Consider the following 57,375-nt stretch of genomic DNA (forward strand, 5'->3'; position numbering starts at 1 on the left):
CCAGCGCGCCGGCGCGGATGAAGTCGTGCACCTCATCGCCCAGCGCGCGTACGCTGTCGCGCTGCGAGCCCACCCTGATCCGGGTCGGCGCGTCCCGCTCGCCCACCTCCGAGAACAGCATCAGCACCAGCAGCGTGTGCGAGCGGGCGGTCACCCCCCAGCCGCTCCCGTCGGCCAGCGGCACGTTGGCGTCGAGGTGCCAGCCCCGGTCGTCGGCCGGCGGCACGCGCGGGAACCGGATCGGGATGTTGCCCGCCGCGAACCGCGGCTGCCACCCGCCCTTCCCGCACACCGCGTCCAGCCCCTCGGCCAGCACGGGCGAGCGTAGCAGCTCCCCGAACGGCCCCTGCCCGGTCAGGTCCTGCGCCCACACCACCGGCTCGCGCCAGCCCTCGGGCCGGTCGGGCGACAGGCCGATCTGCTCCCACAGCAGCGCCTGCGCCGCCTCGCCCTGCTCACGCGAGCCGATCGTCAGCTTCACGAACCCGTCGCGTGCGAAATCCTGGGAAATGCCCACGACGTCCGATCATGTCAGATGAGCGGCCGAAGCTGCAGGGTTTGCGTACGCCCCGGGCCCACGCCGATCGCCGACACCGGCGCCCCGGCCAGCTCCTCCAGCCTGCGCACGTACGCCTGCGCGTTCGGCGGCAGGTCCTCGAAGGACTTGGCCTCGGAGATGTCCTCCTTCCAGCCCGGCATCTCCTCGTAGACCGGCTTGGCGTGGTGGAACTCCGTCTGCGTCATCGGCACCTCCTCGTGGCGGGTGCCGTCCACGTCGTAGGCGACGCACACCGGGATGCGCTCCAGGCCGGACAGCGTGTCCAGCTTGGTGAGGAAGAAGTCGGTCACGCCGTTGATCCGCACCGCGTACCGGGCGATCACCGCGTCGAACCAGCCGCAGCGCCGGTCGCGCCCGGTCGTGGTGCCGTACTCGTGGCCGGTACGGCGCAGCCACTCGCCCATCTCGTCCAGCAGCTCGGTCGGGAACGGCCCCGACCCGACCCGGGTCGTGTACGCCTTGAGGATCGCGATCACCTTGGTCAGCCGCGTCGGCGGGATGCCCGACCCCGCGCACGCGCCGCCCGCGGTCGGCGAGGAGGAGGTCACGAACGGGTACGTGCCGTGGTCGATGTCCAGCAGATTCCCCTGGCCGCCCTCCAGCAGCACCACCTTGCCGTCGTCGAGGGCCTGCGACAGCACCAGCGAGGTGTCGGCGATGAACGGCTTGAGCCGCTCGGCGTAGCCCAGGTACTCCTCCAGCACCTTGCCGGGCTCGATCCCCCTGCGGTTGTAGACCTTGGTCAGGACCTGGTTCTTCTCGTGCAGCGCGACCTCGATCTTCTTGCTGAGGATGCCCGGGTCGAGCAGGTCCTGCACCCGCACGCCCATCCGCGCGATCTTGTCGCCGTACGCCGGCCCGATGCCGCGCCCCGTGGTCCCGATCCGCGCCTTGCCCAGGAACCGCTCGGTCACCTTGTCCAGCGCCTTGTGGTGCGGCATGATCAGGTGCGCGTTGGCCGAGATGAGCAGCCTGTCGCAGGAGATCCCCCGGGCCTGCAGGCCGTCGATCTCCGACAGCAGCACCCCCGGGTCGATGACGACCCCGTTCCCGATGACCGGCACGACCTCCGGCGAGAGCACCCCCGTAGGCAGCAGGTGCAGCGCGTACCGCTGGTCGCCGATCACGACCGTGTGCCCCGCGTTGTTTCCGCCCTGGTAGCGGACCACGTAGTCCACGGACTCGCCGAGCAGGTCCGTGGCCTTACCCTTGCCCTCATCGCCCCACTGAGCACCCAAGAGAACGACAGCCGGCATCGCAAACTCTCCCAACACAAAACGAAACCCCTGACGCAAGGGCGTAAGGGGCTCTTGCATCCGAACTCTACCCTGCTTACGGCGCGTGCTCCGCACGCGCGGCTTGGGCGCCTTTCAGGTCGCGTCTTCCCTCGTCACTCCGGTCGCTTCGCTCCCTGCGCTCCTCCTCCAGACACGACCGCGCCCAAGCGCGCTCATGGCGATTGCTTCGCAATACGCGGGCTTGGGCGCCTTTCAGGTCGCGTCTTCCCTCGTCGCTTCGGTCGCTTCGCTCCCTGCGCTCCTCCTCCAGACACGACCGCGCCCAAGCCGACCTACCACCCGATCGCGCGGTTCACACGTGGCGCCCGGTGATCCGCGAGTGGAATGCCCGTGGAAGATGGGGGCGGCCCGGGTCGGGGTGACGCCGGGCCGCGGGGTCAGTTGTTGAGTTCGGCGGCGGCCGTGGGGCTGGAGTCCTTGAGGAACTGCAGGCAGCGTTCGGCCTCGTCCTTCTCGCCGATCGCCTGGGCGGCGCGGGCGAGGGCGTACAGGCAGCGGAGGAAGCCGCGGTTGGGCTCGTGCTCCCAGGGGATCGGGCCGTGGCCCTTCCAGCCGGCGCGGCGCAACTGGTCCAGGCCGCGGTGGTAGCCCGTGCGGGCGAACGCGTAGGAGGTCACGGCGTGGCCGTTGGCGAAGTACTCGTCGGCGAGGGTGGCCCAGGCGGCGGAGTACGCGGGGAAGCGGGCGGCCACGTCGGAGGCCTTGGCGCCTGACTCCAGAGCCTCCCTCGCCTCGGTCGAGTCGGGAAGGTAGGTCGGAGGCGGCCCGGCCAGAAGGTTCTCGTGCGTCATGAACACAGTCTTACCCGTGTGAGGCGATCTGAGGACGGGGCGGCGGGGCCGAGATACGCTGACATTTCTCGGGACGGGGAGGAACGCTGATCTTGGGGGCCGGGCGGTTGGCGGGCGTGCTGGCGGCTCTGGTCCTCGTGGCCGGGTGCGCCGCCGAGCGTCCCGGGCCCGAGCCGGCGCGTCCCACGGCCGAGCGTCCCACGGCCGAGCGTCCCGTCGTGGTGCTCACCTTCGACGACGGGCTGGCCCGGCAGGTGGTGGCGGGGGAGCTGCTGCGCGAGCACGGGCTGCGGGCGACCTTCTTCGTCTCCAGCGGGGTGCTCGGGCGCGAGGGGCGGCTGAGCGTGGCGCAGGTGCGGGCGCTCGCGCGCGACGGGCACGAGATCGGGGGGCACACGCTGACCCACGCCCGGCTGGGGGAGCTGCCGCCGGAGCGGCAGGAGCAGGAGATCTGCGCCGATCGGCGGGCGCTGGTGGCGATGGGGTTCGAGGTGCGGGCGCTGGCCTACCCGTACGGGTCCTTCGACGCGCACACCGCGGGCATCGCCGCGAGGTGCGGCTACGCCGGGGCCCGGGGCTCGGGCCGGTCCGGTGGCGGGCCGTTCCAGGTCGCGACCGCGCCCGCCGTCGTGCGCGGGACCGGCCTGGAGGCGTTGCGCGGGTACGTGACCGGGGCCGAGCGGCGCGGCGACGCCGTCGTGGTGCTGGTGTTCCACGACGTGTGCGCGCGGTGCGGCGAGTACGCCGTCGATCCCGGCGTTCTGGACTCCTTCCTGGGCTGGCTGGCGGAGCGGGGCACGCCCGTGCGCACGTTCAGCGACGCTCTGGCCGCCGCGGGAACGGCAGGCGGCGGCGCCGCGGTCGCGACGCCGACAGGCGCACGCGCTCCAGCTCGTCGGTGAGCTGGGCGATCCGGCGTTCCAGCCGGGCGTTCTCCTCGCGGAGTCGCACCACCTCCTGGCCGGGTTTGCCGCTCGGCGCGGGCCTGGCCGGCTGCTGGGCCTTCGGCTCGGGGGCTTCGGCGGCGGGCAGCCAGCCCCAGGTCGCGCCGTCCACCCAGTACGTGCCCGCCACGTCCTCCACCGCGTCGTCCAGCGGCTCGCCGGGGGCGGCGACGAGCCGGGCCCGCGCGTACGCCCCCGTGTGCTCCAGCCGGGCCGTGACCACGACGTCGGTCTCGTCCAGGGCCACGCTGATCAGGCCGTAGCCCTGGTCGGCGGCCAGGGCGACCATGCGGCGCAGGCTGTCGGGGCCCGGCACCCAGCCGGGCGGGCAGGTCAGCCGGTACGGCGTGGGGGCCGCCGACTCGGGTAGCCGTTCCACGTAGCGCACCCGGCCGTCGTGGCGGTACAGGCCGTGGACGAGCAGCAGGTCCAGGTTCGGGCTGTACTGCGGCGACCGGCGGTCCTCGGCCAGCGTGCTCCACGGGCCCACCAGCGTGACCTGGAGGTCGTGCAGCGAGCCGGCCAGCACGCCGTCCACCGTGGCGCGGGTGTCCTCGTAGCTCGCGCCCGTGGCGTCCACCACCACCTCGACGTACGGCACCAGGTACTGTCGCTTGGGGTGGGTGCGCTGCCAGCGCATGTGCGCCACCCGGTCGGGCACGAACACCCGGTTGTACCGGCTCACCCTGTCGCCGTCGCGCATCATCATGGAGCGGCCGAGGTGCCAGCTCCGAGCCTGGGGCTCCAGGACGAAGGCCGCGCCGTGCTGGGCGAGGCGGTAGCCCAGCTCGGTGTCCTCGCCGAGCACCAGCTCGGTCTGCAGCGGGCCCGTCTCGCGCAGCAGCCGGGCGTTGACCGAGGCCGCGTTGGTGACGTGCACCCGGTAGGCGGTGTCCTTGGCCGCGCGCAGGCCGTCGGTGCGCTCGGCCAGGTCCACGATCCACTGGTGCGGCTCGCTGGCCTCCAGGTCGAACAGCTTCTCGCCGGCGCCCGCCGACACCGCCGCGTACACCTCGGCCGGCGCGGGCCAGTCCTCCTCGACGTAGCGGACGTACCCCATGACCACCAGGTAGCCGGCCAGGTGGTGCCAGCGCATGTGCGCCTCCACCTCGTCGTGGTGGGTGACCATGTCGGCGTCCAGCCAGTGCACCACGTCGCCGTCGGCGACCTCCAGGCCCACGTTCCGGGCGTTCGCGCGCCCGCGCGAGCCCTCCTCGGTGCGCAGCAGCCGCGTACGCTCCGGCGCGATCTCCGGCAGCCGCAGCGGCGGCGCGGTGCCGTCGTCGATGACGATCACTTCGAGCAGGTGGGACGGGTAGCTCTGCCCGGCCAGGGCCGCCAGCGTCAGGTCCAGTTTGTCCTGATGCCCGTACGCCGCGATGATCACGCTCACGGTCAGGCGCGGGCGCCAGGCGCCCAGCTCGGGCGGGGTGAGCACGGAGTAGTCGTTGTGCCGGATGCGGGGGGCTTTCATGGTCGGTGCTCCATAAGGCGGCTGGGGCGGAAGCCCCGCCACTGGTCCTTGGCCCGGTGCAGGAAGTACCCGACCGGTTCCTGCCAGGTGTGCTTGCCTCTGGCCGCGCGCCGGGCCATGAAGCCCAGGCCGTGGGTCCGGTAGATGCACCCTCCGGCGCGCAGGAGGGACTGGAACAGCTCGATGTCCACCGAGCGGGGGATCGGGCGGAAGCCGCCGAGGGCGGCCAGGGTCTCGCGGGCGATCAGGAAGGTGCCGCCGGCCACGTGGTCGGACATCGTCTCGCTGGTCCAGCGGCGGCGGATCGTGACGTTGATCTGCTCCAGGTAGAAGAACTCCGACGCGGCCCCGACCAGGTCGGCGCCGGAGTAGCCGCGGGCGAGCAGGAGGTCGGCCAGGTGGTCGGGGCCGTACCAGTCGTCGTCGTCCCACTTCGTCACGTACGCGCCGGAGGCGCGGGCCACGGCGGCGTTCAGCACCGCGCCGAACGGCATCTCGGCCGGGGCCTCCACCACGGTCAGGGGCCGGTCGAAGGCCGACACCGCGGCGGCCACGTCGGGGTCGCCGGCGGGCACGCCGTGCAGGGCGAGCACGACCTCCAGCTCCACGCCGCGCTGCCGGGCGATCTGGCCCAGCGCGAAGGCCACCAGGTCGCCGCGGCGGGTGCACATCACCACCGAGATCGTGGGCGGTCCGGGGACCGGCAGGCCGGCCGCGGCGGCGAAGGCGGTCCAGCGGGCGGTGGTGCCGTGGGCGCGCAGGGCGTGGCGGCGCATGCGCACGCTCAGCTCCTCGCGCCGCAGATCGTCGGCGACGTCGGCGTCCTCGCGGGCCAGCAGCGACAGCAGGTCCTCGCCCAGCGTCGCCGTGGCCCAGGCCGGGGGCGGGCTCGGGGCGATGAGCGGGACGCCGGCGGCGGCGAGCCCGGCCACCACCCGGGCGGCGGCGATCGGGCCGGTGTGGGCGGGGCGCCAGGACAGGCGCAGCGCGCGCAGCCTGCGCAGGCGGTCCACGTCGGTGTCGGTGACCAGGCCAGACTCGGGGAACGCGACCAGGTCGCGGCCGTCGAGCCGGGCGGTCCAGCGGCCGCCGGCGAGCACGATGTCGCCGATGCCCTTCGCGGGCGTGCGCAGGAACCCGCGCGGGTTGACCGAGCGCTCGTCCACGGGAGGCACCTGGCCGGGGTCGAGGCGGGCCAGGCGCTCGTAGCCGCCGGGCGCCCCGATCGCGGTCCAGGTCGCGTGCTCCCAGGGCGGGCGGGCCAGGACGGGCACCCGCCGGTCCGGCCACTCCGCGTCCGGGAGCCGCAGGCCCAGCTCGGCCGACGGCACCCCGGACTTCTCCGGGGCGCCGCCGCAGGACGCGTCGGGGTCGCCGGGCCACCAGTCGGCCAGCGCCGGGTCTCCCAGCGCGACGGCGGGCAGCGGGTGGGCGTTCAGGTGGAACCCGGTCATGCCGCGCGTGATCGCCGCCGCCACGTCGCCCGCGGGCTGCTCCTTGGAGAACCGCGTGGTGATCAGCCAGCCGGACGCGCCGAGCCGGTGCACGCGGCACTCGCGCAACACCCGCTGGCCGACCCCGCGCGACATGACGACCTGGGGCGTGTCGAACCAGGAGGGCGTCTCCAGGATCGCCACCATGACCCGGACGGCCGAGGGGAGCGCGCCGCGCAGCGAGACCAGCCGGCGCAGGTCGGTGGGCGTACGGGCGAGCAGGGCGACCCCGGCCGGGTCGGGCACCGGCCACGGCCCCGCCGAGACGCGCTCGATGTCCACCGCGTGCACGCTCGCCGGGCCGAGCAGCGCCGCGACCACCTCGTCCGGGTCCTCCAGGCCGGCGCAGGCCGCGGCCACCTTGGCACCCGCCTTGACGAACAGGAGGTCGCCCGGCGGTCGGAGTGCCTTGGCGGTCACACCGGGCTCCGGTGGAACAGCATCGCGCCCTTCTCCGCGGGATACGTCGTGGTGGACAGGTCGGGGAACTCGCGCAGCCACCGCTCGGCGACCTCGCGCTCCTCCGGACGCCGGGCGTCGTCGAGCACGATCAGCGCCGAGGGCGCGCAGCGGGGCAGCAGCAGCGGGACGGCCGGGTAGCGGGCCAGCGGGCCGGTGGCGTTGGGCGGCCCGTCCACGAAGACCAGCCCGATGTCCGTGAGGTCGTCCAGCGCCGCGGTGTCGTACCAGGGGAAGCCGCGCCAGTCGGCCAGGGGCGCGTGGCGCACCTCCACCACGTCCTCCAGGCCGTGCGCGGCCACGAGGTCGGCCGTCGCGCGGACGAAGCGCTCGTCGTGCTCCAGGGCGATGACCCGGCCCTCGCCGTAGCGCTCGACGGCGTACCCGAGCCAGATGCTGGACGCGCCGCTGCCGCACTCGACGATCAGTTTGGGGCGGTCGGCGGCGATGCGCTCGATCAGCAGCCGCAGCACGTCGGGGGAGGCCGCCCAGCCGCGCAGGCGCGGGAGCGGCGCGCGCGGGCGGAGCAGCGCCCGCAGGTCGATCATGGCCTCGACCTGGCTGAAGTCGCCGCGGCTGCGGACCTCGGGGAGCACCTTCTCGCTCAGCAGGGCCTCCACGCGGGCCAGCGAGCGGGCGATCTCGGCCAGCTTGGCGTCATGTCCGTCGAGGCGCGCGGCCTGCTCGCGTAACGCGGTGGTGTGGGCGGCCAGCTCGGCGCGGTCCTCGCCCAGGGCGGCGATGACGGTGTCGGCGTTCGCCCGGCCGGCGGCGGCGAAGCGGTCGAGCATGGACTCGACCCGGCCGGTCAGCCCGGTGGACAGGGTGGCGACGTCACGGGCGACCTTGTTGAGGGTGGCCTCCTGGCGCTTGACGCGGTTGTCGGTGCGCAGGGCCTTGCCGTCGGCCCGCCGTACGGCGATGACGATCATGGCGAGCGCGGCCAGCACCGCGGCCGAGACCGCGAGCTGCAGGGCGTCGTGCCACGGCATGAGCCCGAACACGGACAGCAGGACCAGTCCGGCCACCGCGAACCCCCCGCCGAAGGCGGAAACGATCAATAGCCGCCGAGGGGACGGAGGGCGTATACGGATCCTTTCCACTCGGAGAGGATATGAGATGTCAACAGGAAATAACGGAACTCGTATCTAAGAGTTCACTGGGAGGTGTGTCCGCATCTCAGGACACACCTCCCACACCTGCCCCTGGATTTAGGACAGCGCCCCTGGCTTCAGGACAGTGCCCCTGGGTTCAGGACGGCGCCCCTGGGTTCAGGACGGCGCCCCTGGCTTCAGGACAGCCTGGTACCCGCCGACTTCAGGTGCCGGCACGCCTCCGCCACGCGGGCGGCCATGCCGGCCTCGGCGGCCTTGCCGTACGAGCGGGGGTCGTAGGTCTTCTTGTTGCCGACCTCGCCGTCCACCTTCAGCACGCCGTCGTAGTTGCGGAACATGTGGTCGGCGATCGGCCGGGTGAAGGCGTACTGGGTGTCGGTGTCGATGTTCATCTTCACCACGCCGTAGGAGATCGCCTCGTGGATCTCGCTCAGCAGCGAGCCAGAGCCGCCGTGGAAGACCAGGTCGAACGGCTTGTCCTTGCCGTACTTGGCGCCGACGGCGTCCTGGATCTCCTTCAGCACGCTCGGGCGCAGCTTGACGTGGCCCGGCTTGTAGACGCCGTGCACGTTGCCGAACGTCGCGGCCAGCATGTAGCGCCCGCGGTCGCCGATGCCCACGGCCTCGGCGGTGGCCAGCGCGTCCTCGGCGGTGGTGTACAGCTTCTCGTTGATCTCGCCGACGATGCCGTCCTCCTCACCGCCGACGACACCGATCTCCATCTCCATGACCACCTTGGCTGCGGCGCACTTCTCCAGCAGTTCGGCGGCGATCTGCAGGTTCTCCTCCAGCGGCACGGCGGAGCCGTCCCACATGTGCGACTGGAACAGCGGGTCCTCACCGCGGGCGACGCGCTCCCTGGAGATCTCGATCAGCGGGCGCATGAAGCCGTCGAGCTTGTCCTTGGGGCAGTGGTCGGTGTGCAGCGCGACCGTCACGGGGTACTTGGCGGCGACCACCCGGGCGTACTCCGCGAGGGCGACGGAGCCGGTCACCATGTCCTTGACCGTGGACCCGGACAGGTACTCCGCGCCACCCGTGGACACCTGGATGATCCCGTCGCTCTCGGCTTCCGCGAAACCGCGCAGCGCCGCGTTCAACGTCTGGGACGAGGTCACGTTGATCGCGGGATAGGCGAATCCGCCAGCCTTGGCCCGGTCGAGCATCTCGGCGTAGACCTCTGGCGTTGCGATGGGCATCGGTCATCTCCCTGGAGACGGCGGTGGATATGCGGGGACACGTGACGGCGCGCGCCGCGCGGTGCCCGTCCGGCCAGTATTCCCGGTAAGCCCGCACAGGGGTAGGTGCACCTGCCCTCGCGCCTGCCGCGCGTCGCCCGGGAACACCTATTCGGATGCCCCGTCCTTGCCGGGGAAAACCCCCAGCGTACGGGTAGGCTCGGCCTCGATGGACCTGTCCGACCTGCTCAGCGCCGAGTGGTGGATCCTGACCTTCGGCCTGATCGGCATCCTCGCGATCATCTTCGCCGAGACCGGCCTGCTCATCGGGTTCTTCCTGCCCGGTGACTCGCTGCTGGTCGTCGCCGGCATCGGCGCCTCGGCCACGGTCGCCGCCGAGGTCGGGCTCGACCGGCCGTTCCCGCTGCCCGTGCTGCTCGTCGGCGCCCCGCTGTGCGCCATCGCGGGGGCGCAACTGGGCCATCTCATCGGCGCCAAGACCGGCCCGCGGCTGTTCTCGCGCCCCGACTCGCGGCTGTTCAAGCAGAAGTACGTCGAAAGGGCGCGGCACTACTTCGAGAGGTTCGGTCCCGCCAGGGCCGTGGTGCTGGCCAGGTTCATCCCCATCGTGCGCACGTTCCTCAACCCGGTGGCCGGCATGCTCGGCATACCCCCGCGCCGGTTCCTGCTGTGGAACGTCGTCGGCGGCGTGTTGTGGACCGACGGGCTGCTGCTGCTCGGCTACCTGATCGGCACCAGGATCCCCCACATCGACCGCTACATCCTGCCCGGCGCGGCCCTGATCATCCTGCTGTCGGTCATCCCGATCGTCCGCGAGGTCCTGAGGAACCGGCGCGAGGCCGCCGCGCCGTCCACCGGCGGGCACCGCCGCGCCGACGTCCCCTAGCGGGGCGCGTCCCGCCCCGGAAAGGGCGCCGGTTCTTTCCTCAGCGAGGATCTTTACTCATTCACTCCTCGCCAGGTCGGTCGTGAGACTCGCTCGCAACCCGCTACTCTCCGGGGTGTGGGACGCCACCGGTCTGATCCGATGGGGGTCGCCCGCCTGCTGCTCGCGGGCTTGGCGGTCCTGGGCCTGCTCGTGCTCGTCTTCGTGGGCATACGCGCCCTGGCGAGCTCCCTGGACGCCGGTACGCGACCCGTCGCGAGCCCCAGCGGGCCGCCCGGCGAGGGCACCGTCGCCACCCCCTCGCAGTCACAGAGCGCGATCGTGCCCACCGTGCTGATCGAGTGCCTCCAGGAGCGCTGTCAGAAGGTGTTCGTGCGCATTCCGGGCGGCGACGTGCTGCTCGACCGGGAGCTGAGCCGCGGCGAGCGGGCCGGCTTCACCGACGAGAAGCTGGACGTGGTGCTCGCCGACTCCGCCTCCGTGCGCGTCGAGGTCAACGGCGAGCCCCGCACCCCGGAGGAGCCCGGCGGGCGCGAGGCGTTCACCGTCACCCGCGAGGACTCCTGAGCGGCCGGCGCCTCAGCCGATGCCCAGGTCGGCGAGGGTGAACGCGGTGCGGTAGGTGAGGCCCTGGGCCTCGATCGCGGCGCCCGCGCCCCGATCCACGATCGTGGCCACCCCGACGACCTCCGCGCCCGCCTCGCGCAGCGCCTCCACCGCGGTCAGCACCGAGCCGCCGGTGGTCGAGGTGTCCTCCACCGCGAGCACCCGCCGCCCCGCCACGTCGGGGCCCTCGATCCGGCGCTGCAGGCCGTGGGCCTTGCCCGCCTTGCGCACCACGAACGCGTCCAGCTTGCGCCCGCGCGCCGCCGCCGCGTGCAGCATCGCGGTCGCGACCGGGTCGGCCCCCAGCGTGAGCCCGCCCACCGCCTCGTAGCCCAGGTCGTCGGTGAGGTCCAGCATCACCCGGCCCACCAGCGGGGCGGCCTGCCCGTCGAGGGTGATCCGGCGCAGGTCGACGTAGAAGTCGGCCTCCTGGCCGGAGGACAGCACCACCCGGCCGTGCACGACGCCCTTCGCCTTGATCTCGGCCAGCAGGTTCTCCCGATCGCTCATGCACCTCAGCTTAGGGCCGCCGCGGACGTGCGGGTCCGGGGCGTCGCCATCCTTTGCCCGGCAAAGCGGCGGCTCGGGTTTAGCAACGTCCCCCGCTGAGGAATCATGCGCAGTGCAACGTAACGTAATCGTGAGGTCACAATGAGTGGGGATTCGCGCCAGAGCGACGCCGAGCTGCTGCGGGCCGTCCGGGCCGGCGGCACCATGGCGTACGGGGCGCTGTACGAGCGGCACGTCGCCGCCGCCCGCGCGCTCGCGGCGCAGCTCGTCCACGACGAGGCCGAGGTCGAGGACGTCGTGGCCGAGACGTTCGGCGCGGTCCTGGACCAGGTGCGGCGGGGCGGCGGCCCGGAGGCCGCCTTCCGGCCCTACCTCCTGAGCGCCGTGCGCCGCACCTGCCACGAGCGCACCGGAGCCTGGCCGAGCGAGCCCGGCGAGCGTGGCGAACCCAGCGCATCCGGTGAACCGGGTGAACCCGGCGGGCCCAGTGAACCCGATGAACTCGGCGAACTCGTCGAGCGGGGCGAGCCCGTCGCCGATGCCGGGCCCGCGAGGCTGGAGCGGGCGCCGATCGCGCGGGCGTTCCTGTCGCTGCCGGAGCGGTGGCGGCTGGTGCTGTGGCACACGGAGGTCGAGAACGCCCGGCCGGCCGCGGTCGCGCCGCTGCTCGGCATGTCGGCCGGCGGTGCGGCGGCGCTGGCGTCGCGGGCCCGCGAGGGGCTGCGCCAGGCGTACCTGCACATGCACCTGGCCGGGGCGTCGCGCCAGGAGTGCCGGCCGGTCGCGGCCAAGCTGGGGGCGTACGCCCGGGGCGGGCTCGGGCGGCGCGAGAGCCGCCTGGTGGACGAGCACATCGCCGACTGCACCGACTGCCGCGCCGTCTACCACGAGCTGAACGACCTCGGCCAGGGCCTGCGGGTCGTGGTCGGGCCGCTGTACACCGGCCCGGTGCTGGCGGGCTACCTGGCGGCGCTCGCACGGGCGGAGGGCGGCCGGGCGGTGCCGGTCCTCGGCCGGATCGACCGTACGCCCAAGCCGTGGCTGGTCGCGTTCGCGGTCTCGGCGCCGGTGGCCGCCGCCGTGGTGGCCGGGGCGTACTTCCTGGTCTCCGCCGAGGGGCCGGTACGCCCGTTCGCCCGCCCGCCCGCGATCACGCCCACGCCCACGATCATGCCCGCGCCGGAGCGCCAGGAGCCCCCCTCGGCCCGGCCGTCCCCGCCGCGGCGGCCCGAGCCGACCCCGGTGCCCCCGCCGCCGGCCGCGCCCGAGCGCCGCCCGGCGGCCGGTGCTCGCCTCGTGGCCAGCATCGACCCGCTCGGCGCGCTGGTCCGGGCCCAGCCCGGCATCGTCGCCGTCCGGCTGCGCAACGAGGGCCGCCGGGCCAGCGGCGAGCTGACCGCCTTGATCGAGATGCCGCCCGGGGTCTCGCTGCTCGCCTCCGGCCGCCGGGGCGCGGGCGCCGCCGTGATCGAGCCGGTGGGCACGGTGGACGGCTGGTCCTGCCGTCCCGGCGCGGGCGGGGCCCGGTGCACCCGCCGGCCGCTCCCCGGCGGGGCCGCCACGGCCCTGTTCCTGCGGGTGGCGGTGGCCCCGAGGGCCCCCGAGGGCCCCGGTCCCGTCGTGCGGGTGGCCGCGGGGCGGGTGCGGGTCTCGGCACGGGCCGAGAGCGGCGTACGTACGGCGGGGGCTCCGGCCAGGTTCGCCACCGACGGCCGCGTCGCCACCCGGGTGATCGGCGGCACCCTGCTGAGCTGCCCCGCCGACGCCAGGGGCTGCGCCGCGGCACGCCGGCGCGCCGGCGCGCGCCCCGACAACGACCTGTGGCACATGCGGGCGGTGGACCGCGACCGCGACAGGACCACCGAGAGCTCCAGCTCGGCCCGGCTCGCCCTGCCGCGCGGCGGGCGGCTGGTGTGGGCCGGGCTGTACTGGTCCGGTGGCGGCTCCGCGGGCACGGCCGCCGCGGTCAAGGTCCGTCCGCCGGGCCGCAGCGGGTACGTCCGGGTGCGTGCGGCCGAGGTGAACGGCGCCGACCTGCCCGCCGGGCACGGCTACCAGGCGTTCGCCGACGTGACCCGGCTCGCCGGGGCGGGTGCGGAGGGCACCTGGTGGGTCGCCGACCCCCAGCTCCGCGAGGGGGTGTCCCGGCACGCCGGCTGGAGCCTGGTCGTGATCGCGACCGATCCGCGCCGGCCGTACAGCCAGGCCGTGGTCCTGGACACCACGACGCCGGTGCACCATCCCACCGACGGGGGCACCGCGCTGGAGATGCCGCTGGCCGGGCTGACCCCGGCCGCGGCCCCCGCCCGAGTGGACCTGGTCGTCTGGGAGGGAGACGCGGGCCTGGCCGGCGACCGGGTGAGCGTGGGCCGGGGCACGCCGCTGCGCCCGGCGGGCGGCGGGCGCGACCCGGCCAACCCGTTCGACGGCTCGGTGCCGGGATCGGCCGACGGAACCTTCGGCGTGGACGTGGACGCCTTCCACTCGGTCCTCGGCCGCGACCCGGTGCTCCGGGTCGCCACCAGGAGGGATGTCCTGTTGTGTGGAGTGGTGGTGGTGAACGTGCATGCCCGTTCCTGATGGCTAGGTCCAAATATCCGGACAAACTGGTACGGTCTGCGTGAACGCTCCCGCGCGCGAGCGTGCGCAGGCCGAATCGTCGGGATTCACCCGCGCGCGATCGACTGCTTCATTACCCTGAGAAAGGGCCGCCAGGAGGCTCTGAGGGGTGCAGAGCCAAGGGTTCGGCCACAAGGAAGGGGCGGTGTCGTGGATCGCTGTGCGCTGTTCGTTGACGCTGGCTACCTGCTGGCCGACGGCGCGATGGCCGTGCACGGCACCCGCCATCGCGAGGCCGTCACCTGGGACTATCCCGGCCTGCTGCAACTGCTGGACAACCTCTCCCGCGAGCGCACCGGCCTGCCGCTGCTGCGCTGCTACTGGTACGAGGCCACCGTCGAGGGCCGCCGCACGCCCGAGCACGACACCCTCGCCGACCTGCCCGGCCTCAAGCTCCGCCTGTCGCGGATCAGGCCCGGCCGCCGCGAGGGCGTCGATGCCCAGGTGCACCGCGACCTGATGACCCTGGCCCGCAACAACGCCATCTGCGACGCGGTCGTGGTCAGCGGTGACGAAGACCTCGCCCAGGTCGTCTGCGACGCCCAGGATCTCGGCATCCGGGTGACCGTCGTCCACATCGCCGCCGACGGAAGCTGGGCGGTCTCCCGCTCGCTCCGCCAGGAGTGCGACGACCTGATCGAGATCGGCGGCGCCCACCTGCGGCCGTACGTCACGCTCAACACCGGCGCCTCCGAGGCCGCGTCCCCGGCCCTGTCCAACGGCCACCACCCCCTGCCGCCCGGCTCCCAGGCCCTGACCAGCGGCTCGCACCCCCTCCAGCCGTCCGCGCCCCCGCCGTCCCTCGCCCCGGCCCCGTCCCACTCACAGCCGCCCTCGCACGCGCAAACGCATTCACAGACGCCGTCCCATTCACAAGCGCCGTCCCTGTCGCCGTCGCCGGGCAACGCGTCCACCCCTCCGGCGGGCAGCCCGCTGCCGTCCGCCCCGCAGCAGCCCACCGGCGGCCATGCCCTGCCGCCCGCCCCGCCGCAGCAGGAGCAGCAGTCCGCCCTCCCGCAGGGCCAGACCCAGCAGAGCCCGCCGCCGTCGCAGTCGCAGAACGGCGCGTCGCCGCAGCCCCAGCAGCCGCAGCCGATGGGCGGCCACCACGCCTCGCCCACCTCGCCCACTCCCCAGCAGCCCGACCAGGGCGCCACCCAGTCGGGCATGCCCTCGGGCGCCTTCCACCTGACCAGCGCCCAGCCCGCGATCAACGTCAACACCCCGCAGCAGCCACCGGCCCACGGCAGCCACCACGCCACGGGCAACGGCCAGTCGCCGTCCCCCCAACCGCCCGCCGGGCCCCCGTCCGGCAACCACTCCGCCCCGCCGCAGCAGCAGGGCCAGGGCCAGCACGACCAGTCGGCCCTGCCGGCCCCGCTGTCGTACCAGGGCTACAACCAGGAGCCCCAGGGCCAGCAGACGCAGCAGCCCAAGCATCCGCCCGCCATAGCGCCCACCGGCCCCCAGTACCAGGGCTCGTCCACCTACGGCCCCGCCCAGTTGGGCCCCTACACCGGCCCTCAGGCGGCCCCCGTCCCCGCCCAGGCCACCCACCAGAGCGGCGGCACCACCACCCTCGCCGACGCGGTCAAGGCGGCCCACAAGGAAGGCCACGACTTCGGCGAGTCGGTCGCCCGCGACGCCCCCGCCCTGTGGCTGGAGGCCGTCCTGGCCCGCAAGCCCCGCATGCCCAGCGACCTTGAGGCCCGCCTCCTCCAGGGCTCCTCCCTCCCCATCGACTTCCTCCTGCACGACGAGGTCCGCCACGCCCTGCGAAGAGGCTTCTGGGACGCCTTAGAACGCGCCCGCCGCTGAATCCCCTCCTCGCCCTTTCTTCAGCACCACCCCTCTCTCACCTCCCCGTCCTTCACCGCCCCAGGCACCCCCACGCCTACGGCCGGAACAAGTCACGACATATCCGGGCATCGGCCACTGCCGTCCGGTGTGCTCCCGGCCGTGGCCAGGGTGACGGAGGACGTGAGGGGCGAGGGCCGTAGCGGGGGTGACCATTGGCGGTGATTGGGAGCGGGTGGAGCCGCAGCGGGGGGCGGCGGCGGAAGGTGGATGTACCCGGTGTCGGCCAGGGCCGCTATTCGAAATCGGCTCGCCGCGCCGCGGACGTGTGTCGGCCGACGAGCGCGCACGGCCACCACGGCCGGGGTCCGCGGATTGACGGGCGTCCAGCCGAGGCCGCCGCCCAGGTTCGACTCGCCGCCCCCGTCCACACTCGGGCCCTCGCTGAAGACCTGCTTGCTTGCTCCGCTCCCAGGCCGTGTGCGGCCCACATGTTCTGGCCTTGGCCTTTTCCGGGGCGTCGCGACAGTGAGACGGGGTACGGCGCGAATCGGCGCCCATGCGGGGACCGTCGCCGAACTACGGAGCTCCCCATACATTCGACCCTCCTCGGCGAGGGGGTGGTGGTGAGCATCGGGCGAGCCGCCGGGTTCAGGTGACGAGGGCTTGGAGCAAGTCGCGCAGGGATGCCTGTTGCGTCTGGCTGAGGGCGGTCAGCGGGGAGTAGGCGTTCAGGCGTTCCAGGACGTCGCCCCTTCGGCGTTCGCCTGCGGGCGTGAGCACGATCTGCTTGGCGCGCCGGTCGGTCGGGTGAGGTCGCCGCTCGATCAGGCCCTGCTGTTCCAGCCGGTCGAGGACGAACGTGGCGTTGGAGGCCTCGCAGGACATCCGGTTGGCCAGTTCCCGTGCGGTGATCGGGTCCGAAAGCTCGCGCAGCGCCACCACCTGGGTGGGGGTCAGCCCGAGTTCCTCGGAGACGCGGCGCACATGGGCGTCCAGCTTCTGGATGAACCGGTGGGCCAGCTTGCACACCTCCCGGTCGATCTGCTGCTTCGTCGCCACGTCCGCCACCGCATCGGACTGTTCAGCCATGCCCTGAGTGTAGCGGAACTACTTCGAGTCATGATAGTTATGACTCGCATGATTCGAACTCGAAGTATGTGGAGGGCTGCATGCTGCTTCTGGTCTTCTCGCTCATGATCATGGTCTTCGGCCTGACCACTGGCGAGTTCGTTATCGCGGGGATCTTGCCGGACGTGGCGCGCGATCTGTCGGTGTCGATTCCGGCGGCCGGACTGCTGGTCAGCGCGTACGCCGCCGGCATGATCGTCGGCGGGCCGGTGATCACGACACTGACCGCGCGGCTGCCCCGCCGCCCGCTCATCGCCGGGCTCATCGTCACCTCGATCGCCGGGAACGCCGCGTCGGCCCTCGCCCCCACCTACCCGATCCTGCTGGCCGCGCGCTTCGTCGCCGGGCTGGTGGTGGCCACCTTCTTCGCCGTCGCGATCGCCACCGCCGTCTCCACCGCCCTTCCCGGTAAGCAGGGCTCCACGGTGGCGCGGCTGACGCTCGGCATGAACCTGGGCATCATCGCCGGCACTCCGCTGGGAACCTTCATCGGTCACAACCTCGGCTGGCGGGCGACCTTCGCCGCGATCGCCGTGTTCAGCGCCGCCGCACTGGTGCTGGTGCTGCGATCCGTCCCCGGTGAGCCCGCGCCTGAGATCGGCTCGTTGCTGGGCGAGCTGCGCGTGTTCACGCGCCGGGACGTCGCGCTCGCCATCGCCCTGACCGCGGTGGGGAACCTGGGGGTCGTCACCGTCTTCAGCTTCCTGGCGCCGTTGGCCATCGACGTCAGCGGGTTCTCCGACGGGACGTTGCCGGTACTGCTGCTGGTGTACGGAACCGGCGCGGTCGCCGGCAACTTCCTGGGCGGCCGGCTGGCCGACAAGGCGCTCATGCCCTCGCTGGCCGGCCTGCTGGCCGTGCTGGCGGGGGTGCTCGCGGTGGGCTGGGCGGTCGGCGGTCACCAGGTGTCCGCCGCCGTGCTGTGGTTCGTGCTCGGTGTCCTGGCGTTCGCCATCATTCCGGGCATGCAGACCCGCGTGCTGACCACCGCCCAGGCCGCACCCACCCTGGCCGTCGCCGTCAACGCCTCCGGCTTCCAACTCGCCGCCGCGTTCGCCGGATGGCTCGGCGGACGGCTCATCGACGGCCCGGGACCGCGTTCGATCTACCTGGTCGCCGCCGTCCTCACCGTCGCGGGCCTGCTCATCGCGCTCTACTCGTTGCGGCGCGACCGCCTCCGTTCCGCCCGCCCGGGGGTCGGGGCGGGCCGTACGGTCAGCTGAGGGCGTCGAAGCCGGCTCTCAGGTGGAGGACTCGGTCGGTGAGGTCGGAGAGGGGGCCGGTGAGGGCGGGGTCGTTGGACTTGCGGGCGAGTTCGCGGACCCGGGCGAGTTCGTCCTCTACCGCGGTGAGGCGGCGGGAGAGTTCGGGGAGGACGGCGGCGGGGGTGGAGGGGGTGCCTTCGGGGAGTTCGGAGGCGAGGCGTTCGCGGAGGAGGGCGGCCTGTTCGGCGAGGCGGCGGTTCATGTTGTAGAGCTCGACGAAGACCGAGACCTTGGCGCGCAGGACCCAGGGGTCGAAGGGCTTGGTCAGGTAGTCCACGGCGCCGGCGGCGTAGCCGCGGAAGGCGTAGTCGGGGGCGCTGTCGACCACGGTCAGGAAGATGATCGGGATGTTGCGGGTACGCTCGCGCCGCTTGATGTGGGCCGCGGTCTCGAAGCCGTCCATGCCGGGCATGCGCACGTCGAGGAGGATGAGCGCGAACTCCGTGCTGAGCAGCGCCTTCAGGGCCTCCTCTCCGGAGCGGGCGCGCACCGGGGACAGGTCGAGCGAGCTCAGGATCGCCTCAAGGGCGATCAGGTTCTCCTCACGGTCGTCTACGAGGAGGATCTTGGCTCGGTCCGGCATGGATCACGACCCTTCCTGTGTCTCGGCGGACGACACCCGGCCCCGCGTGAGCCAGCCACGCAGGCGTTCGAGCAGACGGTCCACGTCAACCGGCTTCGGCACGTAGTCGGAGGCGCCGGAGGCGATGCTCTTCTCGCGGTCCCCTCTCATGACCTTAGCCGTCAGCGCGATAATTGGTAGATCCGCGAACTGTGGCATCCGCCGGATCGCGGAGGTGGTCGCCCAGCCGTCCATCTCCGGCATCATGATGTCCATCAGCACCAGCGCGACGTCCTCGTTGCGTTCGAGCTGCTCGATGCCCTCGCGGCCGTTCTCGGCGTAGACGACGGTCGAGCCGTGCCGCTCCAGCACGCTGGTCAGCGCGAAGACGTTGCGGATGTCGTCGTCCACGATCAGGATCTTGGCGCCGACCAGGGGATCTTCGCCGTGCCAGGACTGGATGTCGGCCATGGGGGCGAGCTGCGGCACCGGCAGGTTCTCCGGCAGCTCGATGTCGGGCAGGACGTCGTCGCCGCTCGGCGTGTACGTCGTGACCGTGTCGGTGCTCGTCACCCGCTGCTGGCCCTGCCGGGCCGCGGCGCCGCCGTCGCGGGCGGCGAGCGGGCCGGTGTACGACGGGGGCAGGAACAGGGTGAAGATGCTGCCCTTGCCCGGCTCGCTGTCCACGTGGATCTCGCCGCCGAGCAGCCGGGCGATCTCGCGGCAGATCGACAGGCCGAGGCCGGTGCCGCCGTACTTGCGGCTGGTGGTGCCGTCGGCCTGGCGGAACGCCTCGAAGATGACCTCCAGCTTGTCCGGTGCGATGCCGATGCCGGTGTCCTCGACCTGGAAGGCGAGGATGCCCTCGGCGCCGCGCAGGGTCTCGTCGTCGAAGACGACGTCGGGCGGCGCGGGCACGACGCGCATGCGCACCTCGCCCTTGGGGGTGAACTTGACCGCGTTGGACAGCAGGTTGCGCAGCACCTGCTGGAGCCGCTGCTCGTCGGTGCGCAGCTCCTGCGGCACCGCCGGATCGACCTCGACCGCGAACGCCAGGCCCTTGTCCTGCGCGAGCGGGGAGAAGGTGGCCTCGACGTAGTCGACCAGCTTGGGCAGCGAGATCTGCTGCGGGTGGATGTCCATCCGGCCCGCCTCGACCTTGGACAGGTCGAGGATGTCGTTGATGAGCTGGAGCAGCGCCGAGCCCGCGCCGTGGATCGTACGGGCGAACTCCACCTGCTGCGGGGTCAGGTTGCCCTCGGAGTTCTCGGTGAGCAGCTTGGCCAGCACGAGCAGGCTGTTCAGCGGGGTGCGCAGCTCGTGGGACATGTTGGCCAGGAACTCCGACTTGTACCGGGAGGAGACGGCGAGCTGTTCGGCCCGCTCCTCCAGGGTGCGCCGGGCCTGCTCGATCTGGAAGTTCTGGATCTCGATCGCGCGGTTCTGCTTGGCCAGCAGCGCCGCCTTGTCCTCCAGCTCGGCGTTGGAGCGGCGCAGCTCCTCCTGCTGGCGCTGCAACTCGTCGGAGCGCTCCTGGAGCTCGCGGGTGAGCCGCTGCGACTCGGTGAGCAGGTCCTCGGTGCGGGAGTTGGCGATGATGGTGTTCATCGAGACGCCGATGGTCTCGACGAGCTGGGTCAGGAAGTCGAGGTGGATCTGGCTGAACTCGGTGAACGAGGCCAGCTCCAGCACGCCGAGCACCTTGCTCTCGAACAGGATCGGCAGCACCACGATCTGGGCCGGCCGGGACCTGCTCAGGCCGGTGTCGATGGTGATGTACTCGGCCGGCACCTCGTCCAGGATGATGTGCTTGCCCTCCAGGGCGGCCTGGCCGACGATGCCCTCGCCCATGCCGAAGTGGGTGCGCGGGCCGGTGCCGGCGCGGATGCCGTAGCCCGCGATCAGGATCAGGTCGTGGTGCGAGGCGGTGTCCACGCCGTAGAAGGCGCCGTAGCGCGCCGAGACCAGCGGGGTCAGCTCGCTCATGATCAGCTTGGCGACCTCGATCAGGTCGCGGTGGCCCTGCATGAGCCGGCTGATGCGGGCCAGGTTGGACTTCAGCCAGTCCTGTTCCTCGTTGGCCTTGGTGGTGTCGCGCAGGTTGGACACCATCCGGTTGATGTTGTCCTTCAGGTCGGCCAGCTCACCCTGGGCGCTGACGGTGATCGTACGGGTGAGGTCGCCCTGCGCCACCGCGCCGGTGACCTCGGCGATGGCGCGCACCTGGGTGGTCAGGTTGCCCGCCAGCTCGTTCACGCTCTCGGTGAGCCGCTTCCAGGTGCCCTCGACGCCCTCGACCCGCGCCTGGCCGCCGAGCCGGCCCTCGGTGCCGACCTCGCGGGCCACTCGGGTGACCTCGTCGGCGAAGGAGCTGAGCTGCTCGACCATGGTGTTCATGGTCGTCTTCAGGGCCAGGATCTCGCCCTGGGCGTTGACGTCGATCTTGCGGGTGAGGTCGCCGTTGGCGACGGCGGTGGTGACCTCGGCGATGTTGCGGACCTGCGAGGTCAGGTTGCTGGCCATGCTGTTGACGTTGTCGGTGAGGTCCTTCCAGACCCCCGAGACGCCGCGGACGCGGGCCTGGCCGCCGAGCTGGCCCTCGGTGCCGACCTCGCGGGCGACGCGGGTGACCTCGTCGGCGAAGGAGCTGAGCTGGTCCACCATCGTGTTCATGGTGTCCTTGAGCTGCAGGATCTCGCCCTGGGCGTCGGCGGTGATCTTCTTGGACAGGTTGCCCTGGGCCACCGCCGTGGCCACGGTGGCGATGGCGCGGACCTGGGTGGTCAGGTTGTTGGCCATCACGTTGACGTTGTCGGTGAGGTCCTTCCAGACGCCCGACACGCCGCGCACCTGGGCCTGGCCGCCGAGCTGGCCCTCGGTGCCCACCTCGCGGGCCACCCGGCTCACCTCCGAGGCGAAGGAGCTGAGCTGATCGACCATCGTGTTCATGGTCGTCTTCAGGGCCAGGATCTCGCCCTGCGCGTCAACGTCGATCTTGCGGGTGAGGTCGCCGTTGGCGACCGCGGTGGTGACCTCGGCGATGTTGCGGACCTGCGAGGTCAGGTTGTTCGCCATGCTGTTGACGTTGTCGGTGAGGTCCTTCCAGACGCCCGAGACGCCGCGGACGCGGGCCTGGCCGCCGAGCTGGCCCTCGGTGCCCACTTCGCGGGCGACGCGGGTGACCTCGTCGGCGAAGGAGCTGAGCTGGTCCACCATCGTGTTCATGGTGTCCTTGAGCTGCAGGATCTCGCCCTGCGCGTCGGCGGTGATCTTCTGCGAGAGGTCGCCCTGGGCCACCGCGGTGGCGACGGTGGCGATGGCGCGCACCTGTGTGGTCAGGTTGCCCGCCATGAAGTTCACGTTGTCGGTGAGGTCCTTCCAGACGCCGGAGATGCCCTGCACCTGGGCCTGGCCGCCGAGCTGGCCCTCGGTGCCGACCTCGCGGGCCACTCGGGTGACCTCCTCGGCGAAGGCGGAGAGCTGGTCGACCATGGTGTTCATGGTGGTCTTCAGCTCGAACAGCTCGCCCACCGCGTCCACGGTGACCTTGCGGCTCAGGTCGCCGCGCGCCACCGCCGTGGTGACCAGCGCGATGTCGCGCACCTGGGCCGAGACGCGGCTGGACATGGTGTTGACGGCCTCGGTGAGGTCGCGCCAGCTCCCCGACATGCCGCGCAGGTTGGCCCGCCCGCCCAGGCGCCCCTCGGTGCCGGCCTCGCGGGCCACCCTGGTCACCTCGGAGGTGAACAGGGAGAGCTGGTCCACCATGCCGTTGATCGCCTTGCCCAGCCGGCGCACCTCGCCCCGCGCGGTGCGGTCGAGGTCGATCCGGCGCGACAGGTCGCCCTTGGCGACGGCGTCGATCACGTCGGCGGCGCCGCTGACCGGGCTCACCAGGGCCTCGATCAGCGCGTTGACCGAATCGACGTTCTCGGCCCAGGCCCCGGCGCCGAGGCCGGGGGTCAGCCGTTCGCCGAACCTGCCCTCGCGGACCACCTCGCGCCGGACGCGCTGCAACTCGTTCGACAGGTGCTCCTGCCGATCGACGATCTGGTTCAGCACGGTCTGCACCTCGCTGAGCACGCCGTCGCGCGTGGCGGGGACGCGGCGGCGGAAGTCGCCGTCGCGCCACTGCTCCAGCACTTCGAGCAGTGGCTTGAGCTCGGACTCGGTATAACACCGCTCCGAGGGGTCCGACGTGGTGCCGGCGGTGTTCATGCGACCTCCTTCACCCGCGGGTGTGCAGCCGTGAGTGATGCCAGTCTGTCACGATGGGTAGCCTGTAGTCCTGTCCTCGATTTACCCCATGTCAGTGCGAAGTGTGGTAGGCACTGAACAGTGACCGAATCTCACCGCGCCGTGCTCGCCGCGACGTTCGCTCCCGGCGAGGCGGCCGTGCCAGCCGCGAGGCGGTTCACCCGCGAGGTGATGACCGCGTGGGCCGCTTCTGCAGTGCTGCCCGCGGCCGAGCAGGTCACCGGCGAGATGGTCGCCCAGATCGACGGGGCTCCGTTCGAAGTGGTGTGGGGGCACCGCGGGCATGCGGTCCAACTTGAGATCCGGCAAAAGGACGTTACCCGAGAGCACGTAAAAGCGCCAAGCGTGCCCGTGGAGGAGTGGGGTCTCACCTTCTCCGGCGACATGCGCACCCACTGGGTGCGCCTGGCCCTGCCGGGCTCGGCCGAGCAGGTGGCGGCCGAGTGGAGCGAGGAGACCAAGCGCGGGCCGTACTGGCTGGGGTTCCTGGCCGACGCCAGCGACCTGCTGGCGAGCGCGCTCGACCCCGACCTGGTGCCCGCGATCATCGCCCAGATCGTGGTGCCCCGCCTGGCCACCTGGTGCGCGGTCTACACCTCCGACGAGGGGCTGGGGCCGCTGCGCCCGGCGTACCTGTGGCACGCCGACGAGGCGCGCATCGACTCGCTGCGCGAGCAGCTCGCCACGATCCAGATCCCGCCCGCGCAGGGGCCCGGCACGGTCGTGCTCAGCGTGGCCGACTCGCAGGTGCTGGCGGTGCCGCTGCTGGCCAGGGGGCGCGGGCTGGGCGTGATGTGCCTGGGCCGCACCGACCGGTTCCCCGACGACATCATCCAGTTCGCCGAGGACATCGGCCGCCGCGCCGCGCTGGCGATGGACAACGCCCGCCTGTACGCCCAGCAGGCCGCGGCCAACCGGGCGCTCCAGCGCAGCCTGCTCCCGCCCGGCGATCCCGACGTGCCCGGCCTGGACTACGGCGTGGTCTACGAGCCCGCCGGCGAGACCAACGAGGTCGGCGGCGACTTCTACGACCTGTTCGCCTGCGCCGACGGCGCCTGGCGGTTCGCGATCGGCGACGTGTGCGGCACCGGCCCCGAGGCCGCCGCGGTGACCGGCCTGGCCCGGCACACCCTGCGGCTGCTGGCCCGCGAGGGCCACGGCGTCGCCGCGGTGCTCGGCCGGCTGAACGAGGCGATCCTGGAGGAGGGCGAGCGGGCCCGGTTCCTGACCCTGCTGCACGGCGAGATCACCCAGACCGCCCACGGCCTGGATGTGAAGCTGGTGTCGGCCGGCCACCCCGAGGCGCTGCGGCTGCGGCCCAGCGGCGTGGTCGAGGTGGTGGCCACGCCGCAGTCGCTGCTGGGGGTGTTCCCCGAGGTCTCCTTCGAGGAGGATCTGGTCCGGCTCGACCACGACGACGTGCTGCTCGCGGTCACCGACGGCGTGACCGAGCGCCGCTCGGGCTCCCGGCTGCTCGACGACGACGGCGGGCTGGCCAAGATCCTGGCCGAGTGCGTGGGCCTGTCGGCCCAGGCCGTGGCCGAGCGCATCCGGCGCCGGGTGCAGGACTTCGCCCCCGAGCCCAGCGCCGACGACCTGGCGATCCTGGTCCTGCGGGCCGGCTAGGCGGTGCCGGGCCGGCCGGAGCCGCCGGGGGCCGGCCTCGGGCCGGTCACGCCATCGGCTTGGGCGTGTTCAGCCGGGAGCGGGCGAAGTCGAGCTGGGCGGCCATCTGGGCGATGCGCTCGGCGGTGACCAGCGAGCCGTGCCCGGCGTCGAACCGGTAGACCTCGTGGTCGTGGCCGCGCGCGGCCAGCCGGGCGACGTACGCCTCGACCTGCCGGATCGGGCAGCGCGGGTCGTTCTCGCCGGCCAGGATCAGCACCGGGGCCTCGACCTGGTCCACGTACGTGATCGGCGAGGACGCGGCGTACACGTCGGGCACCTCGGCGGGAGAGCCGCCGAGCAGGCTGCGGTGGTAGGCGCGCAGGCCCTCGGTCTCCTCCTCGTACGTCGCCGCGTGGTCGGCGATCGGCACGGCCGCGATGCCGGCGGCCCAGATCTTGGGCTGGGTGCCCAGGGCGAGCAGGGTGAGGAAGCCGCCCCAGGAACCGCCCGCGACCACGAGCCGGTCGGGGTCGGCGATGCCCTGGGCGACGACGTGCTCGCGCACCGCCGAGACGTCGGCCAGCTCGATGTGGCCGACCTCGCCGTGCAGCGCGTCGCGCCAGGCCGAGCCGTACCCGGTGGAGCCGCGGTAGTTGACCCGCACGACCGCGAAGCCGTGGTCCACCCAGGCCGCGACCGGCGGGGAGAAGGAGTCCACGTCCTGCGTGCCCGGCCCGCCGTGCAGCAGGAAGACGGCCGGGTACGGCGGGCCGCCGCGCTCGGGCCGCGAGACCAGCGCGTGCACCCGGCCGCCGGGGCCCTCGACGTCCAGGTCCTCGACCGGGACCGAGGGCGGGGAGGACGGGCCGGGCGGGTTGAGCACGATGCCGCCGGTGCTGGAGCGGACCACGGGCGGGTGGGCGGCGCTGGACCAGACGTATTCGACGGTGCCGTCGGGACGCGCGCCGGCCGCCTCGATGACGCCGTGTGGGGTCTCGATCGGGATCATGTCGCCGGCGCCGAGGTCGTAGCGGTGCAGGCGGGTGCGGCCCCGGGAGTTGCGCACGATGAGCAGGGCGCGGCCGTCCTCGTACCAGTCGGCGGTGATCTCGCCCTGGTCGCGCAGCCAGACCTCGCGCTGGTCGCCGGTCACCGGGTCCCAGATCAGCGGCTCGCGCCGGCCGCGCCGCTCGTGCAGCACGAGCAGGCGGCGGTCGCCGGGCACCGGGGCGAAGCGCAGGCCGACGACGCCCTTGCCGGGCCCGTCGTGCAGGTCGCCGACCGTGGAGCCGTCGGGACGCAGCACGCGCAGCGCCGGGTGCTGGTGGTCGCCGTGCTCGCTGTGCCCGATCGCGATCAGCGAGCCGTCCAGGGAGATCGCGGCGACGTGCGCGGACTCGGCGTGCTCGTAGATCACCTTGGTGGACTCGCCGGGGCGCACGAGGTGGACGCGGAAGCCCTCGCCGGGCGTGGCCATGCCGATGGCCGCCGTGCCCGCGGCGGACAGGGCGATCCCGGCGGGGTGGCCGGGGCCGGGCCCGACGGGCTCGTCCGGGCCGCCCGCGAACGGCTGGCGCATCCACTGGCCGCGCTCGTCGCCGTCGGTGTCGGCGAACCACCAGATCCAGCGTCCGGTGGGATCGATCGCGCCGTACGCCGTGCCGTTCCGGCGGTCGGTGACCTGCCGGGAGGTTCCGGAAGTGCGGTCCCAAGCGTAGATTTCCCAGGTTCCGGAAGCGTTGCACCGGTAGACGGCCTGGCTCGGGGCCTGCCTCGCCCACACGGGCAGCGTCATCCGTGGCGCCCGGAACCTGGCTTGCCAGCGTTCCTCCGCCTTCATATGGCGCGTCCCCTCCCTCGGGTCCGCATCGCGCACGTGCGACTGCGCGCGAGAGGACCCAACGCTCGCCCGGCTACGGGTTCGGCGGGTTGCCGTCCAGTATCTCGCGTTGGGGCGGGAAATGTTCAAGGAATGTGTCGGATTTTGGGACTAATGGCCACTTCAGTAACACCTGTCCCGCAGGCCAGTCAAGGAATCCGCTTGATCAACGCGCCGGTTCGAAGGTAGACATGCGGAACGCCGCCGTCACCGCGAGGGGGGTCGCGAGGGCCCCGATCCGCTCCCGCAGCGCCGCCGGGTCGGCGTGCCACGCGCTCGGTCCCATCGCCACGACGGCCTCGATCGCCTCGGGGCCGAGGTCGAGCCCGAACCGTACCACCCGCCGATCCGTCTCGGCGAACCCGCCCCCGCTCAGGCTGCGCTCCACCCGCCGCTCCTTGTCCTCGTCCACCGACAGCAGGCCGAGCATCCCGACGAGCGGACGCAGGTGGTCCGGCTCCGGCGTGACCACGACGAGCACGCCGCCCGGCCGCAGCACCCGGGCGAACTCCGGGCCGTTGCGCGGCGCGAACACGTTCAGCACGACGTCCACGGCGGCGTCGGCGACCGGCAGGGGCCGCCAGATGTCGGCCACGACCGCGCCCACGCGCGGATGGGCGCGTGCCGCGCGTTTGACGGCGTGCTTGGACACGTCGAGCGCGATCCCGCGGGCCTCGGCGGGCAGGGCGCGGGCCAGGTAGTAGCCGGTGCCGGCGCCGGCGTCCAGCACGGCCCCGCCCGGGGGCAGCGCGGCGCGTACGGTCCGGGCCAGCGTGTCCGCGAGCGGCGCGTAGTGTCCGGCCCGCAGGAACGCGTCGCGGGCGGCGACCATGGCCGGGCTGTCGGCCGTGCCCGGCGAGCCCGCGCCCGCCAGCAGGCTGACGTACCCCTGCCGCGCCACGTCGAAGGCGTGGCCCGCGCCGCAGCGCAGCGCACCCGCGCCCGGCGTCAGCGCCCCGCCGCACACCGGGCAGGCCAGCAGGTCCACGACATCGTCCAGCACGGGCACCAGGCTAGAGCCAGGCGGGGGAGGTCACGCGGCCTGGCGGACGACCTCGTTCAGGAACGCCGCGTTGCTGCGGGTCTCGCGCAGCCGGTCCAGGAGGAGCTCCAGGGCCTGCGTCTTGTCCAGCGCGCCGAGGGTGCGGCGCAGCCGCCGGCGCAGGTCCAGCTCGGCGGCGGGGATCAGGATCTCCTCACGCCGGGTGCCGGAGGCGTCGAGGTCCACGGCCGGGTACAGCCCCCGCTCGGCCAGGGCGCGGCTGAGCCGCAGCTCCATGTTGCCGGTGCCCTTGAACTCCTCGAAGAGGTTGTCGTCCATCCGGGAGCCGGTCTCAACGAGGGCGGTGGCGATGACGGTCAGCGAGCCGCCCTCGCGTACGTTGCGGGCCGCGCCGAAGAAGCGCCGGGGCGGGAGCAGCGCCTGCGCGTCGATGCCCCCGGCGAGGATGCGGCCCCCGCCGGGGGCCAGGTTGTTGTACGCCCGGCCGAGCCGGGTCAGCGAGTCGAGCAGCACCACGACGTCGCGTCCTCGCTCGACCAGGCGCTTGGCGCGCTCGATGGCCAGCTCGGCGACGGCGGTGTGGTCGCGGTCGGGACGGTCGAAGGTGGAGGCGGCGACCTCGCCGCGGACGGTCTCGCGGATCTCGGTGACCTCCTCGGGACGCTCGCCGACGAGCACCACCATCAGGTGGCACTCGGGGTGATTACGGCCGATCGCGGCGGCCACGGCCTGCAAGACCATGGTCTTGCCCGCTTTCGGCGGCGCCACGATCAGGCCGCGCTGCCCCTTGCCGATCGGGGCGAACAGGTCGATCACCCGGGTGGTGACGGCGTCGCCGCCGCCTTCGAGGCGCAGCGGCTCGCGCGGGTGGATCGGGGTCATCTCGGCGAAGACGGGCCGGTCGCGCCGGCGGGCCGAGCCGTTGACGGACTCGACCGTGGCGAGCTGGGTGTACGGCTTGCGCGCGGTCGCCTCGACCAGGTCGCCGTGGCGCAGGCCGAAGCGTTTGACCTGGGTGAGGGGCACGCGTACGTCGTCGCGGCCGGGCAGGAAGCCATTGCGCCGGATATATCCGGCTTTGTCGCCACGTAGGTCGAGCAACCCGGCCACGGGCTCGCCCTGCCCGGCGATGGGCTCGCCCTGCGCGGCCGTGCGCGCGGACGCGGCCGGATCGTCGTCGTCGGAGAAGTCGCCGTCGGAGAAGATGATGCTGGTCATGGCCCTCCTAACGAGGGGATGAGGGCCGCGCCGGGGTGTGCGGAGGGGTCCGCCGCGCGCGGCGGACCGGACCTGGAAACGCCCCAGCGGGGCGGGGTGAACGGCCGCCCGCGGAACGGGGCGGCGATGAGGAAACCGGCCGGACCAGCCCGCCCCCGATCGGACCATCGGGTGGGCACGGCGTCAACGGCCGCCTTCAGCGTACATCGCGGGGCGTCGCTTGACGAGGGCTTGCAATCCGCGTCGCACGGCTGCAAGTCGTCTGCAGTCGGCGATCAAGCCGGGTGCGGTCTCATGGATCCCGAGAGGAACCAAGGGGATGACGAAGATGAAGACCACCTGCTGCCCGCGCTGCCGTACCGCGCTCGACGAGGGACCGGTCGTCTACCGCTGCGCCACCTGCCGGCGCGCGGTGTACGCCGCCGACCTGGACCGCGACTACGTGCCGGCGCACGCCGCGCGCACCCGCGCGCTCGCCGCGGTGTGACGCTCACAGACTCTGGGAGAAGGATGTACGGCTCCCGCTGAGGGGGCGGGAGCCGTACCACCGGCTCCGGGGCCCGTAGGGGACGCGGGTCCCGGGTAGTTCGGGGGGAGCACGCGGGGAAGGTGCTCGGCACCGGGGATCGGGGGATCACCGGGGCCAGATCGGGGGGAGCGCTCCGGGGGGAGCGTTCGTACGGCCGGGGGGAGCGCTCCGGGGGGAGCGCCGGCTGCCGGGGGACACGGGGACCGGGGGGACACGGGGGAAACAAGGGGAAACGGGGGGAACAAGGGGGAACCCGGGGGGGATACCGGGGGAACCGGGGGCGTCGGGAAGGCGGGGTGCCGCGCGGCTCGTGGGGGGCCATGCGACACCCCGCCTCAATGGCGTTTCGGCACCTTTCATCCGGGAAATACCCGCCTGCCGCGCTGAGCTGCGGCTATGCCGTTCCCGCCGGGCGTACCGGCCTCGGTGCGTGACCACCACGGCCTGACATGCGACGATAGTGAGGTAAATCACAACGGGCTCGATTACATCGCGCGCGAGTTAAGCGTGTACGCTGTTCTTGTCAGCGCGAACCGCCACCTACGGAAGGAACCACCATGTCCTTCGTCACCGTCGGCACCGAGAACACCACCCCGATCCGGCTCTACTACGAGGACCACGGCTCGGGCCGCCCGGTCGTGCTCATCCACGGCTACCCCCTCGACGGCCACTCCTGGGAGAAGCAGACCGCCGCCCTGCTGGAGGCCGGCTACCGGGTCATCGCCTACGACCGGCGCGGGTTCGGCCGCTCCAGCCAGCCGACCACCGGCTACGACTACGACACCTTCGCCGCCGACCTGGACATCCTGCTGCGCACGCTCGACCTGCGTGACGTGGTGCTGGCCGGGTTCTCCATGGGCAGCGGCGAGGTCGCGCGCTACATCGGCACCTACGGCGCCGCCCGCGTCTCCAAGGTCGCCTTCCTGGGCGGGCTGCCGCCGTTCCTGCTCAAGACCGACGACAACCCGGGCGGCGTGGACAAGTCGGTCTTCGACGGCATCCTGGCCGCGGTCACCGCCGACCGCTACGCCTACTTCGACGCCTTCTACGCCGACTTCTACAACACCGACGAGAACCTGGGCACCCGGATCAGCGACGCGGCGCTGCGGGCGAGCTGGAACGTCGCGGCCGGCGCCTCGGCGTACGCCTCGTCGGCTGCGGTGCCGACCTGGGTGACCGACTTCCGCGGCGACGTCGCGGCCGTGGCCGCCTCCGGGCTGCCGGCGCTGATCCTGCACGGCACGGCCGACCGCATCCTGCCCATCGACGCCACGGCGCGGGCCTTCCACCGCCTGCTGCCCGGCGCGACGTACGTCGAGATCGAGGGCGCCCCGCACGGCCTGCTGTGGACCCACGCGGCGGAGGTCAACGAGGCGCTGCTCGCCTTCCTGAAGGACTGATCCGGCGGGCGACGGCGGCCTAATTCCTCGTGTACGAGCAAATCGTAAGCGTTGCTGGTTGGGCTAGAATCGGTGCATGGCACCATCCTCCCCGACCGAAATCTCCGGCGGGACCGGGACCGCTCCCGCCGGGCCGCTGTCGCCGCTGCTCTGCTTCGACCTGTACGCCGCCTCGCGCAGCGTCACCGCGGTCTACCGCACCCTGCTCGACCCGCTCGGCCTGACCTACCCGCAGTACCTCGTGCTGGTGCTGCTGTGGCAGCGCCGGCGCAGCACCGTGCGCGAGCTGGTCGAGGAACTGCGGCTCGACTACAACACCATCTCCCCCCTGCTCAAGCGGCTGGAGGCGCGCGGCCTGCTGAGCCGGCACCGCCGCCCCGACGACGAGCGCTCCGTCGAGGTCACGCTCACCGAGGAGGGGCACGCCCTGCGGGAGCGGTGCGCGCACGTCCCCGACACCATCGCCGAGGCCATGGGCATCGACGCCGAGACGATGGCCGACCTGCAGCACGTGCTGCGCCGCGTCACCGCCTCCGCCACGGGCTACGCCGAGGCGCGCTGACCCGCGTCCCCCCGCCCGCCGGGCAGCGCGGCGAGGAAGGCGCGGGTCTGGGGGCGGGTGTCGTCCGCCCGCCAGGCGATGGCCAGCTCGGCCGGGGCCAGGCCGCGCACCGGCCGGTACGCCACCCCGGGCCGGGAGTAGAGCGTGGCGTTGCCCTCCGCGATCAGGGCCACGCCCAGCCCGCTGGTGACCGCCTCGAAGGTCTCATCGGCGGTGCCCGCCGTCGCCGCGATCACCGGCTCGTCGTCGCGGGCGTCGCGGGCCAGCCAGAAGTCCCGCAGCGGGCCGGCCTCGGCGGGCAGCGCGATGAACGGCTCCTCGCGCAGGTCGTCCAGGGTGACCTCCTCCTTGCCCGCCAGCGGATGCGACTCGGCCATGGCGATCAGCCTGCGCTCCACCGACAGCACCCGCGTGCGCAGCCCCGGCACCGCCGGCAGCCAGACGAAGGCCACGTCGGAGCTGCCGTCGGCGAGCCCCCCGCTCGGATCGGACCACTTCACCAGCCGCAGCGACAGCTCCCACCCCGGCATGGCGGCGCGGAACGCGCGCAGGGCCCGCTGCTGGATGCCCCGGCCCACGGCCGTCTGCATGCCGACCACCAGAGTCCCGCTCGGCACCGCCCCCCGCGCCGCCTCCACCCCGGCGTTCCACCGCTCCAGCGTCTCGCGCGCGTACGACAGCAGCGCCTCACCGTGCGGCGTCAGCGTCATCCCCGCCGGCACCCGCTCGAACAGCGGGAAGCCGAGCTGCCGCTCCAGCATCCGCACCTGCTTGGACAGCGCGGGCTGCGACACGAACAGCCGCTGCGCCGCACGGGTCACGTTCAGCTCCTCGGCCACCGCGACGAAGTACCGCAGATCCCGCAGATGCACGTCCATAACCAATGGCTATACCGGCTGGTCTTGGACCGCAAGGCGACGCCGGACCCAGGATGTCCGGTATGAGGACACGCGAGCTGGGCGGGCTGAGGGTGCCGGCGATCGGCTTCGGGGCCATGGTGCTCTCGCCCGGCATGTACGGCGACATCGACGACGACCGGGCCGGACGGGCGCTGCGGGCCGCGCTCGACGCGGGGGCGGCCCATGTGGACACCAGTGACGGCTACGGCGACGACGGGCACAACGAGCGGCTGGTCGGCCGGGCGATCAAGGGGCGGCGGGACGAGGTGGTGCTGGCCACCAAGTTCGGCCTGGCGGTGCCGGAGGGGGAGCCGAGCCGGTCCTTCCCGGTGGGCTACGCGTTCGGGGAGCTGCGGGTGAACGCCGAACCGCGCCTGGTGCGCCGGTACGCCGAGCGCAGCCTGGCCAACCTGGGCACCGACGCGATCGACCTGTACTACCTGCACTTCCCCGACCCCGGGGTGCCGATCGAGGAGACCGTGGGGGCGATGGGCGAGCTGGTCGAGGCCGGGCTGGTGCGCCATCTCGGGCTGTCCAACGTGACCGCGGACCAACTGCGGCGGGCGTACGCGGTGCATCCGATCGCGGCGGTGCAGGTGGAGTGGTCGATGTGGCGGCCGGTGGACCCGGAGTTGCGCGCCGCCGCGCGCGAGCTGGGCGCGGGACTGGTCGCGTGGAGCCCGCTGGGCAGCGGCTTCCTCGCCGGCGCCGTGCGCGAGGTGGGCGCGGACGACTTCCGCCGCCACGCGCCGCGCTTCTCCGCCGAGAACCTGGCCGCCAACTACGACCGCTACGCCCCCGTACGCGACCTCGCCGTCGATCTGGGCATCACCCCGGCGCAGCTCGCCCTGGCCTGGCTGCTGTACCAGGACGACCACGTGGTGGCGATCCCGGGCAGCCGCACCCCGGCCCACATCGAGGAGAACGCCGCCGCGGCCGGGTTCACCCTGCACCCGGACACGCTGGCCCGGATCGAGCGGGCCCTGGAGAAGTTCGACGTCAGCGGCGGGACCCTGCTGTGAGGGCCGGGACGAGGGCGCTGGCCGCGCTGGCGCTGGCGGCGGCGTGCACGGCGTGCGCGGGCCCGGCGGAGCCGCCCGCCCAGACTCCTGCCCAGACCTTCACGCCGACCCCTGCCCGGCCCTCCGCGTCGGCGCCCGTCGCGTCGTCGGTGCGGGGGGTCGATCCGGCGGCGCAGGCGTACGTGGACGCGGTGAACGCACGGGACCTGGACGCGCTCGTGGCGTCCTTCGCCGAGGACGGCGTGATCGTGGACGTCTCGCGCGAGATCCGGGGGGCCGAGGAGATCCGGGGCTGGGCCGAGCGCGAGGTGATCGGGGGCAGGCTCGACGTGCTGGAGATCGTCGAGCCCCGCCGCGACGGTCAGAAGCTGCTCGTACACTGGGCCCCCGGTGGCAGCGACGGCTGGCGGGCCCACTACGATTTCACCGTCGCCGACGGCAAGATCGTCCGCGCCGACCTCCAGTACGCCGATTAGGCGAGCGCGGCACCGTACCGCATGCGAGGCGCGTCCGGCTCTCAGTGTCCCGCGCTCGCACTGCCCCGACCCGGGCCCGGCGCTGTCTCATGAATTCATGGCCGAGCTTGGCATCAGGGATCTGGGGACCGTACTGGCGGATTCTCATGCGATGCGGGGGGCGCCGGTGTTCGTCTGGGACGCCACCGACGCGGGCGGGCACGAAGTGTCCGGGGTGACGCGCACCTGGGGTGACGCGATGAAGGCGCTGCTCAAGGCGCTCGGGGACATGCCGGAGCCGGGCGCGGAGGGCAAGATCCGCAGCGCCTGGCCCAATCCGCTGTCGCGATATCCCGCCTACATGTACGGCGGCGTCGTGATGCGCGGGCGGCGCGACCTGCGCACGGGCGCGCTGGTGTTCGAAGGGGCAGGGGTCGCGCGGGCGTAGGCTGGCCCGATGGGACATCAGGCGCGGACGGCGGGCGGCATCGAGATCGTGCCGCTGTGCGACGCGGTGGGCCCGATGGGGCCCTCGCTGCGCAAGCCCCTGCCCGAGACCTTTCCCGGGTCGCGGGCGGAGGACTTCGCCGAGGACGTGTGGGTGCTGCACTTCCACTGCTACCTGCTGCGCGACCGGCGCGGGCGTACGGTGCTGGTGGACACCGGGATCGGCGACGCCGGGTCGCCGGCGGCGAGCTGGGCGCCGGTGCCGGGCGGGCTCGCCGGCGAGCTGGCCCGGGTGGGCGTCGCGCCCGCCGACGTGGACACCGTGATCCTGACCCACCTGCACAGCGACCACGCGAGCGGGGCCGTCGCGGGCGGCGAGGCCGTGTTCGGGCGGGCCCGGCACGTGCTCCAGCGCGCCGAGGCGGAGGCGGCGGCCGGGCCGGTGCGCGAGGGCGTGCTGCGCCCGCTCGGCGAGCGGGTGCACCTGGTCGAGGGCGACGCCGAGGTGGTGCCGGGGGTGAAGGTGGTGCTCGCGCCCGGCCACACGCCGGGGCACCAGGTCGTGCGGGTGGGCGACGTGGCGATCACCGGCGACCTGGTGCTGCACCCGGTGCAGCTCCGCGACCCCGCTGTCACCTACGTCTACGACGACGATCCGGTGCGCGCTGCGGCCACGCGGGCGGAGCTACTTGACCGGCTGCGCGCCGAGCGCGGCGTGCTCGCCACCGCCCACTTCGCCGAGCCGTTCCTCCAACTGGGCGAGTAGCCTGCGGGCCTTGACCCGGTAGCGCAGCACCTGCACCGCGCCCAGCACCCACACCGGATACTGCACCGCCAGGGCCGCGCGGTAGTCGCCGCCGGTCGCGTCGAGCAGCACGCCGACCAGGGCGATCACCGCCATCGAGGCGACGAAGCCGCCGCCGTTGACGATGCCGGTCGCCACGCCGATGCGCGCGGCCGGGTTGAACGTGCGCGCGTAGTCGAAGCCGATCATGGAGCCGGGGCCGTTGGAGGCCAGCACCACCACCAGGACGACCAGCAGCCAGAGCGGGGCGCGGCCCGGCCAGAGCAGGACGGCGGTCCAGGCGGCGGCCGTGCCGCCGATCACGGTGAGCACCATCCAGGAGCGGCGCAGCGGGAAGCGCCCGGCCAGGTAGCCGAGCGGCGGGCCGCACACCATGCCGACCAGGGTGGTCGTGGTGAGCAGCACGCCGGCGGCGGCCGGGGTCTGGTGCTGGCTCTCGACCAGGAACGGGTAGCCCCACAGCAGCAGGAACGCCGCCGCGGACGACTGGGTGGCGGCGTGGGTCCACATGCCGAGCCGGGTGCCGGGCTGGGCCCAGGCGGCGCGCAGCACCGGCTCCCGCGCGCCGGGCTCGGGACGCCGGTCGCGCAGCACGGCGGCCAGCATGAGCACCGCGGCCACGCCGATGCCGGCCGCGCCCAGGAACGTGGCCGTCCAGCCGTACTCGTGCAGGCTGTGGATCAGCGGGACCGCCGACACCACCGCGCCGAGCTGCCCCAGCAGGCCGGTGAGCTGCACCAGCAGTGGGTTGCGGCGGGCCGGGAACCACAGGTTGATCATCCGGATGACGCTGATGAAGGTCATCGCGTCGCCCGCGCCGATGAGCATCCGGCCGGTGACGGCGAGGAGGAGGTCGTCGCCGAGGGCGAAGACGAGCTGCCCGCAGGACATCACGGCCGCGCCGGTGATCAGCATGCGCTTGGAGCCGAACCGGTCCACCAGCATGCCGACCGGGATCTGCATCGCGGCGTAGACGAGGAGCTGGAGCATCGCCAGCATGGCGAGCCCGGAGGACGCCACGCCGAGCCGGGCGGCGGCTTCGAGGCCGGCGACGCCGAGGGACTGGCGGTGGAACACCGCGATGACGTAGGCGATGACGCCGATGGACCAGAAGAGCAGCACGCGTCGCGACGACACCGCTCGCTTCACCCCCAGAAATTCCAGGGATGATTCTACCTTTGGGTAGTAAATCGCTGTTTACGGGGGTGTGTCGGCATAAATTGCCTGAGCCAGGCGCAGGCTCAAGGCTCAGGCCGACCGTTGCCCGCGATCGGCCCGCCCCCCAAGGCTCCAGCGCGCCCTCGGGAACCCCGGGCGCTCAGCCTGCATTCCGCACTCCCGCTTGACGACCGGTAACGATCAGGGAGAGTGGCGATCCCGGCACCCTCGTTACCAGCGGAGAACCGGTCCGTGCGGAATGCGGGCTCAGGGAATGGTGCGGATCTTGGCCACCATGTCGGCCTTGTAGCGGTACGCCTCCGCCAGCGTGCTGCCGTCGCGCAGCGCGATCACCACGTTCTCCTCGGCGTCGGCGTACGCGCAGGCGTCGCCGAGCACGTCGTCGTCGCTCGGCAGCACCACGACGCCGTTCCAGTCCATGACGATCGAGTCGCCGTCGGTCACGGTCACCCCGGAGATCTCCACCGGCTCGCCGATCGAGGCCACGTGCACGTCGAAGCCGGGACCGGCGGTCGCCTCGTACAGGGCCCAGACCGGCAGCTCCAGGTCGCGGAAGGAGTCGGCGTCGCGCACCCCGCCCTCGACCAGCACCCCGAAGGCCCCGCTCGCCAGCGCCGCCCTGGTCAGGATCTCGCCCCAGACCGCACCCGCCGCGACCTGGGCGCCCGCGATCACGATGATCCGGCCTTCGAGATCCTCATCGAGCAGCCGATGCAGCGGTTTCAGGCCCTCCGGTCCGGGGCCTTTGGCCAGCCTGATCGTCCGGGCGGCGCCCAGGATGGCCTGCGACCGGTAGACGGGCCGCAGCGGCGGGCTGAGCCAGCCGTTCTGCCCCCGGAGCTGGAGTACGTCTGCGATCGCGGTGGTCGGAGGGACCACGGTAAATCACCCCTTAGTGCCTGGTAAGGAGAAATTTGCGGATCTTGCCTACGGACGTGCGGGGTAGCGCCTCCACGACCTCGAACCGGGCCGGCCGTTTGGCCTTGGCCAGCCGCTCCGCACACCAGTCCCCGAGATCGCGCACGTCGGCGCCGTCGCGCGGCACGACGTACGCGACGGGCACCTCGTCCCGCACCGGATCGGGCTCGCCCACGACGGCCACCTCGAACACGCCCGGATGCCCGGCGATCACGCTCTCGATCTCCACGACCGAGACGTTCTCGCCCGCCACCTTGAGCACGTCGCCGCCGCGCCCGGCGAAGAACACGTTGCCGTCGTCATCGACGGTGCCACGGTCACCGGTCACGAACCAGTCCCCCCGGAACGACGCCCTCGTGGTCTCGGGATCGTCGAGGTAGCCCGCGAACAGGGTCGTGCCCGGGTCACCCCCGACGAGTATCTCGCCCTCGGTGCCCGGCGGGGCGGGTTCGCAGGTTCCCGGCGTGGCGACCAGGACCTCGCACCCCAGCGTCGTGCGCCCCATCGACCGGGGCAGCGGTCCCACGGCGGGGTTGGTCAGCACGGCCGGGATCGTCTCGGTCATGCCGTAGAGCTGCCGGGGCGCGCAGCCGAGCAGCGCGGCCATCTCGGCGTACTGCTCGTCGGTGAGGTTCTGCGCGTACCAGCAGTGCACCAGCCGCAGCCCCGGGACGGGGGTGTTGCCCCGGGCCAGGATCATCCGCATCGGCGCGGCGAACAAGCTGGCGTGGGTCGCCTCGTGCCGCGCCGCCTGGGTGAGGAAGCGGGTGGCCGAGAACGCGTGCATCAGCGCCACGCTCGCCCCGGCGGAGATCGCCGCCGCGAACGAGTAGTACTGCGCGTTGGCGTGGAACAGCGGCAGCACCACGAGCTGGCAGTCATCGGCCCGCAGCGCCGCCGCGGCGGCCATGACGTCGCCGGCGAAGGCGTAGTTGGCCTGGGTGACCACCACGCACTTGGGCGCGGAGGTGGTGCCGGAGGTGAACATCAGGCCGAGCGGGTCCAGCGGCCCCGGCCGCCCGTACGCCACCGCCGGCCCGGCCAGGGAGTCGAGCGTGACGTCCGACTCGGACACCTCCAGCACGGGGACGCCGGCGTCGAAGCCCTCGGCGCGTACGGCGAGCACCGCCGAGGTGCGGCGCAGCAGCCCGGCCAGCTCGGCCGGGGGCGCGGACGGGTCGCAGGCCACCATCGCGGCGCCCAGCTTGGCGCAGGCCAGCCAGATCGCCACGAACGCCGGCGAGTTGCGCAGCGCCAGCCCGACCCGGGCGCCGGGCGTGACGCCGCGCGCGGCGAGCCCGCCCGCCACCCGGTCCACGAGCGCGTCGAACTCGCCGTACGTCCACTCGGTCACCCCGCCGTCCGGCCCCTCCCAGATCAGGAAGGGCCGGTCGGCGCCGGCCGCGACGGCGGCCGTCCAGCGTGCGGTGAACGTCACGGGGCCCCGTATCCGCCGCCGCCCGGCAGCTCAAGGCGGACGACATCGCCCGGTTGCAGCGTGATCCTGGCCTGGGTGCGCACCGGCTCGCCGTTGACCAGGAACCGGCCCGTGGCCCCCGGGCCGCCGCCGAACACCCCGCGCGGCCCGCGCGCGAGCCGGCTGGTCACCGCGTTCAGGGTCCACGGCGCCTTGGTGTCCACGGTGAACTCGATGGTCTGGCCCAGGCCGCCGGGGAAGCGGCCCGCGCCGCCGGAGTCGCGGCGCAGCTCCTTGCGCAGGAACCGGATCGGGGCCGACCCCTCCACGACCTCGATCGGGACCGCCGCCACCCCGGTCGGGTAGGACGTCGCGGACAGGCCGGGCTTGCTCGCCCGCGCCCCGACGCCCCCGGCGTAGGTGAACATGGCCGTGATGAACGGGCGGCCGTCGTCGTGCTGCCCGCTGACCTGCATCGTCCACACCGCCGCCGAGCCCTCGGCCATGACCGCGTCAGGCAGCACCTGGGACATGGCCCCGAGGAGCGGCATGGGCAGGAACATCCCCACGACGTGCCGGGCGGTGCACGGGGACGGCGGCACCGCGTTCACGATGCTGCCCTCGGGGGCCTCCACCCGGATCGGCGCCAGCGAACCGGCGTTGTTGGGGATCTCCGGGTTGAGCAGGCTGCGCAGGGTGAACGTGGTGTAGGCGTGGGTGTAGTTCTTCACCACGTTGATGCCGTACGGGCTGGCCCCCGACGAGCCGGTGTAGTCCACCAGGATCTCGCCCGCCGCGGCGTCGATCGTCACCGCCACCTTGATGGTGATCTCCGAGCCGTCGGCCAGGTCGAGCACCGAGGTCGCCTCGTACGTGCCGCCCTTCAGCCCCTTGATCGCGCGCCGGGTGGCGTCCTCGGAGCGCTCGATCACCACGTCGGCCAGGTCCTCGATGTCGTCCAGGCCGTAGGTGTCGAGCAGCGTGCGCAGCCGCTGCGCGCCGACCTCGCCGGAGGCGATCTGCGCGTGCAGGTCGCCGGCCATGTGGGTGGGCTGGCGCACGTTGGCCAGGATGAAGTCCCACACCGGCGGGTTGCGCTCGCCGCCGGTCATCAGCTTGCTGATGGGGATCCACAGGCCCTCTTCGAACACGTCCCGCGCGCCCGCGCCGATGCCGTACCCGCCGACGTCGGTGTGGTGGATCGTCGAGCCGAAGAACGCGATCACCCGCCCGTCGCGGAGCACCGGCACCAGCACGGTGACGTCCAGGAGCTGCCCGGCCGTCTTGTACGGGTCGTTGGTGATCAGCACGTCGCCCGGTTCCAGCGAGTCCACCGGGTGCCGGTCCAGGATGTTGCGCACCGCGATGGCCAGCGAGTTGATGTGCCCGGGGGTGCCGGTCACCGCCTGGGCCACCATCCGGCCGCGCCGGTCGAACAGCGCGTTGGCCAGGTCGCCCGCCTCGCGCACGATCGGGCTGAACGCGGCCCGCTGCAGCGCCCTGGCCTGCTCGTTCACCGTGGAGACCAGCGAGCCCCACAGGACTTCCAGCTCGATCGCGTCGAAGGTCCGCACGGCCATGTCACGCCTCCCGCGTGGCGATGATGGAGCCGTCGGCCGCGACCTCGCAGGTCCAGCCGTCGGGCACGACGGAGGTGGTCTCGCGCTCCTCCACCAGCGCGGGGCCGGCGAACCTGTCGCCCGCGCCCAGCTCGGCGCGCCGGTAGACGGGCACGTCGAGCGGTTCCGCACCGCGCCGGAACCGCGCCCTGCGGGTCCCGTACGCCGTGGGCGTGCCGCTCCCGGCGGGCAGCGCGGGCACCTCGAACGGCGGGGCGTCGGACCAGGCGGCCACCCGCCAGGTCACCACCTCGACCGCGACGTCGGGGATGCGCAGGCCGTACACCCGCTCGTAGGCCCGGTGGAACTCCTCGGCGGTCTCGGCCACCGTCAGCGGCCAGCTCTCGCCCTCGCCCACCCAGACGGTGATCTCGTTGCCCTGCCCGGCGTAGCGCGCGTCGAGCCCGTAGCGGAACCGCACGCCCGCCGCGTCGGCCCCGGCCGAGGACAGGATGCGCCTGCCCTCCTCGCGCATCTCGTCCAGCAGCGCGTCGCGATCGGCCTCCACGCCGTCGCCGAGGGTGCGGACCATGCTGCGGGCCAGGTCGATCCGCACCGGGCTGACCAGGGTGCCGAACGCCGACAGCACGCTGGCGTTCACGGGGAAGATCACCCGGGGCGCTTCGAGCAGCGCGGCCACGCCGCAGGCGTGCACCGGGCCGGCGCCGCCGAAGGCGATCAGCGACACGCCGCGCAGGTCGATGCCGCGCTCGACGGCGTGCATGCGCGCCGCCGCGGCCATGTTCTGGTTGATCACCTCGTACACGCCGACCGCGGCCTCGTCGGGGCTGGTCTCCAGCCCTTCGGCGAGCGGCTGGAACGCCTCGCGCGCCCGGTCCAGGTCGAGCGGCATCTCGCCGCCCAGGAAGTAGGCCGGGTCGAGCAGGCCCATCACCAGGTCGGCGTCGGTGGTGGCCGGGACGGTGCCGCCGCGCCCGTAGCTCACCGGGCCCGGGTCGGCGCCCGCGCTGTCGGGGCCCACCTTGAGCAGGCCCAGGTCGTCGATGCGGGCCAGGCTGCCGCCGCCCGCGCCGATCTCCACCAGGTCCACCGACGGCACCGAGCACGGGTAGCCCGAGCCCTTCTTGAACCGGTAGACCCGGGCGACCTCGAACTCGTTGGTCAGCTCGGGCCGGTAGTCCTCGATCAGGCACGACTTGGCCGTGGTGCCGCCGAGGTCGAAGCAGAACAGGCGGTCCTCGCCCAGGCGGCGGGCGTACCAGACGCCGGCCAGGGCGCCCGCGGCCGGGCCCGACTCCACCAGCCGGATCGGCACCCTGCGCGCGTCGGCGGCGGAGATGACGCCGCCGTTGGAGAGCATCATCAGCACCGAGGCCCCGAAGCCGGTCTCGCGCAGCCAGCGCTCCAGCTCCTCCAGGTACGGCCCGATCACCGGCATCGTGGCGGCGTTGCACGCCGTGGTGATCATCCGGGGGTACTCCCGGATCTGCGGGGTGACCTCGAAGGAGGCGCACACCGGCACGCCCAGCCGCTTGGCCAGGCCCTCGGCCACCGCGCGCTCGTTGCCGGCGTTGGCGTAGGAGTTCAGCAGGCAGACCGCGACCGCCTCCACGCCGGACATCGCGGCGGCCAGCTCGTCCAGCGCGGCCTCGGTGGGGGCCAGGCGGACCTCGCCGGTCGCCATCGTGCGCTCGTCGATCTCGAAGACCAGCTCGCGCGGGATCGGCGGCGCCGGGAACTCGATCTGCAGGTCGTACATGTCGTAGCGGTGCTCGGTGCGGATCTCCAGCGTGTCGCCGAAGCCCTTGGTGGTCACGAGCGCCGCACGACCGGTCTTGCCCTCGATCAGGGCGTTGGTGATCAGCGTGGTGGCGTGCACGATCGGGCGGGTGATGTCGGCCGGGCGGATGCCGGCCTTGGCCAGCGCCGACATCACCCCGTCACGGACGCCGCCGAGGGGGGCCGAGGGCGTGGTGAGGGTCTTCTCCACCACCACGCGCCCGGACTCCGCCTCCAGCAGGACCACGTCGGTGAAGGTCCCGCCGATGTCGACGGCGAGCCGCCAGTCGCTCACCGTGTGGCCCCGGATGCGGCCCCGGATGCGGCCCCGTGCACGGCTTCGCGCAGCCGCTCCACGAGCTGGCGCGGCTTCTCCGAGCCCCACACGTTGCGGCCGAACGCGACACCGGCGCCGCCCGCCTCGACCACGCCCCGCGCCACCGCGACGAGCTGGTCCTCGTTGTCCATCTTCGGCCCGCCCAGCGCCACCACCGGCACCGGGCAGGTCTCCACCACCTTGGCGAACTCCTCAGGCGGGCCGGGGCAGACGGTCTTGATGATGTCCGCGCCCAACTCGGCCCCGATGCGGGCCGCGCGGGCGACGTTCTCGGCCGTCCACGGCACCGCGCGGGCCCAGCCGCCCGGGATCATCTCCGCCATCACCGGCAGGCCGAGCAGCTCGCACTCGGCGACCAGCCTGGCCAGCCGGCCCAGCGACTTGTCCTCGTCGGGCGCGCCCGGGAAGGCGAGCACCACGACGCAGTCGGCGCCGAGCCTGGCGGCCTGCTCCGCGTTGTACATGATCTGGTTCAGGTCGTTCGCGGGCAGGTCGCCCAGCTCGGAGGAACCACCGTCCACCCGCAGCACCAGGCCGGAGGAGGCGAACTCGCCGGCGTACGCGCGGGCCAGGTGCCAGGTCGCCAGCACGCCGTCGGGCCGCCCGGCCGCGATCTCGCGCATCGGCTCGCCCAGCGGCGGTCCCTCGCCCATGTACGCCGCGTGGTCGATCGCCACGAAGACGCTGCGCCCGTCGTCGCCGAACATCCGGCGCATCCGGCGGAGCTTGCCCGCCCCCACGGCGGAGGTGTACTGCACGGTGGTTCCCTTTCCAGCGAAGATGAATCAGCGCGAGATCTGACGCTCGAAGTCGGCGCCGTCCCAGTAGTCGACCCGGTGGGTGATCAACTCACCCTCGACGGTGAAGCGGAAGATCCCGCGGATGCGCACCGGAGCGCCGTTGTAGAAGAACGTCATCCGGTACGGCACGGCGGCCCGGTCCCCGTCCACGATCACGTCCTCGATCTCGTAGCTCAGCCCGGCGAACTCGTCCAGGAAGCCGGGCAGCCGCTCGCGGTACGCGTCGCGCCCGCGCAGGCTGGTGCCGGCCACCGACGTGTGCTCGTTGAAGAAGTCGGGCGCCACGCAGGCCGCGATCTCGTCGGGGTCGTGGCGGTTCAGCGCGTTGACGTAACGCACCACCGCCCGCCGGGTCACTGCCCCCAAAGCGTGCGAACCTCCTCGTACACCTTCTGGTCGTGGGAGATCTCGATCACGTTGCCGTCGGGGTCGGTCAGCGCGCAGACGTAGCCCACCGGCGGCGGGATGTCCTGCGGCTCCCAGTGCAGGCAGCCCATCTCGCGGGCCTTCTCCGCGATCCGGTCCACGTCCTCGCGGTTGGGCACCTCGATGCCGAGGTGGGCGAACGGCGTGAGCTGCGGCTGCTTCTTGCCCTTGTCCTTGGTGAACTCCACCAGGACCAGCACGAAGGGCGTCTCGACCTGCTTGTCGTTGGACAGCCACGCGTTGCGCCCGGAGGCGTCCTCGTGCGTCGAGACCAGGACCAGCGGGGTCATGGTGGTGTAGAACTCGATCGCCTTGTCGAGGTCGGAGCTGGGCAGCGCGACGTGGGTCCAGCGCGCTTCGGTGAGCTTCTTGCCGAGCACATCTACTCCTTTGTAGGGGTCAGTCCTTGTCAACGGGCCCGTCGAACTCGTCCGGATCGAGCGGCGTGGCGACGTCCTGCCGGATCAGGCGCATCATGTGCTGCGCCCGGCCCTCCCAGGTGCTCGCCGGCCCCACCCGGTAGAAAGGCGACCGCAGGTTCTCCATGAGCTGGGTCACCATGTCGGTGTCTTCCTTGTTGGTCAGGGCCAGGTTGTCGAGCTCCCGGTTCTGCAGCTCGATGTCGTCGCTGAGCCCGTAGATACGGGAGAACAGCCGCGACTTGTCGGGTGCGATCGGGTCCACTCTGACCATGATGAGCTGTGAGGCGTACGGCAGCGGCGTCAGGTTGGGGTAGATGAACTCCGCGTAGCTGCCCCGAAGGTCCTGCGTGTCCAGGTCCGTACGCCCCGCCGACATGTCGAAGCTGTCCGCGTGCGGCTTGTACCCGCTGGTCGTGCGCCCTTCGAAGCGCACGATCGTGTCCATCTGCTTGCGCACCTTGTTCAGGCGGCGGTGCACGAACCGCACGTGGTAGTCGTCGTTGGAGTTCTCGACGAACGCCTTCCAGTTGATCGGGTAGACCTCGTCAAGCTCGCGGTGGTACCGCTTGAAGGTGCCGATCTTGTACTTCTCGTACCTCGGCAGCAGCGGCGCGATCCACTCCTCGAACGTGGGCGCCTTGCGGGACAGGCAGCCGAACACCAGCTTGTCGAAGGCCACCTTCACCCGGATCGGGACCAGCCCGTACTCCTCCTTGGGGAAGTCGGGGCCGTACATCCGGTCCATGTCCGGGATGCTCAGCAGCCGGCCGTCGATCCCGTACGTCCAGGCGTGGTAGGGGCACGCCAGCGCCTTGTTGCAGAACCCGGCGGGCTCGAAGGCCAGCCCGGCGGCGCGGTGGCGGCAGTTGTTCAGGAAGCCCTTGACCGAGCCGTCCTCCTGCTTGATGACCAGCACCGGCTGGGAACCGATCATGCCGGTGATGTAGTCACCCGGCTTCTGCAGGTCCTCGGTGTCGCCGAGCCAGACCCAGGAGCGGCCGAAGACCCGGATCATCTCCAGGTCGAACAGGTCCTTGTCCCAGATCTCCCACGGCTGCAGCATGTCGCTGGGCAGCGGCGGCTCGACCAGCCCTTCGCTCTCACGCTTCCACTGGGCTTGCCGCTGCACGACCCGTTCGTGCAGGGCTCGCTCCGCTTTCTCATCCGCGAGCAAGAGATTGCCTCCCGTCCTGCTCAACTGCGACTGGCCGACGTCTCGGACGCTATGTCCGGGCTCCCCGGCCCCTCCATGTGCCCCCAGCCCAAAGATCGGGGGTCGGCACTGCTCCCGGAAGCCATCGGTACGCGAGCGCCGGACGTGGCAGGGTCGTACAGGTGGAATACCGAACTCTCGGCCGTACGGGCATCCAGGTCAGCCCGCTCTGCCTCGGCACGCTGCTGCTCGGCTCGTGGGGCACCACCGACGAGGACGAGTGCCGCCGCATCGTGCACACCGCGCTCGACGCGGGCATCAACTTCATCGACACCGCCGACGTGTACTCCTTCGGCGAGAGCGAGCAGATCGTCGGGCGGGCCATCAAGGGCCGCCGCGACGACATCGTGCTCGCCACCAAGTTCAACAACCCGATGGACGACTCGCCGAACCGGCGGGGCAACTCGCGCCGCTGGATCATGCGCGCGGTCGAGGACAGCCTGCGCCGGCTGGACACCGACTACATCGACCTCTACCAGGTGCACCGCCCCGACCCCCTCACCGACATCGACGAGACGCTGGGCGCGCTGTCCGACCTGGTGCGCCAGGGCAAGGTGCGCGCCATCGGCACCTCGTCCTTCCCGGCGGAGGAACTGGTCGAGGCCCAGTGGGCCGCCGAGAGGCGCTCCCGGGAGCGCTTCTCGACCGAGCAGCTCTCGTACTCGATCCTGGCCCGGCACGCCGAGGCCGCCTCGCTCCCGGTCGCCGAGAGGTACGGCCTGGGCGTGATGGTGTGGAGCCCGCTCAACGGCGGATGGCTGACCGGCAAGTACCGCCGCGACGCCCCGCCGCCGAAGGACTCCCGGGCCAGCACGAACGCCGAGCACTTCGACTTCCGCGCCGAGTCGGTGCGGGAGGTGAAGCTGGAGCTGACCGAGAAGCTGGGCGCGCTCGCCGCCGAGGCGGGCATGTCGCTGATCCACCTGGCCCTCGGCTTCGTGCTGTCGCACCGCGCCGTCACCTCGGCCGTGATCGGCCCGCGCACGGTGGACCAGCTCGCCTCGCAGCTCGGCGCCGTCGAGGTGAGCCTGACCCCGGCCGTGCTGGACGCGATCGACGAGATCGTGCCCCCCGGGACCAGCCTCAGCTCCTACGACATCGGGTACACCCCTCCGGCCCTGACCGACGCTACTCTTCGCCGGCGTCCTCACCAGCCGGGTCGGCGGGCTTCCACCACATGACGATCTGGTTGCCCCACGGGTCCAGGAACGACGCGTGGTGCCCGTCGAACTCCTCCCAGTAGGTCTGCTCCCACAAGGCGGTGGCCCCCAGGATCACCGCCTTGTTCAGGTACTCCCCGGGCGGGCCGTCCACCAGGATGTACGTGCGCGGCTGGAGCCCGGAGCGGGGCTGCGGCGGGCGCGGCGCCGGGTCGGGCACCTGCTCCCGCTCGCTCCACAGCCCGAGGTGCAGGCCCTCGCCCGGCACCACCTGGTGGAAGACCCCCTGCGGCCGGCCGTTGATGGTCCAGCCGAACAGCTCCTTGTAGAACGCCGAGGTCGCCTCGATGTCGGGCGTCGGCAGATCGACGAAAACCAGCGTGTTCGCCACGGTCAGCTCCTGATCACTTGTAGTAGGTGCCCTTGTCGCGCCACAGCACGATCTCGTTGCCCCAGGGGTCGCGGAACGCCGCGTGGCGGCCGTCGAACTCCTCCCAGTACGTCTCCTCCCACAGCACCGTGGCCCCCAGCTCGACCGCCTGGGCCAGGAACGCGGGCGGCTCGTCCACCATCACGTACACGCGCGGCACCGGCCCGGTGACCGGGGTCTCCTCGCGGTGGATGCCCAGGTTGGGCTTGACGCCGGGCAGCACCTCGTGGAACTCGCCGGCCGGGCGGCGGTTGATCTGCCAGCCGAACAGCTTCTCGTAGAAGGCCGACATGGCCTCGGGGTCGGGTGTCGGGAAATCGACGAAGATCACTGGATTGGGCATGAGGGGGCCTTTCCGGTCGTGCCGTTCGTGCGGCGGGTTTCAGCTCAGGCGTTGTTCCGCGGCGTCGCCGAGTGCGACGAAGCGCTCGTACGCCTCCCGGTAGACGGCCTTGGGGGACGGCTCGACGACGGTCACCGCGGGCCGGGGCCACGAGCCGCCCTCGGCCTCGCCGGGGGCGGGCCACCAGCCGGCCCCCGCGCCCGCCGCCAGCGCCGAGCCGTACGCGGCGAGCCCGGTCTCCGCGGGCACCTCGACCGGGACCTCCAGCACGTCGGCCTTGATCTGGCACCACAGCGGGCTGGTGGCCGGCGAGCCCGCGACCACCATCACGTCCATCGGGATCGGCAGCGAGGCGGCGATGTGCCGCAGGCCGTACGCGGCGCCCTCCAGCGCCGCCCTGGCCAGGTGGCCCGGCCCGTGCGCCGAGCCCAGCCCGGTGATCTCCGCGCGCAGGTCCCGGTTCCAGCGCGGCGCGCGCTCGCCCTCCAGGTACGGCAGCAGCAGCACCCCGTCGGCGCCCGGCGGCACCTGCTCGGCCAGCTTCAGCAGTTCGGGGACAGTACGCCCGGTCAGCCCGGCCAGCCACTCCAGCATCAGGCCGTGGCCGCTCACCGGCCCGCCGACGATGTCCACCCCGGCGGCGGGGCTGCGCAGGGCGTACAGGTCGGTGCCGGCTCCGGTGCGCTCGATCGCGACGGCGAGGCCGCCGGTGCGCCCGCCCGGGTCCAGCGCGCGTCCGGGCACGTCGAGCCCGCCGGCCCAGAACGCCATGTACGCGTCCTGCGCCCCGGCCACGAGCGGGATGCCCTCGGGCAGCCCGTGCGAGCCGTCGGTGCGCCCGACGACCTCGCCGGTCTCCGCACGCGGCCCGTAGTGCTCCATGGTCGGGTCGCCCGGCCACCGCGACTGGCACGCGGGCGCGCCCAGGCGTCCCATCAGCCAGTCGTAGACCTGGAGCACCCGATCGACGCCCAGCACCTCGCGCTGCGCGTAGTGCTGCTCCGTCGGCGATCCGGTGACGCCCGCCGGGTGGCGTACGGTCACGGCCATCCCGCCGTCGGCCGGCACGGTGGTCGGCGACTGCCCGCCCACGCAGATCGCCACCGGCGTCACGCCCACCCGCGTGATCGCCTCGACGACGCCGGACAGCCACCCCTCGGGGTCGGCCCACCCGTCCGGCCACAGCCCCGCCCCCGGGTACCCCCCGGACGCGGACGCCACGACGGTCCCGTCACGGTCGAGCGCGACCGCCCGCGCCGAGTTGGAGCCCAGATCGACCCCCAGAACCGTTTCGATCATGCGCCACCGACCAGCACCCGGTAGACGGGGGAGGTCGCGGCGAGCTTGAAGGCGTCGGCGACGGCGTCCAGCGGGAAGCGGGCGGTGACCAGGGCGTCCAGGTCGGCCGCGAGGACGCCGGAGGCGATCAGGGCGGCGGCCTCGCGCCAGTCCTCGGGCTCGTGGCTGTAGACGCCGACGATGGACAGCTCGTGGTGGTGGATCGCGTCCGGGCTCACGCCCACCGACAGCGACTTGTCGAAGGCGCCGTACAGCACCACCGTGCCGCCGTCGTCGCACAGGCTCACCGCCAGCTCCAGCGCGCCGGGCGCGCCCGCGGTGACGAACACCAGGTCCTGCTTGCCGCCCAGCTCCACGGCCTCGTCGGGGGCGGCGGTCCAGGTGGCGCCGGCCGTACGGGCCTCGGCGAGGCGGTCGGCGCTGACGTCGATCAGGCCCACGGACGCCGCGCCGCGGTGCCGGGCCAGGGCCAGGTGCACGCGGCCCATGTAGCCCGCGCCGATCACCGCCACCCGGTCGCCCGCGCGCAGCCCGCCCAGCCGCAGCGAGTGCGCCACGCACGCCAGCGGCTCGCCCATCGCGGCGTGCTCGATCGGCGCGGTGCCGGTGGGGAACACCTGGGTGGCCTTGACCACGACGTTGTCGGACAGCCCGGCGCCGAAGGACACGGTGCCGTCGGACAGGGTGCCGCCCTGGGGGCTCTTGCACAGCGCGGTACGCCCGCGCCGGCACGCGGCGCAGGTGCCGCAGCGGGTCAGCAGATCCACCGTGACCGTGTCGCCCACGCGCGGCGAGCCCGGCAGCTCGGCCACCGCGGCGCCGACCTCGGCCACCCGCCCGGCGACCTCGTGGCCCGGGGCGACCGGGTAGAACTTCTTCTCGCCGGAGTACAGGCGGCGCTCCATCGTGCACAGCCCGGTGGCGCCGACCTCCACCCGCACCTCGTCGGGCCCGACCTGGGGCGTGGGCTCCTCGCGGAGCTCCACGGCCTCGGGCGCGGTGACAACGGCGACTCTCATCTAGTGACTCCTCAGGTGCGGCCAGGGGTTGCGTACGGCGATGCCGGCCCGCTTGAGCAGATCGGCGGACCGCTTCGCCGCTTCCTTGCGCAGGGCGCGCTCGTCCACCGTCGTGCAGCGGCCCCGCTGTATGACATGGTGCCCGCCCACGAAGACGTCCCGGACCGAGCGCCCGTCCGTGGACCACACGAGCTGGTGCGCGACGTCGCCGCGCGGTGTCCACTGCGGGCCCGTCGCGTCGTGCACGACCAGGTCGGCGAGCTTGCCCTCCTCGATCGAGCCGATCCGCGCGGACATCCCCACCGCCTCCGCGCCGCCGATGGTGGCCATCTCGAACGCCTCCGGGGCGCCGAGCGCGGCGGTGTCCAGGGAGGAGTCCTTGGCGAGCCCGGCGGCGAGCGCGGCCGCGCGCAGGATGTCGGCCGCGTCGCCCGCGTTCGCGGCGTCGCAGCCGAGCGCGACGCGCCCGCCCCGGCGTACCATCTCGGCGTGCCGCCCCGCCCGGGTCACGCCCTGGCCCAGCCGCAGGTACGCCCACGGGCAGTACGCCACGGCCGTGCCGCTGGCGAGCAGCGCGCTCATCTCGGCGTCGTCCAGCCAGACCGCGTGCGCGAGCAGCAGGTGCCCGCCGAGCACGCCCAGCGCGGCCAGGTGCTCCAGCGGGCGGCGGCCGTGCTTGTCCAGGTAGTGCACCGGGTCGCCGCGGCCCGGTGACATGTGCATGGTCATCCCCGCGCCGGTCGCGCGGGCCAGATCCGCCGCGCCGGCGAGCAGCTCGTCGGAGGCCAGACCGTGGCCCACGAGGGTCACGCGGCCCTCGACGAGACCGCCCGCCGGGTGGGACTCGATCACCGCCCGCAGGCGATCGAGCACCTCTTGGGCCGGTGCGGCGTGGGGTGCGCCCTGGACGTCCCAGCCCCAGGCGCCGATGGTCCCGCGCACCCCCGCCCGCCTCATGCCCGCCGCCACCCGGTCCGGGTGGGCGACGGTGCCGGCCTCGATGATCGTGGTGACCCCGTTGCGCAGGTTCTCCACGCTGGACAGCAGCGCGGACAGCTCCTCGTCGTCGGGGCCGTGCGCCGCGTGGATCGGCACCGCCCACTGGTGGATCGCCTCGTCGGACCCGATGTCGTCCGGGATGCAGGCGCGGGTGAGCGGGTCTCCGGTCAGATGCTGGTGGGCGTTTATCATGCCGGGGGTGACCACGCAGTCGGTGGCGTCCAGCTCGGGGGTGCCGGGCCAGCGCTCGCGCAGCTCGCGCGTGCCGCCGACCGCGGCGATCCGGTCACCGGCGACCGCGACCGTGCCGCCCACGAGCACCTCGCGGTGCGGGTTCATGGTCACGACGTCGCCACCGGTGATCAGGAGATCCGGAGGATTGAACGCCATGGGACCGAACGCTAGGTTGACCGGTTGCTCAGGTCATCCGCCCCGGAGCACAAGAACTCGGGCGTACTCCATGCCAGGAACACAATGCCCGGCCCCGGGCGTGACGGGAGGCTGACCGCATGCGTTACGACCCGGCATGGTTGGATGCCGATCCGCTGCCCCAGCTCATCGACGGCCGCGAATCGCGCGAGGGGCCGACACGTCCGATCGTGGACCCCTCGACGGGCGAGAGCCCCGCGTCGTACGCCGAGGCCACGACCGCCGAGGTCGGCGCCGCGCTCGCCGCGGCCAGGCGCAGCCACGACCAGGGCGAGTGGCGGCGCATGCCGGGCGCGCAGAAGGCCCAGCTCCTCGACGCCGTGGCCGCCGAGATCCGCGCCGACGCGACCAGGCTGGCCACGCTGGAGGCCCTGGACACCGGCAAGGCCGTGGCCGGCGCGATCACCAACGACGTCTACGAGGCCGCCAACGCCTTCTCCTACGCCGCGGCGGTCGCCCGCACCCTGCACGGCGACGTGCGGCGCAGCTCCTTCCCGCCGGAGCTGCTGCCCGGCGGCGGCCCCGACCTGCTCACCATGCGCATGCGCGAGCCCGCCGGCGTCGTCGCCGAGCTGCTGCCGTGGAACGGCCCGCTGATGACCGGTAGCCAGCGCATCGCCATGGCGCTGGCCGGCGGCTGCTCGATCGTGGCCAAGCCGCCGGAGGAGGCCGTGGTCACCCTGGTCGAGCTGGGCCGCATCCTGACCCGCTGCGGCCTGCCCGCCGGTGTGCTGAACATCGTCCTGGGCGCGGGCGAGACCGTCGGCGAGCAGCTCGTGACCGACCCCCGGGTGGACCTGATCAGCCTCACCGGCGGCACCGAGACCGGCCGCCGCGTGATGTCCCTGGCCGCGCGCAACCTCACCCCCACCCACCTGGAGCTCGGCGGCAAGTCGCCGGTCATCGTCTTCGCCGACGCCGACCTGGACCAGGCGGTGGGCTGGGCGATGATGGCCGCGTTCGTGAACATGGGCGAGGTCTGCGTGGCCGGCAGCCGCCTGCTGGTCGAGGAGTCGGTCTACGACGACGTCGTCAAGGGCGTGGCCGCCGCCGCGGCCGGGCTGCCGATCGGCGACGCCCTCGACCACGACACCTTCATCGGCCCGCTGATCACCGAGCAGCACGCGGAGAAGGTGCGCGGCTTCGTCTCCCGGGCGGTGGCGGCGGGCGACGCCCAGGTGGTGGGCAGCCCGTCGGTCGCGTGCAGCAGCCGCGCCACGTTCGTCCCGCCGACCGTGCTGAGCGGCGTGCGCGCGGGCAGCGAGATCGAGCAGCAGGAGGTCTTCGGCCCGGTGCTGGCCGCAATGCCGTTCCGCACCGAGGAGGAGGCCATCGCCCTGGCCAACGGCACCAGCTACGGCCTCAACGGCACGGTCTTCACCCGCGACCTGGAGCGCGCCTTCCGCGTCTCCGACGCGCTCGACTGCGGCGAGGTCAACGTCAACTGCCACTTCGCCCCCGACATGAACGGCGGGCGCGGCGAGCCCCGCCGCTCCAGCGGGCACAGCCGTACCGGCATCGACGCCTACACCCGGTTGAAGGCCGTCAACATCCAAATTCGCTCATAACCCCTACAATGGCCGCCCGTGCGGACAAGAGTGGCCGACTGGCTCACGTCTCATCCCGTCACGGGAGCGGTGCTGCTCACCGTGGCCTGGCACGCGGTGCTCTTCGCCGCGGCCGAACTGCTGCCGTCGCTCGGGGGCTGGCCCGACCTCACCGCCACCGTGATCAACCTGATCACGGCGGCGGTCACGCTGGCCTTCATCGCCTGGCTGCGGTGGTGGCGGCAGAGCGCGCTGCCCTGGCGCGGCCCCGACCGGAGCTGGCTCTACCTGATCCCGGTCCTGCTGATCGTGCTGAGCTACGCGGCCCCCGGCCTCCAGGGCGCGCTCGCGAGCCTGGCGGGCCTGAGCCTGGCCATCGGCGTGACCGAGGAGGCCCTCAGCCGCGGCCTCGTGCAGCACGTCCTGTCGGGCCTCGGCCCCGTCCGGGCGGCCGCGTGGGTGGGCGTGGTGTTCGGTCTCGGCCACGCCCTCAGCGCCGCCTGGTTCGGCCACGCCTGGGACGACACCCTCGCCCAGGTGATCACCGCGGGCAGCCTCGGGTTCTGCTTCGCCGCCCTGCGCTGGCACGTGCGCACCATCTGGCCGCTGGCCTTCCTGCACGGCCTGAACGACTTCACCCAGTTCGCCAGCCCCGGCGCCGCCCCCCTGTGGGCGCAGATCCTCATCGTCGTCTTCTTCATCGGGTACGGCGTCTGGCTTCTTCGCCGTACTTCTCTAGAGCGATAACTTTTTCCCGGTAATACGGATTTGACCCGCGCTTCCACGCTATGTGGTTAATAATGGTGGAAGACGGCCACACGGCGCCCCCGTAGTGGGGGCGGGGTGCCGGGCGGTTCCCGACCTTGTCCGCAGGTGTAGAGGGTAGGGGCCGATGCGGAGGACAGTGCCGCGGCCGGGTGCGGAGAGAATGCCCGGACGGGCGGACGAGCTGCCCGTGGGACCGGCGCAATTCCTGCAACTCGTCGCCGTGGATTTCACCGGGATCTATTCCGTGTACCTCGCCGCCAAAGACGAGCGGCTGAAAATGACCAGGCTCTCCATGAGCATTCTGTCGGCGCCGTTCGCGGCGGCGGTCGCGCTCGCCAGTGCCAAGGTCATCGACCCCGCCTCGCTCACCACCTGGCACACCATCCCCTGGTACCTGTTCGCCATCGTCCTCGCCTTCGGCCTGCTCGGCCTCGTGCCGTACCTGCGCCTCATCGAGGCGGTCGCCGCGCACACCCGGGCGGCGCGGGCCATCAACAACTTCCGCCTGCTGTACGTCGCCCGCCTGCGCGACCAGTTCGCGGACATGGAGTGGAGCCCCAACCTCCCGGTCGATCCCAGGTTCCCCGAGACGTACGCCCCCCTCGCCTGGCCGGGCGTCAACGTGATGATCCTGGCCGTCGCCAACGGCGGCTACGTCGCGTGCGGGGTCATCGGGCTGAGCGGGGCCACACCGAACGCGCTCCTGCTCCTCGTCATCATCGGGCTCGTGGCGCTCGTGCAGTACCTCGTGTACTACGTGCGCGCCAACGTCACCCGGCGGCGCAAGGTCCCGAGCAATCCCTACCGGTTCGAGAACGTGGAGACGTGATGCAACACCCCGACATTCAGGCGGGGATACGGCGCTGCACGACGTGCGGGGAGGCGTGGATCTGGCTGATGAACCACGTCCGGCGCTCCGGAACCCCGGCACAGGACGACCGCGGCCCGGTCATCGAGGCACTTCCGGTCCTTTTCGAAATCGAGGACGTACGCGGCGACGACCCCATCATCGCCGCCCACGGCGACGCTTCCAAGATTCCGCTCTACGCCCGGAAGTTCACCACCGAGACGATAGTGCCGCCGTTCAAGTACAGTTACGGCGCCCGGCTGCGCCATTGCCAGGGAGTCGACCAGCTCGCCTGGGTCACCCGATTACTCCGGGCCCGGCCCTATTCCAAAAGCGGATGGATTTCCCTGACCACCCCCGGCGAACCGATGGACGCCGTGCCCTGCCTCACCGGCGTGGCGTTCCGGATGCGGCGCGAACGGCTGGAGATGACCGCCGCCTTCCGCTCCCAGAACGCCTTCACGTCCTACCTGAACTACATGCCGCTGCGCGAGGTCCAACAGGACGTCGCGCGCCGGCTCCGGGCGTCCTGCGGCGCCATGCGGGTGTTCGTGGACGTGCCGCACATCTACGTCGCCGACCTGGACCGGGTGGCCCGCATCCTGCGCGAGACCACCCCGGCCCCGTCGTTGCGCCGCGCGAGCTGACGCCCGCGCCGGTCAGGGCGTGAGGAGGATCTTGCCGAAGCTCTCGCCGCCCTCCAGGCGGCGATGGGCCTCGGCGGCCTCCTCCAGCGGGAAGACCGAGTCGATCACCGCCTCGCACCCCGCCGACCAGTACCACTCCAGCATCTCGCCGAACGCCGGCCGGTCGTAGGACTCCGAGCCGATCAGCGTCAGCCCCCGGTGATAGGCGTCCACCAGGCTGAACTCCGCCGTCGGCCCGGTCGTGTTGCCGCAGAACACCATCCGGCCGCGCAGGCGCAGCGCCGCCAGCGACGGCTGGAACAACGCCGGCCCCACATGGTCGAGCACGATGTCCGCGCCCCGCCCGTCCGTGAGCTCCCGCACCCGCGCCGCCAGGTCCTCCCGGCGGTGGTTGACCGTCGCGTCCACGCCCAGCTTGGCCGCCTTGGCCAGCTTCTCGTCCGAGCCGCTGGTCACGATCACCCGGGCCCCGGAGCGCCGGGCGATCTGCGTGGCCGCGATGGTGATCCCGCTGCCCGCGCCGTGCACCAGCAGCGTCTCACCGGCGCGCAGCCCGCCGCGCACCATCAGCGCCTGCCAGGCCATGCCGTACACCGTCGGCACGGCGGCCGCCTCCTCCATCCCGATGTGCTGGGGGACGGCGTGCACGTGCGTCTCCGGGACCGCGACCAGCTCGGCGTACCCGCCCTGCCGCGACGCCCCGACCACCCGCAGCCCGGTGCACCAGGCCGACTGCCCGTCGGCGCACGGCGTACAGGCGCCGCAGGTCAGCGAGGGATCGACGACCACCCGGTCGCCCACCGCCCGCGTGGCCACACCCGGCCCCACCGCCACGACGACGCCCGCCACGTCCGTGCCGGGCACGTGCGGCAGCGCGAACCCGGGCAGCAGCCCCGGCCCCCGCCGCTGCAGCACATCCAGCCGGTTCACCCCCGCCGCCCGCACCTCGACCAGCACCTCACCGGCCCCGGGCTCCGGGTCCGGCAACGTGACCACCCGCAGAACCTCGGGCCCGCCATGTGTGTCGTGTTGAACAGCTCTCACGTGATTCCTCGTACGAAGGGCTGGCCGAGCGCGCCCGGACCTCGGTTGCGCTTGGCGAAGAACGTCATCGCGAGCAGCGCCAGCAGGTACGGCGTGGCGATCAGGAGCTGCGGGTTCAGCGCGTAGCCCAGCGCCGGCAGCGCCAGCCGCATCGCGTCGGCCGCGCCGAACAGGGCGCAGCCGGCCAGGGTGCCGCGCAGCGTCCAGCCGCCGAAGATGACCGCCGCGATCACGATGTAGCCGCGGCCCGCGGTCATGTTCGTGTTGAACGAGCCGACCTCGGCCACCGACAGGTACGCCCCGCCGAGACCGGCCAGCGCGCCGCAGATCAGCAGCGCCTGCCGCCTGCGCTTGTTCACGTCGATGCCGGTCACGTCGGCCGACTGCGGGTTCTCCCCGGCCGCCCGCGCCTCCAGGCCCCACCGGCTGCGGTGCACCAGCCACCACCCCGCCGGGATCAGCAGGACCAGCAGGTACGCCGGCCAGCGCTGGTCGAACAGCGCCGGGCCGACGATCGGCAGATCGGACAGGACCGGGATCGTGAGCTTGTCCACCTGCGCGCCCGGCGTGCGGGTGAACAGGTAGCTGGTCAGGCCGAGCACCAGCACGTTCAGCGTCAGGCCCACGACGTAGGTGTTGACGGTGAGCCGGTGGCTGAACGTGGCGTGGATGAACGCCACCAGCAAGCCGGTCGCGACCCCGAACGCCAGGCCCGCGCTGGGCGAGCCGGTCAACGTCGAGCCCATGATCGCGGTGAACGCGCCGCCGAGCATCATGGCCTCGACCGAGATGTTCAGCGTCCCGGCCCGCTCGGCGATCCACTCGCCGAGCGCGGCGAACGCCAGCGGCAGCATCAGCCGTACGGCGCTGGCCAGGATCAGTTCGATGTCGTTCACGCGCTCACGCCCCCGCCGCCGCGAGCGCCGGTCGGCGGCGCTTGCGGATCTCCTGGTACGCGGCCGGGAACACCGCCGCCAGCACCAGCAGCGCGGTCACCACCGACACGAGGTAACGCGGCACGCCGCTGGAGGCGAGGAACCCGCCCCCCGCCCGGAGCCCGCCGAAGAACAGCGCGACCGGGATGGCGGCCAGCGGATGGTTGCGGGCCACGAGAGCCACGAGGAGTCCTTCCCAGCCGACGTTGTCGGCCAGACCGGGCTGGAAGCGGTAGACGCCGCCGGTCAGCATCACGCCGCCGGCCATGCCCGCCGCCGCGCCGGACAGCAGCAGCGCCCCGCCGCCCAGCGCCGTCGCCCGCACCCCGGCGCGGCGCGCCGCCACCGGGTTGTGGCCGAGCATGCGCAGGCGGAAGCCCCACGTGCTGTACTTCAGCAGCACCGCGGCGATCACGGCCACGATCAGCGCGACCACGATCCCGGCCTTCATCTGCAGATACGGGTGGTTGGCCAGCGGCGGCAGCCAGGCCGTCTCGGGCAGCAGGTCCGACTGCGGCGAGGCCACGTTGCCCTTCTCCACCGTCTCCTGGAGCAGGTACGGACGGTTGACCGCGAACGAGGCCACCTGCCCGGCCAGGAACACCATGAGCAGCGTGCTGATCACGATGTCCACCTTGCGCCAGTAGAACAGCAGCGCCGGGATGCCCGCCCACAGCGCGCCGCCCACGGCGGCGCCGAGCAGGATCAGCGGCAGCATCATCCAGGGCGGCCCGGAGAACGACAGTCCCACCGCCGCCCCGAACATCGCCCCGATCAGGAGCTGCCCCTCCTGGCCGATGTTGAAGATGCCCGCCCGCGCCGCGATCGTCGCCCCGATGGCGACCAGCAGCAGCGGGGCGGTCTCGTCCATCGTCGTCGCGATGGAGATGCTGTCGCCGAGGCTGCCCTGGTAGAGCGCGACCACGGTCTCCGACATCGAGTGCCCGGTCAGCGTCACCAGGCCGGTCGCCAGCGCGAGCGCGACCGCGAAGGAGGCGACGTACAACAGCAGGGTGGAAAGTCGGGCGAACCCGAACACGGCCGG

Annotated in this window: 51 protein-coding genes (2 of these 51 only partly in view); 19 read left to right on the forward strand and 32 right to left on the reverse strand. The window is 72.7% G+C overall.

Annotated elements, in window-relative coordinates:
- From HNP84_RS03065 to HNP84_RS03075, 3 genes are all read right to left on the reverse strand, one after another.
- A protein-coding gene (locus tag HNP84_RS03065) for a phytanoyl-CoA dioxygenase family protein (protein WP_312923509.1) crosses the window boundary here: on the reverse strand, positions 1-517 show its 5' portion. Its footprint begins 200 nt before the window's first position; only the first 517 of its 717 coding nucleotides appear in the window; it begins with the start codon at positions 515-517; the stop codon falls past the left edge of the window.
- A 14-nt stretch (positions 518-531) separates the two neighbouring features.
- On the reverse strand, positions 532-1,815 hold the full coding sequence (locus tag HNP84_RS03070; protein ID WP_185047742.1) for an adenylosuccinate synthase: 1,284 nt from the start codon (positions 1,813-1,815) through the stop codon (positions 532-534).
- A 419-nt stretch (positions 1,816-2,234) separates the two neighbouring features.
- Entirely contained in the window at positions 2,235-2,648 is a 414-nt protein-coding gene (locus HNP84_RS03075) for a DUF3151 domain-containing protein (protein WP_185047743.1), read from the reverse strand.
- Between the two features lie 92 nt (positions 2,649-2,740).
- On the opposite strand from HNP84_RS03075, the gene HNP84_RS03080 reads away from it, so the two are divergent.
- Positions 2,741-3,550: a polysaccharide deacetylase family protein gene (locus HNP84_RS03080; RefSeq protein ID WP_185047744.1), complete on the forward strand. Its 810-nt coding sequence runs from the start codon at positions 2,741-2,743 to the stop codon at positions 3,548-3,550.
- Here the strand turns inward: HNP84_RS03080 and HNP84_RS03085 are convergent.
- The 4 genes from HNP84_RS03085 to fbaA form a co-directional block, all read right to left on the reverse strand.
- Entirely contained in the window at positions 3,462-5,066 is a 1,605-nt protein-coding gene (locus HNP84_RS03085; protein ID WP_185047745.1) for a glycosyltransferase, read from the reverse strand. The genes HNP84_RS03080 and HNP84_RS03085 overlap by 89 nt on opposite strands.
- The gene (locus HNP84_RS55830; RefSeq protein ID WP_185047746.1) at positions 5,063-6,979 is read right to left on the reverse strand and encodes a glycosyltransferase; all 1,917 of its coding nucleotides are present in this window, start codon (positions 6,977-6,979) and stop codon (positions 5,063-5,065) included. Before HNP84_RS55830 ends, HNP84_RS03085 begins: the two co-directional genes overlap by 4 nt.
- On the reverse strand, positions 6,976-8,046 hold the full coding sequence (locus HNP84_RS54685) for an O-methyltransferase (RefSeq protein ID WP_312923510.1): 1,071 nt from the start codon (positions 8,044-8,046) through the stop codon (positions 6,976-6,978). The genes HNP84_RS55830 and HNP84_RS54685 overlap by 4 nt, the downstream gene beginning before the upstream one ends.
- Before the next feature lie 263 nt (positions 8,047-8,309).
- Complete coding sequence (gene fbaA, locus HNP84_RS03100; protein ID WP_185047747.1) at positions 8,310-9,332, reverse strand: class II fructose-bisphosphate aldolase; 1,023 nt, start codon at positions 9,330-9,332, stop codon at positions 8,310-8,312.
- A 208-nt stretch (positions 9,333-9,540) separates the two neighbouring features.
- On the opposite strand from fbaA, the gene HNP84_RS03105 reads away from it, so the two are divergent.
- Positions 9,541-10,218, forward strand: coding sequence for a DedA family protein (locus HNP84_RS03105; protein ID WP_185047748.1), 678 nt, complete (start codon positions 9,541-9,543; stop codon positions 10,216-10,218).
- Between the two features lie 117 nt (positions 10,219-10,335).
- Complete coding sequence (locus HNP84_RS03110; protein WP_185047749.1) at positions 10,336-10,785, forward strand: hypothetical protein; 450 nt, start codon at positions 10,336-10,338, stop codon at positions 10,783-10,785.
- A gap of 12 nt (positions 10,786-10,797) precedes the next feature.
- Here HNP84_RS03110 and pyrE read toward each other — a convergent pair whose 3' ends face one another.
- Positions 10,798-11,334, reverse strand: coding sequence for an orotate phosphoribosyltransferase (gene pyrE / locus HNP84_RS03115; protein WP_185047750.1), 537 nt, complete (start codon positions 11,332-11,334; stop codon positions 10,798-10,800).
- A gap of 141 nt (positions 11,335-11,475) precedes the next feature.
- Here pyrE and HNP84_RS03120 point away from each other — a divergent pair, with 141 nt between their 5' ends.
- A complete protein-coding gene (locus HNP84_RS03120; RefSeq protein ID WP_185047751.1) occupies positions 11,476-13,914 on the forward strand; it encodes a sigma factor in 2,439 nt (812 codons plus the stop codon).
- Between the two features lie 189 nt (positions 13,915-14,103).
- Entirely contained in the window at positions 14,104-15,771 is a 1,668-nt protein-coding gene (locus tag HNP84_RS03125) for an NYN domain-containing protein (RefSeq protein WP_185047752.1), read from the forward strand.
- Positions 15,772-16,401: 630 nt separating this feature from the next.
- Here HNP84_RS03125 and HNP84_RS03130 read toward each other — a convergent pair.
- On the reverse strand, positions 16,402-16,842 hold the full coding sequence (locus tag HNP84_RS03130) for a MarR family winged helix-turn-helix transcriptional regulator (protein ID WP_185047753.1): 441 nt from the start codon (positions 16,840-16,842) through the stop codon (positions 16,402-16,404).
- Between the two features lie 80 nt (positions 16,843-16,922).
- Between HNP84_RS03130 and HNP84_RS03135 the strand changes: the two genes are divergently transcribed.
- Entirely contained in the window at positions 16,923-18,104 is a 1,182-nt protein-coding gene (locus tag HNP84_RS03135) for an MFS transporter (protein ID WP_185047754.1), read from the forward strand.
- Here the strand turns inward: HNP84_RS03135 and HNP84_RS03140 are convergent.
- Together HNP84_RS03140 and HNP84_RS03145 are read right to left on the reverse strand one after the other, a co-directional pair.
- On the reverse strand, positions 18,097-18,729 hold the full coding sequence (locus HNP84_RS03140) for a response regulator (protein ID WP_185047755.1): 633 nt from the start codon (positions 18,727-18,729) through the stop codon (positions 18,097-18,099). The genes HNP84_RS03135 and HNP84_RS03140 overlap by 8 nt on opposite strands.
- Before the next feature lie 3 nt (positions 18,730-18,732).
- The gene (locus HNP84_RS03145; RefSeq protein ID WP_185047756.1) at positions 18,733-22,926 is read right to left on the reverse strand and encodes a HAMP domain-containing protein; all 4,194 of its coding nucleotides are present in this window, start codon (positions 22,924-22,926) and stop codon (positions 18,733-18,735) included.
- A gap of 120 nt (positions 22,927-23,046) precedes the next feature.
- On the opposite strand from HNP84_RS03145, the gene HNP84_RS55835 reads away from it, so the two are divergent.
- Complete coding sequence (locus HNP84_RS55835) at positions 23,047-24,591, forward strand: PP2C family protein-serine/threonine phosphatase (protein WP_312923516.1); 1,545 nt, start codon at positions 23,047-23,049, stop codon at positions 24,589-24,591.
- A gap of 46 nt (positions 24,592-24,637) precedes the next feature.
- Here the strand turns inward: HNP84_RS55835 and HNP84_RS03155 are convergent, their stop codons facing one another.
- From HNP84_RS03155 to rho, 3 genes are all read right to left on the reverse strand, one after another.
- On the reverse strand, positions 24,638-26,413 hold the full coding sequence (locus HNP84_RS03155; RefSeq protein ID WP_185047757.1) for a S9 family peptidase: 1,776 nt from the start codon (positions 26,411-26,413) through the stop codon (positions 24,638-24,640).
- 205 nt (positions 26,414-26,618) lie between these two features.
- On the reverse strand, positions 26,619-27,455 hold the full coding sequence (locus HNP84_RS03160) for a putative RNA methyltransferase (protein WP_185047758.1): 837 nt from the start codon (positions 27,453-27,455) through the stop codon (positions 26,619-26,621).
- Positions 27,456-27,485: 30 nt separating this feature from the next.
- Positions 27,486-28,673 carry a transcription termination factor Rho gene (rho, locus tag HNP84_RS03165; RefSeq protein ID WP_246517715.1) on the reverse strand — a complete coding sequence of 396 codons (1,188 nt, stop codon included), beginning with the start codon at positions 28,671-28,673 and terminating at the stop codon, positions 27,486-27,488.
- Positions 28,674-28,992: 319 nt separating this feature from the next.
- On the opposite strand from rho, the gene HNP84_RS03170 reads away from it, so the two are divergent.
- From HNP84_RS03170 to HNP84_RS03180, 3 genes are all read left to right on the forward strand, one after another.
- Positions 28,993-29,160 (forward strand): hypothetical protein, encoded by a 168-nt coding sequence (locus HNP84_RS03170; protein ID WP_185047882.1) that lies wholly within the window; start codon positions 28,993-28,995, stop codon positions 29,158-29,160.
- A 599-nt stretch (positions 29,161-29,759) separates the two neighbouring features.
- Positions 29,760-30,602, forward strand: coding sequence for an alpha/beta fold hydrolase (locus tag HNP84_RS03175; protein WP_185047760.1), 843 nt, complete (start codon positions 29,760-29,762; stop codon positions 30,600-30,602).
- A 76-nt stretch (positions 30,603-30,678) separates the two neighbouring features.
- On the forward strand, positions 30,679-31,164 hold the full coding sequence (locus tag HNP84_RS03180; RefSeq protein ID WP_185047761.1) for a MarR family winged helix-turn-helix transcriptional regulator: 486 nt from the start codon (positions 30,679-30,681) through the stop codon (positions 31,162-31,164).
- Here the strand turns inward: HNP84_RS03180 and HNP84_RS03185 are convergent.
- The gene (locus HNP84_RS03185; protein ID WP_185047762.1) at positions 31,146-32,042 is read right to left on the reverse strand and encodes a LysR family transcriptional regulator; all 897 of its coding nucleotides are present in this window, start codon (positions 32,040-32,042) and stop codon (positions 31,146-31,148) included. The two genes, HNP84_RS03180 and HNP84_RS03185, sit on opposite strands and share 19 nt — an antisense overlap.
- 62 nt (positions 32,043-32,104) lie before the next feature.
- On the opposite strand from HNP84_RS03185, the gene HNP84_RS03190 reads away from it, so the two are divergent.
- The 4 genes from HNP84_RS03190 (at position 32,105) to HNP84_RS03205 (ending at position 34,753) form a co-directional block, all read left to right on the forward strand.
- The gene (locus HNP84_RS03190; RefSeq protein ID WP_246517716.1) at positions 32,105-33,085 is read left to right on the forward strand and encodes an aldo/keto reductase; all 981 of its coding nucleotides are present in this window, start codon (positions 32,105-32,107) and stop codon (positions 33,083-33,085) included.
- A complete protein-coding gene (locus HNP84_RS54690) occupies positions 33,082-33,561 on the forward strand; it encodes a nuclear transport factor 2 family protein (protein ID WP_185047764.1) in 480 nt (159 codons plus the stop codon). Before HNP84_RS03190 ends, HNP84_RS54690 begins: the two co-directional genes overlap by 4 nt.
- A 97-nt stretch (positions 33,562-33,658) precedes the next feature.
- Positions 33,659-33,988, forward strand: a complete 330-nt coding sequence (locus tag HNP84_RS03200; RefSeq protein ID WP_185047765.1) for a hypothetical protein — start codon at positions 33,659-33,661, stop codon at positions 33,986-33,988.
- A 9-nt stretch (positions 33,989-33,997) separates the two neighbouring features.
- Positions 33,998-34,753 carry an MBL fold metallo-hydrolase gene (locus HNP84_RS03205; protein WP_185047766.1) on the forward strand — a complete coding sequence of 252 codons (756 nt, stop codon included), beginning with the start codon at positions 33,998-34,000 and terminating at the stop codon, positions 34,751-34,753.
- On the opposite strand, the gene HNP84_RS03210 is transcribed toward HNP84_RS03205, so the two are convergent.
- From HNP84_RS03210 to HNP84_RS03250, 9 genes are all read right to left on the reverse strand, one after another.
- On the reverse strand, positions 34,673-35,929 hold the full coding sequence (locus HNP84_RS03210) for an MFS transporter (protein ID WP_185047767.1): 1,257 nt from the start codon (positions 35,927-35,929) through the stop codon (positions 34,673-34,675). The genes HNP84_RS03205 and HNP84_RS03210 overlap by 81 nt on opposite strands.
- Before the next feature lie 288 nt (positions 35,930-36,217).
- Positions 36,218-36,850: an RraA family protein gene (locus HNP84_RS03215; RefSeq protein WP_185047768.1), complete on the reverse strand. Its 633-nt coding sequence runs from the start codon at positions 36,848-36,850 to the stop codon at positions 36,218-36,220.
- A 13-nt stretch (positions 36,851-36,863) separates the two neighbouring features.
- A complete protein-coding gene (locus HNP84_RS03220; protein WP_221335747.1) occupies positions 36,864-38,327 on the reverse strand; it encodes a class I adenylate-forming enzyme family protein in 1,464 nt (487 codons plus the stop codon).
- Positions 38,324-39,886 carry a hydantoinase B/oxoprolinase family protein gene (locus HNP84_RS03225; RefSeq protein WP_185047769.1) on the reverse strand — a complete coding sequence of 521 codons (1,563 nt, stop codon included), beginning with the start codon at positions 39,884-39,886 and terminating at the stop codon, positions 38,324-38,326. Before HNP84_RS03225 ends, HNP84_RS03220 begins: the two co-directional genes overlap by 4 nt.
- Before the next feature lies 1 nt (position 39,887).
- Positions 39,888-41,960 carry a hydantoinase/oxoprolinase family protein gene (locus HNP84_RS03230; RefSeq protein WP_185047770.1) on the reverse strand — a complete coding sequence of 691 codons (2,073 nt, stop codon included), beginning with the start codon at positions 41,958-41,960 and terminating at the stop codon, positions 39,888-39,890.
- On the reverse strand, positions 41,957-42,760 hold the full coding sequence (locus tag HNP84_RS03235) for a class I fructose-bisphosphate aldolase (protein ID WP_185047771.1): 804 nt from the start codon (positions 42,758-42,760) through the stop codon (positions 41,957-41,959). The genes HNP84_RS03230 and HNP84_RS03235 overlap by 4 nt, the downstream gene beginning before the upstream one ends.
- 27 nt (positions 42,761-42,787) lie before the next feature.
- Entirely contained in the window at positions 42,788-43,159 is a 372-nt protein-coding gene (locus tag HNP84_RS03240) for a nuclear transport factor 2 family protein (RefSeq protein ID WP_312923572.1), read from the reverse strand.
- Positions 43,156-43,608, reverse strand: a complete 453-nt coding sequence (locus HNP84_RS03245; RefSeq protein WP_185047773.1) for a VOC family protein — start codon at positions 43,606-43,608, stop codon at positions 43,156-43,158. The genes HNP84_RS03240 and HNP84_RS03245 overlap by 4 nt, the downstream gene beginning before the upstream one ends.
- 19 nt (positions 43,609-43,627) lie before the next feature.
- A complete protein-coding gene (locus tag HNP84_RS03250; protein WP_185047774.1) occupies positions 43,628-44,779 on the reverse strand; it encodes an aromatic ring-hydroxylating oxygenase subunit alpha in 1,152 nt (383 codons plus the stop codon).
- A 206-nt stretch (positions 44,780-44,985) separates the two neighbouring features.
- On the opposite strand from HNP84_RS03250, the gene HNP84_RS03255 reads away from it, so the two are divergent.
- Complete coding sequence (locus tag HNP84_RS03255; RefSeq protein ID WP_185047775.1) at positions 44,986-46,044, forward strand: aldo/keto reductase; 1,059 nt, start codon at positions 44,986-44,988, stop codon at positions 46,042-46,044.
- On the opposite strand, the gene HNP84_RS03260 is transcribed toward HNP84_RS03255, so the two are convergent.
- The 5 genes from HNP84_RS03260 to HNP84_RS03280 are packed head-to-tail and all read right to left on the reverse strand — an operon-like array spanning position 45,992 to position 50,503.
- Positions 45,992-46,414 carry a VOC family protein gene (locus HNP84_RS03260; RefSeq protein WP_185047776.1) on the reverse strand — a complete coding sequence of 141 codons (423 nt, stop codon included), beginning with the start codon at positions 46,412-46,414 and terminating at the stop codon, positions 45,992-45,994. The two genes, HNP84_RS03255 and HNP84_RS03260, sit on opposite strands and share 53 nt — an antisense overlap.
- A 13-nt stretch (positions 46,415-46,427) precedes the next feature.
- Entirely contained in the window at positions 46,428-46,796 is a 369-nt protein-coding gene (locus HNP84_RS03265) for a VOC family protein (protein WP_185047777.1), read from the reverse strand.
- A gap of 39 nt (positions 46,797-46,835) precedes the next feature.
- Positions 46,836-48,095, reverse strand: coding sequence for an FGGY-family carbohydrate kinase (locus HNP84_RS03270; protein WP_185047778.1), 1,260 nt, complete (start codon positions 48,093-48,095; stop codon positions 46,836-46,838).
- A complete protein-coding gene (locus HNP84_RS03275; RefSeq protein WP_185047779.1) occupies positions 48,092-49,114 on the reverse strand; it encodes a zinc-dependent alcohol dehydrogenase in 1,023 nt (340 codons plus the stop codon). The genes HNP84_RS03270 and HNP84_RS03275 overlap by 4 nt, the downstream gene beginning before the upstream one ends.
- The gene (locus HNP84_RS03280; RefSeq protein WP_185047780.1) at positions 49,115-50,503 is read right to left on the reverse strand and encodes an amidohydrolase family protein; all 1,389 of its coding nucleotides are present in this window, start codon (positions 50,501-50,503) and stop codon (positions 49,115-49,117) included.
- Positions 50,504-50,622: 119 nt separating this feature from the next.
- Here HNP84_RS03280 and HNP84_RS03285 point away from each other — a divergent pair, with 119 nt between their 5' ends.
- From HNP84_RS03285 to HNP84_RS03300, 4 genes are all read left to right on the forward strand, one after another.
- Positions 50,623-52,110, forward strand: coding sequence for an aldehyde dehydrogenase family protein (locus HNP84_RS03285; RefSeq protein ID WP_185047781.1), 1,488 nt, complete (start codon positions 50,623-50,625; stop codon positions 52,108-52,110).
- A gap of 18 nt (positions 52,111-52,128) precedes the next feature.
- A complete protein-coding gene (locus HNP84_RS55840; protein ID WP_185047782.1) occupies positions 52,129-52,836 on the forward strand; it encodes a CPBP family intramembrane glutamic endopeptidase in 708 nt (235 codons plus the stop codon).
- Positions 52,837-53,017: 181 nt separating this feature from the next.
- The gene (locus tag HNP84_RS03295; protein WP_185047783.1) at positions 53,018-53,686 is read left to right on the forward strand and encodes a hypothetical protein; all 669 of its coding nucleotides are present in this window, start codon (positions 53,018-53,020) and stop codon (positions 53,684-53,686) included.
- A complete protein-coding gene (locus HNP84_RS03300; RefSeq protein WP_185047784.1) occupies positions 53,686-54,351 on the forward strand; it encodes a thymidylate synthase in 666 nt (221 codons plus the stop codon). Before HNP84_RS03295 ends, HNP84_RS03300 begins: the two co-directional genes overlap by 1 nt.
- Before the next feature lie 12 nt (positions 54,352-54,363).
- Here HNP84_RS03300 and HNP84_RS03305 read toward each other — a convergent pair whose 3' ends face one another.
- The 3 genes in view from HNP84_RS03305 to HNP84_RS03315 are tightly spaced (at most 44 nt apart) and all read right to left on the reverse strand, a layout consistent with a single transcriptional unit that may run on beyond the window.
- Positions 54,364-55,347, reverse strand: a complete 984-nt coding sequence (locus tag HNP84_RS03305) for a zinc-binding dehydrogenase (protein WP_221335749.1) — start codon at positions 55,345-55,347, stop codon at positions 54,364-54,366.
- Positions 55,348-55,391: 44 nt separating this feature from the next.
- A complete protein-coding gene (locus tag HNP84_RS03310; RefSeq protein WP_221335750.1) occupies positions 55,392-56,291 on the reverse strand; it encodes an ABC transporter permease in 900 nt (299 codons plus the stop codon).
- A gap of 4 nt (positions 56,292-56,295) precedes the next feature.
- Positions 56,296-57,375, reverse strand: the 3' portion of a protein-coding gene (locus HNP84_RS03315; RefSeq protein WP_185047786.1) for an ABC transporter permease. It continues 24 nt past the right edge of the window; 1,080 of the gene's 1,104 nt are visible here — the last part of the coding sequence; the start codon falls outside the window, past its right edge; the stop codon is at positions 56,296-56,298.

Source organism: Thermocatellispora tengchongensis, assembly GCF_014202315.1.
In the GTDB taxonomy this organism is placed as follows: Bacteria; Actinomycetota; Actinomycetes; order Streptosporangiales; family Streptosporangiaceae; genus Thermocatellispora; species Thermocatellispora tengchongensis.

Bases quoted from the DNA above. Each gene is read 5' to 3' on its own strand.
- HNP84_RS03070 (WP_185047742.1), bottom strand. From the start codon at position 1,815: ATGCCGGCTGTCGTTCTCTTGGGTGCTCAGTGGGGCGATGAGGGCAAG.
- HNP84_RS03075 (WP_185047743.1), bottom strand. From the start codon at position 2,648: ATGACGCACGAGAACCTTCTGGCCGGGCCGCCTCCGACCTACCTTCCC.
- HNP84_RS03085 (WP_185047745.1), bottom strand. From the start codon at position 5,066: ATGAAAGCCCCCCGCATCCGGCACAACGACTACTCCGTGCTCACCCCG.
- fbaA (WP_185047747.1), bottom strand. From the start codon at position 9,332: ATGCCCATCGCAACGCCAGAGGTCTACGCCGAGATGCTCGACCGGGCC.
- HNP84_RS03105 (WP_185047748.1), top strand. From the start codon at position 9,541: ATGGACCTGTCCGACCTGCTCAGCGCCGAGTGGTGGATCCTGACCTTC.
- pyrE (WP_185047750.1), bottom strand. From the start codon at position 11,334: ATGAGCGATCGGGAGAACCTGCTGGCCGAGATCAAGGCGAAGGGCGTC.
- HNP84_RS03120 (WP_185047751.1), top strand. From the start codon at position 11,476: ATGAGTGGGGATTCGCGCCAGAGCGACGCCGAGCTGCTGCGGGCCGTC.
- HNP84_RS03130 (WP_185047753.1), bottom strand. From the start codon at position 16,842: ATGGCTGAACAGTCCGATGCGGTGGCGGACGTGGCGACGAAGCAGCAG.
- HNP84_RS03135 (WP_185047754.1), top strand. From the start codon at position 16,923: ATGCTGCTTCTGGTCTTCTCGCTCATGATCATGGTCTTCGGCCTGACC.
- HNP84_RS03140 (WP_185047755.1), bottom strand. From the start codon at position 18,729: ATGCCGGACCGAGCCAAGATCCTCCTCGTAGACGACCGTGAGGAGAAC.
- HNP84_RS03145 (WP_185047756.1), bottom strand. From the start codon at position 22,926: ATGAACACCGCCGGCACCACGTCGGACCCCTCGGAGCGGTGTTATACC.
- HNP84_RS03155 (WP_185047757.1), bottom strand. From the start codon at position 26,413: ATGAAGGCGGAGGAACGCTGGCAAGCCAGGTTCCGGGCGCCACGGATG.
- rho (WP_246517715.1), bottom strand. From the start codon at position 28,673: ATGACCAGCATCATCTTCTCCGACGGCGACTTCTCCGACGACGACGAT.
- HNP84_RS03170 (WP_185047882.1), top strand. From the start codon at position 28,993: ATGACGAAGATGAAGACCACCTGCTGCCCGCGCTGCCGTACCGCGCTC.
- HNP84_RS03175 (WP_185047760.1), top strand. From the start codon at position 29,760: ATGTCCTTCGTCACCGTCGGCACCGAGAACACCACCCCGATCCGGCTC.
- HNP84_RS03180 (WP_185047761.1), top strand. From the start codon at position 30,679: ATGGCACCATCCTCCCCGACCGAAATCTCCGGCGGGACCGGGACCGCT.
- HNP84_RS03185 (WP_185047762.1), bottom strand. From the start codon at position 32,042: ATGGACGTGCATCTGCGGGATCTGCGGTACTTCGTCGCGGTGGCCGAG.
- HNP84_RS03190 (WP_246517716.1), top strand. From the start codon at position 32,105: ATGAGGACACGCGAGCTGGGCGGGCTGAGGGTGCCGGCGATCGGCTTC.
- HNP84_RS03200 (WP_185047765.1), top strand. From the start codon at position 33,659: ATGGCCGAGCTTGGCATCAGGGATCTGGGGACCGTACTGGCGGATTCT.
- HNP84_RS03205 (WP_185047766.1), top strand. From the start codon at position 33,998: ATGGGACATCAGGCGCGGACGGCGGGCGGCATCGAGATCGTGCCGCTG.
- HNP84_RS03225 (WP_185047769.1), bottom strand. From the start codon at position 39,886: ATGGCCGTGCGGACCTTCGACGCGATCGAGCTGGAAGTCCTGTGGGGC.
- HNP84_RS03265 (WP_185047777.1), bottom strand. From the start codon at position 46,796: ATGCCCAATCCAGTGATCTTCGTCGATTTCCCGACACCCGACCCCGAG.
- HNP84_RS03270 (WP_185047778.1), bottom strand. From the start codon at position 48,095: ATGATCGAAACGGTTCTGGGGGTCGATCTGGGCTCCAACTCGGCGCGG.
- HNP84_RS03275 (WP_185047779.1), bottom strand. From the start codon at position 49,114: ATGAGAGTCGCCGTTGTCACCGCGCCCGAGGCCGTGGAGCTCCGCGAG.
- HNP84_RS03280 (WP_185047780.1), bottom strand. From the start codon at position 50,503: ATGGCGTTCAATCCTCCGGATCTCCTGATCACCGGTGGCGACGTCGTG.
- HNP84_RS03285 (WP_185047781.1), top strand. From the start codon at position 50,623: ATGCGTTACGACCCGGCATGGTTGGATGCCGATCCGCTGCCCCAGCTC.
- HNP84_RS03295 (WP_185047783.1), top strand. From the start codon at position 53,018: ATGCCCGGACGGGCGGACGAGCTGCCCGTGGGACCGGCGCAATTCCTG.
- HNP84_RS03300 (WP_185047784.1), top strand. From the start codon at position 53,686: ATGCAACACCCCGACATTCAGGCGGGGATACGGCGCTGCACGACGTGC.